The organism is Pseudoalteromonas sp. P1-25 (genome assembly GCF_001401805.1).
Lineage (GTDB): Bacteria > Pseudomonadota > Gammaproteobacteria > Enterobacterales > Alteromonadaceae > Pseudoalteromonas.
The window spans coordinates 115,344-173,014 of record NZ_LKDW01000002.1 but is presented as its reverse complement, the minus strand read 5'-3'; the positions used below and the strand labels follow the sequence as shown (position 1 = coordinate 173,014).

The 57,671-nt window shown below is 40.7% G+C and carries 51 protein-coding genes, 1 tRNA gene and 1 pseudogene (2 of these 53 cut by a window edge); 19 read left to right on the top strand and 34 right to left on the bottom strand.

What is annotated here, in order from left to right:
• The 8 genes from pnp to AN393_RS02340 form a co-directional block, all read right to left on the bottom strand.
• A protein-coding gene (gene pnp / locus AN393_RS02375; protein ID WP_055017204.1) for a polyribonucleotide nucleotidyltransferase crosses the window boundary here: on the bottom strand, positions 1 to 1,309 show its 5' portion. It extends 818 nt beyond the left edge of the window; only the first 1,309 of its 2,127 coding nucleotides appear in the window; the start codon lies at positions 1,307 to 1,309; its stop codon lies beyond the left edge, outside the window.
• Between the two features lie 324 nt (positions 1,310 to 1,633).
• Complete coding sequence (gene rpsO, locus AN393_RS02370) at positions 1,634 to 1,903, bottom strand: 30S ribosomal protein S15 (protein WP_004585888.1); 270 nt, start codon at positions 1,901 to 1,903, stop codon at positions 1,634 to 1,636.
• Between the two features lie 109 nt (positions 1,904 to 2,012).
• Positions 2,013 to 2,957: a tRNA pseudouridine(55) synthase TruB gene (gene truB, locus AN393_RS02365; protein WP_055013988.1), complete on the bottom strand. Its 945-nt coding sequence runs from the start codon at positions 2,955 to 2,957 to the stop codon at positions 2,013 to 2,015.
• Entirely contained in the window at positions 2,957 to 3,364 is a 408-nt protein-coding gene (rbfA, locus tag AN393_RS02360; protein WP_004585886.1) for a 30S ribosome-binding factor RbfA, read from the bottom strand. Before rbfA ends, truB begins: the two co-directional genes overlap by 1 nt.
• A gap of 109 nt (positions 3,365 to 3,473) precedes the next feature.
• Entirely contained in the window at positions 3,474 to 6,131 is a 2,658-nt protein-coding gene (gene infB / locus AN393_RS02355) for a translation initiation factor IF-2 (protein WP_055013989.1), read from the bottom strand.
• 25 nt (positions 6,132 to 6,156) lie between these two features.
• Positions 6,157 to 7,656: a transcription termination factor NusA gene (gene nusA / locus AN393_RS02350; protein ID WP_055013990.1), complete on the bottom strand. Its 1,500-nt coding sequence runs from the start codon at positions 7,654 to 7,656 to the stop codon at positions 6,157 to 6,159.
• A gap of 38 nt (positions 7,657 to 7,694) precedes the next feature.
• Positions 7,695 to 8,150, bottom strand: a complete 456-nt coding sequence (gene rimP / locus AN393_RS02345) for a ribosome maturation factor RimP (RefSeq protein ID WP_004585883.1) — start codon at positions 8,148 to 8,150, stop codon at positions 7,695 to 7,697.
• A gap of 281 nt (positions 8,151 to 8,431) precedes the next feature.
• A tRNA-Met gene (locus AN393_RS02340) sits at positions 8,432 to 8,508 on the bottom strand.
• 376 nt (positions 8,509 to 8,884) lie between these two features.
• On the opposite strand from AN393_RS02340, the gene AN393_RS02335 reads away from it, so the two are divergent.
• Together AN393_RS02335 and AN393_RS02330 are read left to right on the top strand one after the other, a co-directional pair.
• The gene (locus AN393_RS02335; protein WP_055017203.1) at positions 8,885 to 9,346 is read left to right on the top strand and encodes a globin; all 462 of its coding nucleotides are present in this window, start codon (positions 8,885 to 8,887) and stop codon (positions 9,344 to 9,346) included.
• A gap of 83 nt (positions 9,347 to 9,429) precedes the next feature.
• On the top strand, positions 9,430 to 10,986 hold the full coding sequence (locus AN393_RS02330) for a cryptochrome/photolyase family protein (RefSeq protein WP_055017202.1): 1,557 nt from the start codon (positions 9,430 to 9,432) through the stop codon (positions 10,984 to 10,986).
• Between the two features lie 54 nt (positions 10,987 to 11,040).
• Here AN393_RS02330 and AN393_RS02325 read toward each other — a convergent pair whose 3' ends face one another.
• From AN393_RS02325 to AN393_RS02285, 9 genes are all read right to left on the bottom strand, one after another.
• On the bottom strand, positions 11,041 to 11,487 hold the full coding sequence (locus tag AN393_RS02325; RefSeq protein WP_055013993.1) for an Hsp20 family protein: 447 nt from the start codon (positions 11,485 to 11,487) through the stop codon (positions 11,041 to 11,043).
• 246 nt (positions 11,488 to 11,733) lie between these two features.
• Positions 11,734 to 12,264 (bottom strand): peroxiredoxin-like family protein, encoded by a 531-nt coding sequence (locus AN393_RS02320; RefSeq protein ID WP_055017201.1) that lies wholly within the window; start codon positions 12,262 to 12,264, stop codon positions 11,734 to 11,736.
• Positions 12,265 to 12,523: 259 nt separating this feature from the next.
• On the bottom strand, positions 12,524 to 13,918 hold the full coding sequence (locus AN393_RS02315) for a sigma-54 dependent transcriptional regulator (protein ID WP_055017200.1): 1,395 nt from the start codon (positions 13,916 to 13,918) through the stop codon (positions 12,524 to 12,526).
• Between the two features lie 11 nt (positions 13,919 to 13,929).
• Positions 13,930 to 14,301, bottom strand: a complete 372-nt coding sequence (locus tag AN393_RS02310; RefSeq protein ID WP_055013996.1) for an Hpt domain-containing protein — start codon at positions 14,299 to 14,301, stop codon at positions 13,930 to 13,932.
• Between the two features lie 100 nt (positions 14,302 to 14,401).
• Positions 14,402 to 15,217, bottom strand: coding sequence for a bifunctional diguanylate cyclase/phosphodiesterase (locus tag AN393_RS02305; RefSeq protein ID WP_235575940.1), 816 nt, complete (start codon positions 15,215 to 15,217; stop codon positions 14,402 to 14,404).
• A gap of 289 nt (positions 15,218 to 15,506) precedes the next feature.
• On the bottom strand, positions 15,507 to 15,797 hold the full coding sequence (locus AN393_RS02300; RefSeq protein WP_055017199.1) for a hypothetical protein: 291 nt from the start codon (positions 15,795 to 15,797) through the stop codon (positions 15,507 to 15,509).
• 481 nt (positions 15,798 to 16,278) lie between these two features.
• Positions 16,279 to 19,083 carry a PAS domain-containing hybrid sensor histidine kinase/response regulator gene (locus tag AN393_RS02295; RefSeq protein ID WP_055017289.1) on the bottom strand — a complete coding sequence of 935 codons (2,805 nt, stop codon included), beginning with the start codon at positions 19,081 to 19,083 and terminating at the stop codon, positions 16,279 to 16,281.
• 7 nt (positions 19,084 to 19,090) lie between these two features.
• A complete protein-coding gene (locus AN393_RS02290) occupies positions 19,091 to 19,687 on the bottom strand; it encodes an isochorismatase family cysteine hydrolase (protein ID WP_055013998.1) in 597 nt (198 codons plus the stop codon).
• A gap of 21 nt (positions 19,688 to 19,708) precedes the next feature.
• The gene (locus tag AN393_RS02285; protein WP_055013999.1) at positions 19,709 to 20,737 is read right to left on the bottom strand and encodes a response regulator; all 1,029 of its coding nucleotides are present in this window, start codon (positions 20,735 to 20,737) and stop codon (positions 19,709 to 19,711) included.
• A gap of 263 nt (positions 20,738 to 21,000) precedes the next feature.
• Between AN393_RS02285 and AN393_RS02280 the strand changes: the two genes are divergently transcribed.
• From AN393_RS02280 to AN393_RS20500, 3 genes are all read left to right on the top strand, one after another.
• Positions 21,001 to 21,264 (top strand): GrxA family glutaredoxin, encoded by a 264-nt coding sequence (locus AN393_RS02280; protein WP_004587283.1) that lies wholly within the window; start codon positions 21,001 to 21,003, stop codon positions 21,262 to 21,264.
• 162 nt (positions 21,265 to 21,426) lie between these two features.
• Positions 21,427 to 23,229 carry a DEAD/DEAH box helicase gene (locus AN393_RS02275; protein ID WP_055017198.1) on the top strand — a complete coding sequence of 601 codons (1,803 nt, stop codon included), beginning with the start codon at positions 21,427 to 21,429 and terminating at the stop codon, positions 23,227 to 23,229.
• A 387-nt stretch (positions 23,230 to 23,616) separates the two neighbouring features.
• A complete protein-coding gene (locus AN393_RS20500; protein WP_235575939.1) occupies positions 23,617 to 23,952 on the top strand; it encodes a hypothetical protein in 336 nt (111 codons plus the stop codon).
• An 81-nt stretch (positions 23,953 to 24,033) separates the two neighbouring features.
• Here the strand turns inward: AN393_RS20500 and AN393_RS02265 are convergent, their stop codons facing one another.
• The 8 genes from AN393_RS02265 to prmB form a co-directional block, all read right to left on the bottom strand.
• Positions 24,034 to 25,590 (bottom strand): AbgT family transporter, encoded by a 1,557-nt coding sequence (locus tag AN393_RS02265; RefSeq protein WP_055017196.1) that lies wholly within the window; start codon positions 25,588 to 25,590, stop codon positions 24,034 to 24,036.
• A gap of 151 nt (positions 25,591 to 25,741) precedes the next feature.
• Complete coding sequence (locus AN393_RS02260) at positions 25,742 to 26,017, bottom strand: YfcL family protein (protein ID WP_055014003.1); 276 nt, start codon at positions 26,015 to 26,017, stop codon at positions 25,742 to 25,744.
• Between the two features lie 4 nt (positions 26,018 to 26,021).
• On the bottom strand, positions 26,022 to 27,152 hold the full coding sequence (locus AN393_RS02255; protein ID WP_055017195.1) for an ATP-NAD kinase family protein: 1,131 nt from the start codon (positions 27,150 to 27,152) through the stop codon (positions 26,022 to 26,024).
• Positions 27,142 to 27,696, bottom strand: coding sequence for an elongation factor P hydroxylase (locus AN393_RS02250; RefSeq protein ID WP_055017194.1), 555 nt, complete (start codon positions 27,694 to 27,696; stop codon positions 27,142 to 27,144). Before AN393_RS02250 ends, AN393_RS02255 begins: the two co-directional genes overlap by 11 nt.
• A gap of 101 nt (positions 27,697 to 27,797) precedes the next feature.
• Entirely contained in the window at positions 27,798 to 28,445 is a 648-nt protein-coding gene (locus AN393_RS02245) for a glutathione S-transferase family protein (protein WP_055017193.1), read from the bottom strand.
• Between the two features lie 117 nt (positions 28,446 to 28,562).
• Positions 28,563 to 28,940, bottom strand: a complete 378-nt coding sequence (locus AN393_RS02240) for a DUF4112 domain-containing protein (RefSeq protein WP_055017192.1) — start codon at positions 28,938 to 28,940, stop codon at positions 28,563 to 28,565.
• Between the two features lie 119 nt (positions 28,941 to 29,059).
• The gene (aroC, locus tag AN393_RS02235) at positions 29,060 to 30,157 is read right to left on the bottom strand and encodes a chorismate synthase (RefSeq protein WP_024031890.1); all 1,098 of its coding nucleotides are present in this window, start codon (positions 30,155 to 30,157) and stop codon (positions 29,060 to 29,062) included.
• Between the two features lie 58 nt (positions 30,158 to 30,215).
• Complete coding sequence (gene prmB / locus AN393_RS02230) at positions 30,216 to 31,151, bottom strand: 50S ribosomal protein L3 N(5)-glutamine methyltransferase (protein WP_055017191.1); 936 nt, start codon at positions 31,149 to 31,151, stop codon at positions 30,216 to 30,218.
• Between the two features lie 151 nt (positions 31,152 to 31,302).
• Here prmB and smrB point away from each other — a divergent pair, with 151 nt between their 5' ends.
• Both smrB and AN393_RS02220 read left to right on the top strand, forming a co-directional pair.
• The gene (smrB, locus tag AN393_RS02225) at positions 31,303 to 31,860 is read left to right on the top strand and encodes an endonuclease SmrB (protein ID WP_024031888.1); all 558 of its coding nucleotides are present in this window, start codon (positions 31,303 to 31,305) and stop codon (positions 31,858 to 31,860) included.
• A gap of 15 nt (positions 31,861 to 31,875) precedes the next feature.
• Entirely contained in the window at positions 31,876 to 32,808 is a 933-nt protein-coding gene (locus tag AN393_RS02220) for an AEC family transporter (RefSeq protein ID WP_055017190.1), read from the top strand.
• A gap of 6 nt (positions 32,809 to 32,814) precedes the next feature.
• Here the strand turns inward: AN393_RS02220 and AN393_RS02215 are convergent, their stop codons facing one another.
• Both AN393_RS02215 and sixA read right to left on the bottom strand, forming a co-directional pair.
• Complete coding sequence (locus tag AN393_RS02215) at positions 32,815 to 33,165, bottom strand: RidA family protein (protein ID WP_055014014.1); 351 nt, start codon at positions 33,163 to 33,165, stop codon at positions 32,815 to 32,817.
• A 15-nt stretch (positions 33,166 to 33,180) separates the two neighbouring features.
• A complete protein-coding gene (gene sixA / locus AN393_RS02210) occupies positions 33,181 to 33,651 on the bottom strand; it encodes a phosphohistidine phosphatase SixA (protein ID WP_055014015.1) in 471 nt (156 codons plus the stop codon).
• Between the two features lie 182 nt (positions 33,652 to 33,833).
• Here sixA and AN393_RS02205 point away from each other — a divergent pair, with 182 nt between their 5' ends.
• Both AN393_RS02205 and AN393_RS02200 read left to right on the top strand, forming a co-directional pair.
• Positions 33,834 to 36,557, top strand: a complete 2,724-nt coding sequence (locus tag AN393_RS02205) for an insulinase family protein (protein WP_055017189.1) — start codon at positions 33,834 to 33,836, stop codon at positions 36,555 to 36,557.
• A 55-nt stretch (positions 36,558 to 36,612) separates the two neighbouring features.
• A complete protein-coding gene (locus AN393_RS02200; protein ID WP_055014017.1) occupies positions 36,613 to 38,871 on the top strand; it encodes an EAL domain-containing protein in 2,259 nt (752 codons plus the stop codon).
• 263 nt (positions 38,872 to 39,134) lie between these two features.
• On the opposite strand, the pseudogene yeiP reads toward AN393_RS02200, so the two are convergent.
• A pseudogene (yeiP, locus tag AN393_RS02195) lies at positions 39,135 to 39,701 on the bottom strand (elongation factor P-like protein YeiP); the annotation flags it as partial.
• Positions 39,702 to 39,900: 199 nt separating this feature from the next.
• Here yeiP and AN393_RS02190 point away from each other — a divergent pair.
• Positions 39,901 to 40,287, top strand: coding sequence for an MmcQ/YjbR family DNA-binding protein (locus AN393_RS02190; protein WP_004587303.1), 387 nt, complete (start codon positions 39,901 to 39,903; stop codon positions 40,285 to 40,287).
• Between the two features lie 37 nt (positions 40,288 to 40,324).
• Here the strand turns inward: AN393_RS02190 and AN393_RS02185 are convergent, their stop codons facing one another.
• The 3 genes from AN393_RS02185 to fadI all read right to left on the bottom strand — a co-directional run bounded on the left by AN393_RS02185 (position 40,325) and on the right by fadI (position 44,636).
• Positions 40,325 to 40,834 carry a GNAT family N-acetyltransferase gene (locus tag AN393_RS02185; protein ID WP_055014019.1) on the bottom strand — a complete coding sequence of 170 codons (510 nt, stop codon included), beginning with the start codon at positions 40,832 to 40,834 and terminating at the stop codon, positions 40,325 to 40,327.
• A gap of 269 nt (positions 40,835 to 41,103) precedes the next feature.
• Entirely contained in the window at positions 41,104 to 43,326 is a 2,223-nt protein-coding gene (gene fadJ / locus AN393_RS02180) for a fatty acid oxidation complex subunit alpha FadJ (RefSeq protein ID WP_055017187.1), read from the bottom strand.
• Complete coding sequence (fadI, locus tag AN393_RS02175) at positions 43,326 to 44,636, bottom strand: acetyl-CoA C-acyltransferase FadI (RefSeq protein WP_055014021.1); 1,311 nt, start codon at positions 44,634 to 44,636, stop codon at positions 43,326 to 43,328. The genes fadJ and fadI overlap by 1 nt, the downstream gene beginning before the upstream one ends.
• Before the next feature lie 329 nt (positions 44,637 to 44,965).
• Between fadI and AN393_RS02170 the strand changes: the two genes are divergently transcribed.
• From AN393_RS02170 to AN393_RS02130, 9 genes are all read left to right on the top strand, one after another.
• Positions 44,966 to 45,922 (top strand): MoxR family ATPase, encoded by a 957-nt coding sequence (locus AN393_RS02170; RefSeq protein WP_029773481.1) that lies wholly within the window; start codon positions 44,966 to 44,968, stop codon positions 45,920 to 45,922.
• 3 nt (positions 45,923 to 45,925) lie between these two features.
• Entirely contained in the window at positions 45,926 to 46,870 is a 945-nt protein-coding gene (locus tag AN393_RS02165; protein ID WP_055017186.1) for a DUF58 domain-containing protein, read from the top strand.
• A gap of 2 nt (positions 46,871 to 46,872) precedes the next feature.
• Positions 46,873 to 47,307 (top strand): DUF4381 domain-containing protein, encoded by a 435-nt coding sequence (locus tag AN393_RS02160; RefSeq protein ID WP_055014023.1) that lies wholly within the window; start codon positions 46,873 to 46,875, stop codon positions 47,305 to 47,307.
• On the top strand, positions 47,300 to 48,286 hold the full coding sequence (locus tag AN393_RS02155) for a VWA domain-containing protein (protein WP_055014024.1): 987 nt from the start codon (positions 47,300 to 47,302) through the stop codon (positions 48,284 to 48,286). The genes AN393_RS02160 and AN393_RS02155 overlap by 8 nt, the downstream gene beginning before the upstream one ends.
• Positions 48,286 to 50,190 (top strand): VWA domain-containing protein, encoded by a 1,905-nt coding sequence (locus tag AN393_RS02150; protein WP_055017185.1) that lies wholly within the window; start codon positions 48,286 to 48,288, stop codon positions 50,188 to 50,190. The genes AN393_RS02155 and AN393_RS02150 overlap by 1 nt, the downstream gene beginning before the upstream one ends.
• Positions 50,184 to 51,848, top strand: a complete 1,665-nt coding sequence (locus AN393_RS02145) for a BatD family protein (protein ID WP_055017184.1) — start codon at positions 50,184 to 50,186, stop codon at positions 51,846 to 51,848. The genes AN393_RS02150 and AN393_RS02145 overlap by 7 nt, the downstream gene beginning before the upstream one ends.
• 63 nt (positions 51,849 to 51,911) lie before the next feature.
• Positions 51,912 to 52,469: a sigma-70 family RNA polymerase sigma factor gene (locus AN393_RS02140; RefSeq protein ID WP_055014027.1), complete on the top strand. Its 558-nt coding sequence runs from the start codon at positions 51,912 to 51,914 to the stop codon at positions 52,467 to 52,469.
• The gene (locus AN393_RS02135) at positions 52,469 to 53,221 is read left to right on the top strand and encodes a DUF3379 family protein (RefSeq protein WP_055014028.1); all 753 of its coding nucleotides are present in this window, start codon (positions 52,469 to 52,471) and stop codon (positions 53,219 to 53,221) included. The genes AN393_RS02140 and AN393_RS02135 overlap by 1 nt, the downstream gene beginning before the upstream one ends.
• Before the next feature lie 163 nt (positions 53,222 to 53,384).
• Positions 53,385 to 54,230 (top strand): Tim44 domain-containing protein, encoded by an 846-nt coding sequence (locus tag AN393_RS02130; protein ID WP_055014029.1) that lies wholly within the window; start codon positions 53,385 to 53,387, stop codon positions 54,228 to 54,230.
• A 113-nt stretch (positions 54,231 to 54,343) separates the two neighbouring features.
• On the opposite strand, the gene AN393_RS02125 is transcribed toward AN393_RS02130, so the two are convergent.
• The 3 genes from AN393_RS02125 to AN393_RS02115 all read right to left on the bottom strand — a co-directional run.
• On the bottom strand, positions 54,344 to 55,534 hold the full coding sequence (locus AN393_RS02125; protein WP_055014030.1) for an amino acid aminotransferase: 1,191 nt from the start codon (positions 55,532 to 55,534) through the stop codon (positions 54,344 to 54,346).
• Between the two features lie 80 nt (positions 55,535 to 55,614).
• Positions 55,615 to 56,274, bottom strand: coding sequence for a GAF domain-containing protein (locus AN393_RS02120; RefSeq protein ID WP_055014031.1), 660 nt, complete (start codon positions 56,272 to 56,274; stop codon positions 55,615 to 55,617).
• 56 nt (positions 56,275 to 56,330) lie between these two features.
• Positions 56,331 to 57,671, bottom strand: partial view of a SpoIIE family protein phosphatase gene (locus AN393_RS02115; RefSeq protein WP_055017183.1) — the 3' portion only. The gene runs 309 nt beyond the window's last position; only the last 1,341 of its 1,650 coding nucleotides appear in the window; the start codon falls outside the window, past its right edge — the gene reads right to left on this strand; its stop codon occupies positions 56,331 to 56,333.

Genomic DNA, 57,671 nt, shown 5'->3' with positions numbered 1-57,671 from the left:
TAGATTCAGTGATTTCAGATACAACACGAATTGAGTAAGGGAACTCAGTAAGTGTAGGCATTACAGCTTGAATACCACGCTTAGCTAGGTTACCGTGACCAATTTCACGGCGCTTAGGAGAGCCTACAAAACCAGTTTCACCTACACAGAATGGAGGGAAGTTGTAGTTAAGCATAAAGTGGTTTTTATGAGTACCCGTTAAATCATCGATTAACTGCGAATCACGTTCTGTACCCAGTGTAGCAGTAACAAGCGCTTGTGTTTCGCCACGAGTAAAGATTGCAGAACCGTGAGTACGTGGTAATACACCCGTCATTACGTCTAGTGCACGGATCATGTCTGGTTCACGACCATCGATACGTTTTTCACCTGCAGTGATGCGGCCACGTACAATTTTCTTCTCAAGTGAACCGAATACTTTACCTACTTCTTGCTTATCAAGCGTTTCATCTTCAGCAAGCTCGCTTGTAAGCGCTTCAATTACAGCGTCTTTTGCTGCAGTTAATGCTTCTTTACGCGCTACTTTATCAGTAATACGGTAAGCTTCACCTACTTTTTCAGAAGCAAGTTCAGCTACTTTTTCTTCAAGCGATACGTTTTTCTCAGGTGCAGTCCAATCCCATGTAGGTTTACCTGCTTCTGCTTTAAATTCGTTTATTGCATTGATGATAGCTTGAGATTGCTCATGGCCGTATACAACCGCACCTAGCATTACATCTTCAGCAAGTACATCTGCTTCAGATTCAACCATTAGTACTGCGTTATCAGTACCTGCAACAACTAAATCTAGTTGGCTTTCTTCAAGCTCTTTTAATGTCGGGTTAAGTACGTATTCACCGTTGATGTAACCGACGCGTGATGCACCAATTGGGCCGTTAAAAGGGATACCAGAGATAGCAAGTGCTGCTGATGTACCAATCATCGCAACCATATCTGGTTGGATTTCAGGGTTTACAGATACAACGGTTGCAATAACTTGTACTTCGTTTACGAAACCATTTGGGAAAAGTGGACGAATTGGACGGTCAATAAGACGTGCAATAAGTGTTTCGCCATCGTTAGGGCGGCCTTCACGCTTTAAGAAACCACCTGGGATACGACCAGCAGCGTACATACGCTCTTGGTAGTTAACTGTTAATGGGAAAAAGTCTTGACCAGGTTGAGCTTCACGCTTACCAACTACAGTAACTAATACTGATGTATCGCCAATACTTGCTAATACTGCACCGTCAGCTTGACGTGCGATTGCACCTGTTTCTAGGGTAACTGTGTGTTGGCCTAGTTGAAATTCTTTAATAATTGCTTGCACTTAAAATATTCCTTAAATGTTTTTATATTTCAATAATAAGTGTCATTAAAAGGGCCAATTACAGTACATAATTGTATTCAGTTGGAAATCAATTAAGTACTACAATTGGCAAAATTTTTAATGACTGCAGATAACCTATTTATCTACGCGCATAGTATATACCAAAGCGACCTAAAATTGCGAGCCTACCCAATGATAAAACACAATCGCTTTTGCCTAATCATTTATTGATTTTTACTTATATTTTAAGAAGGTGTATTGGTAGGTTAAAAATTTAGGCACAAAAAAAGGAGCTATAAAGCTCCTTTTCTCGTAATCTAGTTCTTAGCGACGTAGGCCAAGTTCTTGGATTAATGCAGTATAACGCGAGATATCTTTACCTTTAAGGTAATCAAGCAATTTACGGCGAGTACTTACTTTACGAAGCAGACCACGACGTGAGTGGAAGTCATGCTTGTGGTCAGCAAAGTGACCTTGAAGCTTGTTGATATCAAAAGTAAGTAAAGCTACTTGTACTTCAGGTGAACCAGTGTCGCCTTCAGCACGTGCAAATTTAGCAATGATATCGATTTTTTCTTGATTGCTTAGTGACATAATAACTCCAAAAGTTAAATTTAATAGGTGCTTTAGCCGATCACTAATTCAGCCAAAACGATTGAGCGGGCGTATTCTACCAACTATGAGGATAACTACAAGTGAAAGTTTACTCAGGTTGCTGATTAGATAAGCCGCGCTTTGATTTTAAATGCCCATCAGGGTTGCGCTCACCGGTCCCAATAAACATACCATCAGCTAAGACCTTAATGGCCCCTTCGGGTAAATCTGTGCCTAGTACTACGGCTTGGCCATGGCTGAACGCAACACCCTGCTCTTTACTAATTTCTACAACGGGTAAATCAACCAGCGCACTATCCATTGGCAATAGCAGTTCATCAAGGTATGTAGAAGGGGCAACCGCCTCTTCTTTAGCCTTCGCTAATAGAGTTTCAAGGTGCTCAAGCGAGACCATTTTGTCTTTAGGATAATGGCCAACCGCCGAGCGATGCAACATAATAACATGTGCGCCACAGCCTAGGTTTTCGCCTAAATCATCTACAATGGTACGGATGTATGTACCCTTAGATACATGCGCAGTCATTTGCACTTCATTGTTTGTTTCATCAAACTCATCAAGCGACAAACTAAACACGTTTATTTTTCGACATTTTCGCGGTACTTCAATGCCCTCACGCGCGTATTTATATAAAGGTTTACCTTCATATTTAAGTGCCGAGTACATTGATGGATACTGATCTGACTCGCCTAAAAACTTTTCAATTTCTGCAGCTAACTGTTCCGTGGTGACGTTTACATCGCGGGTTTCCACCACTTCGCCATCTGAATCAGAGGTAGTTGTTCGCTCCCCTAGTTTTGCTCTTACCACATAGGTTTTATCTGTATCGAGCAAAAATTGGGTAAATTTAGTCGCTTCACCAAAGCAAATAGGCAGCATGCCAGTGGCCAGTGGATCTAGCGCACCGGTATGACCTGCTTTTTGAGCAAAATAAATACCTTTAGCTTGCTGTAGGGCTTTGTTCGACGAAATGCCTTGAGGTTTGTTTAACAACAAAATACCATCAATCGGACGGCCTTTACTGCGTCTAGCCATTAGTCTTTAGTGCCTTCTTCGCTATCAGTTTCATCATCAACATGTTTAGCGTTATCTTCGCGTATAACCGAGTCCACTAAGTTAGAGATACGCATCCCTTCCATTAGTGAGTTATCTACTACAAACTTAAGCTCAGGCATTATACGAGCACGAATACGCTTACCCAGTAACGAGCGAATATAGCCCGTTGCTTCGTTAAGTATTTTTGCGCTTTCTTTTGCTTTGTTCTCATCTTCGGTATTAAACACCGTAATAAAAACTTTTGCGTAAGATAAATCGCGCGATACTTCTACCGCAGACACTGTCACCATGCCTAAGCGCGGATCTTTAATTTCGCGTTGTAAAATAACAGCAATTTCTTTTTGAATTTGCTGAGCAACACGATCAGTGCGAGAAAATTCTCTCATGATTGTTTTCCTAAAATCATAACTTACTGAATTAAAATAATAAGTTAATTGAATAATGGATACAGAAATGGGGGCAAAGCCCCCATTTACAATCTTAGCTTACGAGCAATTAAAGTGTACGTTGTACTTCAACTGTCTCAAATACTTCGATTTGGTCACCAACGCGCACGTCATTGTAGTTCTTGACACCGATACCACATTCCATGCCGTTACGTACTTCTTGAACGTCATCTTTAAAGCGACGTAGTGACTCAAGCTCACCTTCGTAAATAACCACGTTATCACGTAATACACGAATTGGTGCGCTGCGTTTAATAGTACCTTCAGTCACCATACAACCAGCAATTGCGCCAATTTTTGGAGACTTAAATACGTCACGCACTTCAGCAAGACCGATAATCTCTTGCTTAAACTCAGGCGCAAGCATACCCGACATGGCTTGCTTAACTTCTTCAATTAAGCTGTAGATAACACTGTAGTAACGTAAGTCTAAGTTTTCAGTATCAATCACTTTACGTGCAGATGCGTCAGCACGCACGTTGAAGCCAACTACGATTGCGTTAGATGCAGCAGCAAGTGTTGCATCAGTTTCAGTGATACCACCTACGCCAGAACCAACAATCTTCACTTTTACTTCATCAGTAGAAAGCTTAGTTAGTGAGTCTGAAATCGCTTCGATTGAACCTTGAACGTCTGCTTTAAGTACCACGTTAACTTCAGATACATCGCCTTCAGCCATGTTAGTAAACATGTTTTCAAGCTTCGCTTTTTGCTGACGAGCAAGTTTAACGTCGCGGAATTTACCTTGACGGTATAAAGCAACTTCACGCGCTTTACGCTCATCTTTAACAACAGTCGCTTCATCACCTGCTGCCGGAATACCTGATAGACCTAGAATCTCTACAGGAATAGAAGGACCCGCTGATTTAATGTCTTTACCGTTTTCGTCTTTCATTGCACGAACACGGCCGTATTCAAGGCCACACAGTACGATATCGCCTTGGTTAAGAGTACCGGATTGAACTAAGATAGAAGCAACTGGGCCGCGTCCTTTATCAAGACGAGATTCAATTACAACACCTGCTGCCATGCCTTCTGATGGAGCGCGAAGCTCTAAAAGCTCAGATTGCATAAGAACAGCTTCTAGTAAGTCATCAATACCTAAGCCTGTTTTAGCTGAGATATGAACGTACTGCGTATCACCGCCCCAATCTTCAGGAATAACGTCTAGCTGAGCTAGTTCGTTTTTAACGCGATCTGGGTCTGCGCCTTCTTTATCCATTTTGTTTACAGCGATGATTAAAGGAACGCCAGCTGCGCGAGCATGCTGTACCGCTTCTTTAGTCTGTGGCATTACACCATCGTCTGCTGCAACCACTAGGATTACAATATCTGTTGCTTTAGCACCACGTGCACGCATTGATGTAAACGCGGCGTGACCTGGTGTATCTAAGAAAGTGATCATGTTGCCGTTAGTTTCAACGTGGTATGCACCAATGTGCTGTGTAATACCACCGGCTTCGCCTGATGCAACTTTAGCAGAACGAATGTAATCAAGCGTTGATGTTTTACCATGGTCAACGTGACCCATTACAGTTACTACTGGTGCACGCGGCTCAGACTTACCATCTTCATGGCGGTCATTTAGTACTGTTTGCTCTAATTCGTTTTCTTTAACAATGATAACTTTGTGGCCCATTTCTTCAGCAACAAGTTGTGCTGTTTCTTGGTCAATTACCTGGTTAATGGTAACCATGTCACCCATTTTCATCATTGTTTTAACAACTTCAGCGCCTTTAACAGCCATGCGTGATGCAAGCTCTGCAACTGTAATTGTTTCGCTAATACGCACTTCGTTTTTAACATCTGCTGTTGGTTTTTGGAAACCGTGTTGTAGCGATGTAGGTGCTTTTAGCTTACCTTTACGGCCTTTACCACCTGCAAATTTATCTTTTGCTGGGGCTTTTTTCTTTTTCTTAGCACGGCGTGCGCCTTGCTCATCACGTGCATCGGCAACATCTTCTGCCTCACGTGCGTAAGTAGAAGTCGTAAGATGGTGATCCGCTGTTTCTTCGCGTTTCTTACGTTCTTCTTCCTCTTTCTTCCAGCGAGCTTCATTCTCTTCAGCTAGCTTTCTTGCCTCTTCTGCTTGACGTTTCGCTTCTTCTTCAGCTTTCTTCAATGCGGCCTCTTCTGCTTCTTTCTGCAGACGCTCAGCTTCGATGCGATCTTTCTCAGACTTAGCACTTTGCTCTGGGGTCATCTGCTGTTGTTTAGCCTTACGCTCTGCTTCTGCTTTGCGCTTAGCTTCTTCTTTGGCTTTACGATCAGCTTCTTCTTTTGCTTTACGTTCTGCCTCTTGTTTCGCTTTTAATTCTGCGGCTTCTTGTGCAGCTTTTTGCTGCTCTTCGATACGCGCTTTTTCTTCAGCGGCTAGACGCTGCTGCTCTTGTTCTTGCTCAATTGCGCTTTTTTTCACGTAAGTACGTGTTTTGCGAACTTCAACTTGAACAGCCTTTGCTTTACCTGTAGAGCCCGTAACACTTAATGTGCTTTTGCTCTTACGCTGTAAAGTCATGCGTGCTGGGCCTTCTGAACCAGTACCACCGTGCGATTTGCTTAAGTGATCTAGTAGCTGTGCTTTTTCAGCCTCAGTTACATTATCACCCGCTTTTTTAGTGATACCCGCTTGTGAAAATTGCTGAAGCAATTTATCAACAGTTGTACCTATATCGCCGGCTAGTTTTTCAACATTTACTTCTGCCATAGTGTGTAATACCTCCGTTAATAAATTACTCGTCTGCGAACCAACAAATATTACGTGCAGCCATAATTAGCTCACCTGCTTTTTCAGGTGAAAGCTCTGTAATATCTACTAATTCATCAATACCTTGCTCAGCTAAGTCTTCAAGTGTTACTACACCTTTACTTGCCATAACAAATGCTAGATGGCGTTCTAAACCCTCAAGCGCAAGTAGGTCTTCAGCCGGTTCTACACCTTCTAAGCTTTCTTCCGTTTTAAGTGCTTTTGTTGTTAATGCATCTTTAGCGCGTGAACGCAGCACATCAACTGTTTCTTCATCTAAGCCGTCGATTTCTAAAAACTCTGAAGCAGGCACATAGGCTACTTCTTCAAGTGTTGAGAAACCTTCGTTAATAAGTAATGATGCAAATTCATCATCAATATCTAAATTTTCAGTAAATAAGTTGATTAACTTATCTGACTCGGCTTCATTTTTAGCGCGCATGTCATCAACCGTCATTACGTTTAGTTCCCAACCAGTTAATTGGCTAGCTAAACGAACATTTTGACCATTACGACCAATTGCTTGTGCTAAGTTATCGGCTTCTACTGCAATATCCATTGAGTGAGTGTCTTCATCCATTACGATTGAAGCCACTTCTGCTGGTGCCATTGCATTAATTACAAATTGTGCCGGGTTGTCATCGTAAAGTACGATATCAACACGCTCGCCACCAAGTTCTGATGATACAGCTTGAACACGGGCACCACGCATACCAACACACGCACCAACTGGGTCAATACGCTTGTCATTTGATTTAACGGCAATTTTAGCGCGTGAACCCGGATCGCGTGCTGCAGCACGAAGCTCAATCATTTCTTCGCCAATCTCTGGCACCTCAATGCGGAATAATTCCATCAGCATTTCTGGTTTTGAACGCGTTACAAATAGCTGTGCGCCGCGTGCTTCAGGTTTAACTTCGTATAGAAGACCACGGATACGATCTCCTGGACGGAAGTTTTCACGTGGCAGCATATCGTCACGGTAAATAACCGCTTCGGCGTTGTTACCTAAATCAAGTACAATTGCATCACGTGTTGCTTTTTTAACGACACCTGTTACTAGCTCGCCTTCTTGATCTTTATACGCTTCTACAACTAAAGCGCGCTCAGCTTCACGTACTTTTTGTACGATAACTTGCTTTGCCATTTGTGTAGTTATGCGGTCGAATTTAATAGATTCAATCTGTTCTTCAACATAATCACCCAGTTGCAAGTCAGGTTCTTCAACTTGAGCTGCTTCTAATGTGATTTCGCTGTAAGGATTTTCTAATGAACCATCTTCTTGAATTTCTGCAATCTTCCAACGACGAAATGTATCGTAATCGCCAGTTTTGCGGTCGATAGATACGCGCACTTCAATTTCGCCATCGTGTTTTTTCTTTGTCGCTGTTGCTAGAGCGAACTCTAACGCTTCAAAAATCTTTTCTTTTGGAACCGCTTTCTCATTGGAAACGGCTTCAGCAACTAATAATATCTCTTTTGCCATGGGTAATGCCTCGCTTGCCCTATTCCTTCGCACTCGAATTAAAACTTTGCGATGATGTTCGCACGTTCGATATTGCTAAGCATGATTAAGTGCTCTTCGCCATCGCTTTTAAGTGTGATCATATCACTGCTAACTGCTACTAAGTCGCCTTTAAAATTACGGCGACCATCTTGTGGAAGCTTAGTACGCACGCGTACTTCCTCTCCTTGCGCCTTCTCGTAGTGATCTTGTTTGAATAATGGACGATCAACACCAGGAGACGATACTTCCAAATCATATTCGTTTGTAATTGGGTCTTCGACGTCTAAAATCGCACTAATTTGGCGACTCGCATCCGCACAGTTATCAACAGATATCCCATCCTCATGGTCAATGTAAACCCTTAAGGTAGAATGGCGGCCTGCTTGTACAAACTCAAGACCATGTAATTCAAAGCCTAACATTTCTACTGCAGGCGTTAGCATGGTTAATAAATCTTGCTCAAGTTTTGTCACGAAAATCCTCCATACAAACAAAAAAAGGGCTTATAGCCCTAAAATACTGAGTTTAAGTTTTGATTTAATGACAAGACAAAAAATCAATGGTGCAGATACAACAACGCCCCGAACCAAGCGGGGCGTCACACCAATAAAGCATAAAACTGTGTGGCCTTTGGCCAAGCTTGGCTGCGGGTCATTTTACTGACCTAATTAAACTACATTAGCTTAAACGCAAAACGCGCATTACTTAGAATGCGCGATACAGAATTAGTAAGGTTATACCTAACTATAAAAATTGGTTGCGGGAGCCGGATTTGAACCGACGACCTTCGGGTTATGAGCCCGACGAGCTACCAGGCTGCTCCATCCCGCGCCAATAGATATCAAACCTAAAATTCAATATCGCTGTTAGTGGTTAATCAACCGCTAAACAATGGCGGCTATTATAAGGATATACGGGGTAATTAGCAACCATAATAACTAATAAGTTTGATAAAATCAGTGACCCCCCATTTTAAGCTTCGCTAGTATGTATTATGATTATGCAGATATTAAAATGGTAATTGTAACGTCACTAACATCTACGTAAAAAGCCGTATATTCATAAATAAAATGTCTAAAATTCATAAAAATGATACAAATTTATGCTTTTTATGTTTAGATTACGTGCGATATGTGAGCGACGCACTATACTAAAAGCTCTCCGATGTGGATAAAAATAAAAATTACAAAATTTAATGAGATTGCTAATGAATACTTATCAGCCACAGTTAATTAAAAGTTTGCATATAGTTAAGCCAAACTTTCATGCGTTTACAGCACGCTTTCATGCTAAGCTTGAAGAGTCAAATATAACAATGCAATACCCAAGTGCGGCCTACTTTAACGAAAAAAGTTATATACTGTATTGCGTCTTAGAACGCATAGTTAGGCATTTGAATAACCCATCATCTGTTGCCCCCTTTTTAGCCTTTCACTTGCAATATTTAAAAAAGAGGAATGTGACGCCAAGGGAAATATCACTACTTTGTGACGCCTTTTACCACACACTAAGCGAGCACCTAGGACGTTTTTTTACAGCACAAACGCAAGTTGCTTGGCAAAAAGCGCTTCGTTATTTTGAAAGCTTTGCTAATACAACATTGTTTAATAAAACAAATGTTATTTCGCTAGAACAAAAAATATCTCAACTTCGCGCAAATAAGGTTTAAAAGACTCACTGATTTTTTGGTTATGAGCAGACTTTCTAGATCTATGTTGTCGATTTTTACGTACAACTAAATTTAGGTGGTTTATGTCTCGTTTTAAGGTTTTGCGCCTAATATTAGGTGATCAACTCAATGCTTCACATTCGTGGTTTAAAGAAAAAAGCCCTGATACGCTTTATTTAATCGCCGAGTTAAATCAAGAAACCTGCTATGTTAAGCACCATGTGCAAAAGTTATGTGCTTTTTTTTATGCGATGGAGCGTTTTGCTACGGCTTTACAAAGCGCTAATTACAGCACACTTCACCTTACCCTTGATGATACCCACCAAGACAAAACCTTACCCGACTTGATTGCGCGAATAGCTAAACAGTACCAATGCAGTGAAATACATTATCAATACCCTGATGAATACAGGCTCAAAGCACAGCTGAGCAAGTTTAAGAAAGAATCACCTTTTACCGTTAAAGCCTATGACACTGAACATTTTTTGCTGCCATTTGAACGTATTAACGAACGATTTGAAAAAAACAAACATGTGACTATGGAGCACTTTTACCGTGCTATGCGCAAACAATACAATATTCTTATGGATGGGAGTAGCCCACAAGGAGGACAATGGAACTTTGATAGTAAAAACAGAAATAAGTTTAAAAAAGCAGATTTAAACGCTATTCCCCCGCCAAAAGTATTTGATAACGATGTTAGCACTATCATTAGCAGACTTAAAAAACATAACGTAAATTACTTTGGTCAAATAAACCCAAAGCAGCTCCCGTGGCCGCTTACACGCAACCAAGCAAAAACCTGTTTAGAGTATTTTTGCACCCACCTATTAAAAAGCTTTGGCCAGTTTCAAGATGCAATGACCGATCAAGTCGCCAATAACGCAAGCTTGTACCATAGCCGTTTATCGTTTGCTTTGAATGCAAAACTAATCCACCCGCTGTACGTTATTAAACGTGTAATTGACGAGTATAATGCTCACCCTGATACAATTTCGATTTCTCAAGTCGAGGGCTTTGTTAGGCAGATCCTAGGTTGGCGTGAGTACGTCCGCTGTATATATTGGGTAAACATGCCCGACTATGCACAAAAAAATCAATTACAGGCAAAGCAGTTGTTACCGAATTACTTTTGGGATGGTGATTTAAAAATGAATTGTTTAAGTCATGCTTTAACACAGAGCTTAGACACCGCCTACGCTCATCATATTCAACGGTTAATGATCATTGGGAACTTTTGCTTATTAACAGGCATTGACCCTAATGAGGTCGACCAGTGGTATTTAGGGGTTTATATTGATGCCATCGAATGGGTTGAAATGCCTAACACCCGTGGTATGAGCCAATTTGCAGATGAGGGTATTATTGCCACTAAACCCTATGCAGCCAGTGGTAATTACATTAATAAAATGAGTGATTACTGCAAAAACTGTCACTACGATGTTAAACAAAAAGTAGGTGATAAGGCGTGCCCTTACAATAGCTTATATTGGCAATTTATGGACAAACACCGCGCACTACTTGAAAAAAATCCACGCATCGGCATGGTATATAGAAACTGGGATAAACAAGCGCCTGAGCTCCAACAACAGACCTTAGACCAAGCGAATTATTATCTAACGCATATAAATGAGTTATAAAAAAAAAGCCGCCTAAGCTTAGGCGGCTACAATCAAAAAAATATAAACTAGCGATTACTTACCTTCAATTAGGTTGCTAGCGCCAATTTCAATTTTGCGAGGTTTAAGTGCTTCCGGAATTTCGCGCTCTAGGTCAATGCTGAGCAGACCGTTAGCTAAATCGGCACCAAGTACCTTTACATGATCCCCTAGTTGAAACTTACGCTCAAAGTTACGCTCTGCTATACCTTGATGAATAAACTTGCGTTCTGCATTTTCATCTTTATTTGGTTTAGTGCCTGCAACTTTTAAAGTGTTGTTCTCTGACTCAATGGTCAGTTCATTTTCACTAAAGCCAGCAACGGCCATAGTGATTCTGTATTTGTCTTTATCGAGCGCTTCAATGTTGTAAGGGGGAAAGCTAGGCTGCTTGTCTGTACGCGCTGCCGCATCCATTAAAGATGCTAAATGATCGAAGCCGATGAATGAACGATAAAGTGGTGATAAATCTACTGTACGCATAATAATATCCTCATATTTAAGCGATATAATGTTGTTACTTTTCGTTTGAACAAGTACAACACAATTAAATTAATAATATAAATTTCAATAACTTCTGTATTTTTTGGGACCCATCAGGCGTCCTCACTAAACTATTTATGGGCAGTAAAATAGTTTTCAAGTAATTTTATTAAAAAAAGTGAAAAAAAATGAAAAAGGCACAAAAATGTGCCCTCATCGTCTATTCAACAAATTACTCAGTACATGTTACTTAATAAAAGTACCGCGAATTGGGTAGTCGTTTTCGCGTGAAAATTTAATACCGCTTAGTAACTGCTTAAGGCTTGGGCGAACAAATGGACTATTTGATTTATCAAGCATTTGCACTTGGTTATCTTCGTTTAAAACAATAATGCAAGGCTCAGCAAAGGGGTGATCTGTTTCAGCATCACTACGCGGCTCGCTAATGTATAAGCCTAAATCTGTCATTTGCTCCATGGTCAAATTGTAATAAAGAGGGAAATTTACGTCTATTTTTTCAAGATGCTTTTTAAGCTGCGCTTCGCCATCGCCACTTACTGCTACAACTTCTACCCCTGCGTTGGCAAACTCGTCATGCATGGTTGCAAGCTCGTTGAGTTGCTCGGTACATTTAGGGCAATGCTGTCCTCTGTACACCACTATCATTTTCCAAGGTTTGTCGCTTACGCGGTCAACTAAATTCACGTTGTTGTTATCTAAATCACATACCACTAAAGGCTGCATTACACTTGCTGGCTGTAAATTAACGTTACTCATTGTGATCTCCTTTTACTATTAAACTTAGGGTGTAGTAATAGAGCTTAGGGTGTCTTTTTTTATTTCAACCAAGAAAATGTAACTGAAAACAAAATGGCAGGCGATTCGCTTTTATTAAGCAGCCTTGTTTAATGTGATTAAGAGAATTATAAGCTATGAGCAGAATAATAAAATGTTAGATAAAACAGGCACCTTGCTTTTTTTAAGCAGCAATTAGTACAGTATAAACCCCAAGCAGGTGTAAGGAAGAAGCGTGAAGCTAACTCCAGCCTTTTATTTTTCTGTAAATAGTCGAGGCGCTTACACCCAAATAGGCCGCAGCAAGTGGTATGTTATCATCGCATACCGCTATTGCCGACTCTATTGCTCTTTTTTCAACCTGCCAAAGGGGCTCTATGTCGTGCACGCCCATAAGTGAGTTAGTTTGTAATGGCTCTGAAGATTGAGATGGGCTAGTATTTTTGCTTGGAATAGCAGAATTAACACCGAATGAGCTTGGTAGCATATCTAGCTCAACAATTTCACCATCATTAATAACAACTATATTTTCTATAACATTTTGCAGCTCACGAATATTACCGGGCCAATCGTAGTTGCAAAAAAGATTTTCAACTTCTTTTGAAAAACGATGGAACAACTTAGCGTTACTTTCACTTTTTTGTTTTAAAATATGCTTTGCAAGCAACATAATATCGCCAGCTCGCTCACGCAGCGGTGGTAATTTTACAGGAATAACATTAAGTCTGTAGTATAAATCTTCCCTAAAACGCCCTTCAGCAACTTCAACTACGGGACTTCTATTTGTTGCGCACACTAGCCTAACATTACTGTGTAAAACCTCGCTACTGCCTACTCGATTAAACGCGCCTGTTTGCAAAAAACGTAATAGTTTAGCTTGCAAATTAAGCTCCATTTCACACAACTCATCTAAAAATAAAGTGCCACCATTTGCCACTTCTACAGCGCCTTTTCTATCACTTAACGCGCCGCTAAAAGCCCCTTTTACATGACCAAAAAACTCGGATTCAAATAGCTCTCCAGGAATAGCAGCACAGTTAATGGCTATAAACGGCCCTTCATTTCTTGGACTCGTGGCGTGTAACGTTTGCGCGCACACCTCCTTCCCTGTACCACTTTCACCAGTAATAAAAACACATGCTTTACTTCGTGCTGCACTATCTAAAAGCCTAAACACTGTTTGCATTGCGAGTGACTCACCAATAAATGCTGACGTGCTTGGTGCTTTTTGTTTTTGAACTTTAACAGCAGGAGTGGTTTTCTGTGAAAGCGCACTATCAACTGCGCTTACTAAGCGCTGCCCTGAAAACGGTTTCTCTAAAAAATCAAAGCCTCCTAAGCGCATTGCCTCAACAGCTACATCAATAGAGCTATTTGAGGTGATCATCACGACATTCGCTGGCTTTTCCTGTTTTTTTACAAACTGAAGCACCTCTAAGCCACTAATATCGGGTAAACAAACGTCCTGCACAATAACGTCGGGCATCGTGTCTTTTATAGCAACCAAGGCTGAATAACCATCGGTAAAGTGCCGGCATTCATGGCCAGCCTGCTCTAGTTGACTCGCGTATAGAGCCCCACTTGCAATGCTATCTTCAACAATATAAATCAGTGCTTTTTCTTGAGGATCGTTCATAGCAGAACCTTTTAAGTAATATTTTGTGCAATAACTTGATATGCAGCATGGGTTTTTTCTAGATTATGTTGAACGATTTGGGCAGCATGGATATTTTCTTCAATGGTAACTGGTGGGTAATCATGTAACTGGCTAGCTAGGGCTGCCAGTGTTAAAGCACCGTAAAGCGCGGCAGAATTTTTAAGTACGTGCATTATATCTTTAATATTATCTTCATCTTGCTCATCAATAGCTTGTTTAAGTCGAAGTCGCATTTCCTCTAATTCAGTAATAAATAAATTTACCAGCCTTACTAAAGTGAGTGAGCCAACATCTTGCTCTAATTGCGCTAGCACATGTGCTTGAGTAATGGTGTTGTCTATATGTTCTTCTGGTATTGGCATATCAGGCCTTTATTTATTATTGTAATGTAATGCTTCACTAGGTTTATACTTTTAGAGTAAGTCGTTTTTCGCATTTTGCAAATTGAAACATTCAGTTAAGTTACATTTTTACCCAAGTCGCCGTATTATTAGCTAAACTACTTGGCCTGCCGAGTAAGTAACCCTGCGCGACATCACACCCTAGCTGCTCTAATATCTGTAATTGCTCACGATGTTCAATTCCCTCAGCAATGGTTTCAAGGCCTAACCTTTGCGCCATAGCGATAATTGCGCTGCACAACGTAAAGTCCTCATTGTTAGTTGTAATACCGCTTATAAAACTACGGTCTATTTTTAGCCCATCAATATTAAACTGCCGTAAAAGCCCCAGCGAAGCATAGCCCGTACCAAAATCGTCTAGCCAAATTTTCACCCCTTCTTTGTGAAAATGCTCAAATGTTTTGGCTATACGTTGAGGACTTTTGATTAACGCTGTTTCTGTTAATTCTACTTTTATGGCCGCTGGATCTATCTGATATTTATCGAGTAAAGTCATTACTTTAGAGAACACATTCCCTTCAATAATTTGTATAGGTGAAATGTTTAGTGAAATAGTTATATCGTCCATACCTATCTTTCTCATTTCGCTTAAGTCACTCAGTGTTTGCTTGAAAATCCAATCCCCCAAATCTAAAATCATGCCTGATTGCTCCACATGCGGTATAAATTCGTCGGGGCCAACCGCACCATAGCGTGAAGATTCGCAACGTACTAAAGACTCAAAGCCAACTAGTTGACCACTAGTTAAAGACACAAGAGGCTGATAAACCATATTAAAGCAATGGTTTTTCATAGCATGCGTCATAATTTGCTCTAGTTCGTGCCAGCGTGCAATGTTGACCGTATTGGTAGGCTCTAAGCTTTTAAACGCATTCATAAATTTCTCCACAAATAAAGGCAAAACATAAACTTGTTATACATTAGCAATATACAGACCAAAAATACGTATAAAAGAATAAATAAAGTCTATACTTTCAATGGGTTAAATTTATCTATTTAGCTTGAAATCATCTGGAGGGATATTTGCATTTTGCAAATCACACTGACACGCAAGTTGAGGAAAAACACGTAAAAAATGTCGTTTTGCGTTTATAGATCAGCATAAAATAAAAAGGCTGACCTAATTACTTAGAGTCAGCCAAAAAATACTAAAGGGGAAGTATTGTTTAATTGTTTAAACCTTGCGAGCCTGATTGCTCAGCTTGCTTATTGATGTTTTGGGCGTAATTTAATGAAGCACTTTCAATAGTGGCATTGTCTAACTCACTATTACTAAATTTATTCGTAAACATCTCAGTATTGCCTTCGTTAACAGGCTCAATAGTAACTGTGCCTCTCAGTGCCGTTGCACCCACAATAACCGCTGCAACAATAATAATAGACAGCACCATTAACTCAGGAGTAAGAACAAAAGACATTTTTTTTGGTTGCTGTTTAACTTTAGTATTAGTTTGCATAATAGACACCTTAAAATCATATGACGATATAATAAATTTGTAACTGCGATTATTTCGCTTTACTTGATGTCTATGTAGCGAAAGCCATGCCACATTAAATTAAATGAGGATAAAAAATTTAAGTCTTTTTAAATCAATAATTAAAATAATATGTTTAATAGAAGAAGATAAAAACTCGCTGAGTAACCAATTGCATTATGAAATTCAATTTCATTTTGATTTGCAAAATGCAAACCAATTTAAAAATAATTCAAAAGGGGCAGGTATAGATTAGTTTTATAATCAAAAGAAACTAGTATTAAGGTACCAATTAGTCGTTTAGTTAACAGCTTAAGGTTTAGTAAAATAAAAAAATTAATTCATAGTACATTTTAAAACACGTCTTCTACCTTCAAAAAATCATTAACTTTAAATATCGATGTAAGGCCTTATTAGGTCATATTTAGCTTTCATTTAAGCTGTAATACAACGGTGTTACTTTTTACTTTAATAATGACCAAATTTCATTGATACGCTCTAGCTTAGAGTGTTTAACGTCATCAAGTTTTGGTAAGTATTGATTCAAAAGCAGATTAAGTTTTCTGCTAATTATTGGTTTTGCTAAATAGTCATTCATCCCTGCCTTAATAAAACGCTCTTTATCGCCATGAATAGCATTCGCTGTTAGCGCTATAATAGGTGTAACGATAGATAATTCTCTGATTTTTTTAGTCGCAGAAATACCGTCTAAAATTGGCATTTGTATGTCCATAAATATTAGATCTATTGTTTGAGTTTTAACTTTTTCAACTGCCTCTAGTCCGTTGCTAGCTATTTTTACTAAACACCCTTGCTGCTCTAAAAATTGCTGAATGACTATTTGATTATTTTTATTGTCTTCAACAACAAGTACATGTGTACCTTTAAATGGTTGAGCCTTTATTGTGTTTGTATTTTTCGAAATTTCTTTTTTATTAGTAAAAATAATATTAAGGTGAAAAAGCGCTTCCTCAAGTGCAACAATTGCTCTAGGGAGGTGAGAAGGTTTAAAGGGGCCATTTAGTCTAAGCATGCCATCGCTTGGTGCCTCTTCCTTTTGGCTCTTACCTAATAAATCTATAAGTAATAGGCACGGCTCATTTAAACGCGGGTGATTTTTTAAAAATTGTTGCGCTGCTTCTAAATCACGCTTGTTAGTTGTAACAATAGCGTCAGGTGTTGCAATAGAGCTTAACTTCGATAGGCTTTGAACACGTGAGTAATCAATAGAATGGCGGGTAAGCATATGCTCTATCGCTGTGTTTAGGGGGGAGTTTTTACTGAACACACAAACATTAGGTTTTTTCGCTCTAGCAGAAAACCCTTCCCTTTGCACTTGCCCGCTTGTGTCTATGAGTAACGGGTAAGTAACAATAAACTCACTCCCTACACCAAACTGGGAATTGACAGTAATATCACCCCCTGCAGCATCACATATTTGCTTACATATGGCTAACCCTAAACCACTACCGCCATATTCTCGTGTAATAGAATTATCAGATTGAATAAAGGGCTTAAACATACTGTCGAGTTTGTTTTGAGCAATTCCTATACCAGTGTCTTTGAAGCTAAGCTGCAACGTAAATTTATTGTTTTTAAATTCGGCACACTGGGCAGTGACGATGAGTGCCCCTTTTTGGGTAAACTTAATAGCATTCGAGAGTAAGTTTATAGCTATTTGCCTTATACGACCATGATCGCCAATCACTTGAACCGGAACATCAGGGTGCAGATCAAAAATGAGCTCAAGCCCTTTTTGTACAGCGCTTTCGCTCACTATATCAATAGCTTCTTCTAAACAAGTGTCGAGACTAAATGGCTGATTATCAATTGAAATTGCTTGTGCTTCAAAACGCGAGTATGTCAATACATCGTCTAATATGCTTAATAACGCATCTGAGCTTGTTTTAATCATCTGAGTGTAACGTTTTTGCTCAGTCGTAAGCCCTGTGTCATGCAAAATATCAGCACACCCAATCACCGCATTTAAAGGTGTACGTATTTCATGACTAATATTTGCCATAAACCGACTTTTAGACTCCGCCAACGACTCTGCCTGATGCTTAGCTTCTAAGAGTATTTGTTCAGCTATCACACGCTCTTGAATATCCACAACGGTAGCGGCTATAGACGTTAAGTGTGTACCGTTAAATGAAGTAATTGGTGTAAGGGTCATTTCAACCCAGTTTGGCTCGTTTAGTGCGTTAGTGAATCTAATATCCAAGCGCTTTACTTCTCGGCTGCCATCTGTATAGCTGGCGAGAGCCGTATTTAACTTTTCAACATCCTCACACATTATAAAATTAGCAATGGGCAAACCAAGGTGTTTATTCATGTCAGTTTGAAAGAAATCTTGCCACGCTTTATTCATAAACAATAAACAGCCCTGCGCGTCTAACCGCAATACAATATCAGGAATATTATCGACCACAGAATGGTAGTTATATTCTATTTCGGCCATTGCTTGTTCAGCTTTTACACGCTGGGTAATGTTCGTTTCTATGGCTATAAAATGCTTAACTCTTCCATCGTCGTCTTTTACCGGAGTGGCATCAATAGCCACCCAGTATTCGTTTTGATACTTATCATAATTGACTGTTTCAATTTGAAATGGCTCGGCATTTTTTATCGCTTTAGCCATTAATTGGCGTGATTCTGAGCTGGTTTTTGGTCCTTGCAATAGCTTACCGGGGCTAAGCCCGATGACTTCCTCACATTTATAGCTGGTCAGTATTTCAAAGCTTTTATTAACCCACTCTATTTTACCGAAACGATCGGTAATTATGACTAAATTATTAGTATGGCTTGCCACTAAAGAGAGTCGCTTGGCATACACTTGTTGCTCGGTGAGCAGGTATTGGTAATCTTTGTGGCGTTGTATATCATGTAAAGAGCCAATAAAACCGCCGTTATCGTCACACGCTATGCGCATTTCGAACCAATTACTTAGCCCATCATTGTTTTTAACCTGCAGCTCTATGCTTGCGCTAAATGACTCATCAAAAATAGACTCAATATATGCCGACAGCTTTAATCTGTCATTAATTTCTAATAAAGAGGTAATTTTTTTACCTATAAGCATGGCCGGTGTAAACCCTAGCTTATTGAGCCACGCTTCGTTGACGTAACTAAAAACTAAATGCTTATCGCATTCAAATACACACTCATCAAGCAAAGCAAGTAGTTTAGTTTGCCTGCGAGTGTTTGCTGAAAGTTGCTCAATTAACGCATAGTGGACTTGTACTTGTAGCTCATCTTTTTCTTCCATTTTCGCCTCATTCATTTACTAACTCGGCATGGCTGCACACCTTGGCATAGAGTGGAAAAACGTCTTCACAGTAAAATGTTTGCTCAAATGGCGTTCTACTTGATGTGCAGTCATTAAGCACCGTCACGTTAAAACCTAGCTCCACAGCTGAACGTGCAGTCGAATCAATACAAATAGAGGTCACCGTGCCAGCCAAAACAATATCGGTTATTCCGTTGTTATTGAGTACATTCGCAAGCTCTGTATGAGTAAAGGCATTGAGCCCTCGTTTACCTGGAATTTGCACAATACGTTCGCCATATTTATCGAACTCTTTAATGCCTTGCGCCCCGTACGAGTTTGCTTTAAAAGCACCGACTTCGGCAATGACTTTTAAAATACCAATGGGGTTTTTAAGCTCGCTGTAATCTTGTGTAAAGTGAATGGGTGTACTAAGCACTAAAGCGAATTTGTCTATGTATTTGTCTAACAGCGCTAAGGTGTTATTTACCACACCGGTTACCCGCGATGACTCTTCAACAACTTGATATAAAATGCCATCAGGTGAAAAATAGTCGTTTTGAAAGCCTATAAGTAGCAAAGCTGTTTTTGATAAATCGTTCATAGCGTTCTCCTAAGTAGAGTTTTAGGCAGCTTGCCAAGGCTTTATAAACTCTTCTAATACCGCTTTTGTAACTGGTTTTTGAAGATAGTGAGTCGCCCCTTTTTCAAAAAGCTGCGCAATTTGCTGCTCTTCAGTAATGCCCGTTAAAATGACTTTTGGTGTATTGTCGTTTGGGGTATTTTGCTTAATGAGTTGCTGGGCTACATCACTGCCAAACATTCCCGGCATACGCTCATCTAACAGCAGTAAATCGAAAGGTTCTTGCTGGGCAATGAGTAAGGCACTTGAGCCATTTTCTGCGCACGTCACGGCGCACCCGAGCATTTCAAGCATAACTTTGGTAGCAACTTGACTTGGCAAGCTATCATCAGCAACCAGGACTGATAATTTATTGTGAGTATTAAGGTTATTTATCGCGTGCACTAAATCAGTATCAAAAAAAGGCCACGCTAATACCGGCTGTGACATAACCTGTTGGTCTTGTAACTCACTGAGCGCATCAAATGCACAAATTTTTATGCTTTGTGACTCGTCATTATTTAAAAGGTGGTTAGCGAGCGCTTCTGCAGATAAGTGACGTGCATCTTCGATATTTAAAACATTATCGTTGCTGCCCTCGGCGAGTTTTAAACCAAAGTTTTGTGCACTTGAATTAGCTAAGTAGTGAATGCTTTGGTGTAAATCTGGGTTACTACTTGATGCATTGACCCACTCCTTACCTGTATCGACAGATAATATTGGCTCACGGGTTGCTAGCAAACCATGAATGTCAATGGTGTGCATTTCAGGGTTAGAGTCTACCCAGTAATTTAAATTAACCCCCTGTAAATTAGCCTCTACTGTTAGCACAAAATTGCTTTTAGCGGCTTTTAACGAAGGCAAAATAAACGCCTCACATTGTATAATCATCTGCTCAGGGGCAATCTGTAAACAAATATAATTACACTGTAATTTGTTGATGAGAGTAATTGGCACATTGGTGTTATTTGTTTTGCAAAAGCGTGCAATTACCCCTTGGATAATTTCTAGTACATGGCTGTTATTACTCATCATCATTCCTAACAGGTTGGCTATGCACTTAAATATCAATTTATATGCCACCTGCTTGCCATTACTAATACGATGAATTTATTAGGTTTAAAAACTACTTAACTTAAAGGCAATCGAGTTTTTTGCAAATTGCAATTCAAAATGCATGGCAAATGAAAAATTAAGCGACTTTACATAAAAACGGAACTTACCAATCGATTTTTTGCGCTTTAAATTATTTATTAATCGTTTAATATGAACCTAAATTTATTGAGGAGAGTATTATGCTTACTGTAATTTTTGGCCGCGAGGGCTGCCCTTTTTGTGTACGTGCTAAAGACGTAGCCGAGCAACTATCTAATGAGCGTGATGATTTTAAATTTCGTTATATCGATATCATCAAAGAAGGTATTAGCAAAGCTGATTTAGAAAAGTCTGCAGGTAAACCCTGTCCAACTGTGCCGCAAATTTTTGTAGATCAAACACACATTGGTGGATTTACTGAATTTGAAGCCTACGCTAAAGAAAACCTAGGGCTATACAAATAACCCTATGTATATAGCTTGTTAACCAGTTTAAAAAATCAAAAACTTAAACTGGTTAAATTTCGACCAACATCAATCACATACAAATTAGTTGTAATTTATACAAGCAATTGCCTCGTATTTCCTATACAATGCGCGCCTCTTTAAATTCGTTGAGGCGTATTAATGTCAGAACCAGTCACGTTTGAATCTCTAAATCTTTCTCCTGCAATTTTAAAGGCAGTTGAAGAGTTGGGTTACAAGACACCATCTGAAATCCAAGCTCAATGTATACCGTTATTGCTAGAAAGAAAGGACGTACTGGGACTAGCACAAACGGGTACAGGTAAAACAGCAGCATTTGCACTGCCGTTACTAAACAATATTGACCCGTCTGTGAAACAGCCACAGATCCTTGTACTCACACCAACCCGTGAGCTTGCGATCCAAGTTGCTGAGGCATTTGAACAATATGCAAAAGGTACTCGTGGTGTAGAAGTATTAGCACTATACGGTGGCCAAAGCTACAGCATTCAATTAAGCGCACTTCGTCGTGGCGCACAAATTATTGTTGCTACTCCAGGTCGATTAATCGATCACATTAACCGTGGCACTATCAAGTTTGATGCTTTACAAGCACTAGTACTTGATGAAGCCGATGAAATGTTACGTATGGGCTTTATCGATGATGTAGAAAGCATCATGGAAAAAACGCCACGTGAAAAGCAAACATGTCTTTTCTCAGCAACCATGCCTAAGCAAATTCAAAACATCAGCAGTAAATATATGAATAACCCTGAACAGGTTCATATTTCTGCTAGAAACTCAACGACATCATCTGTTGAGCAAGTGTTTTGGAATGCTCACGTACATAAAAACAAAGCCATTGTTCGTTTCTTAGAAGCAGAGCAATACGAAGGCGCTATTGTTTTTGTACGTACACGTAACGACACAGTGCAACTTGCTGAGTTATTAGAGCGCGAAGGTTTCTCTGCAGCTCCACTTAATGGTGACATGAACCAGCAAGCACGTGAGCGCACGGTTGACCGTTTAAAAAGCGGAATGATCAACATCGTTATTGCAACAGATGTAGCAGCGCGTGGTCTTGATGTTGACCGTTTAAGCTTAGTTATCAACTACGATATTCCGCAAGACTCAGAAGCTTACGTTCACCGTATTGGCCGTACAGGTCGTGCTGGGCGTACTGGTAAAGCGATTTTATTTGTTAAGCATAACGAACGTTACTTGCTTAAAAATATTATTCGCCATACTAAATCTGAAATTGCACAAGTTGAACTACCTACAGCTAAAGTAGTTGAAGAAAAGCGTATTAATGCGTTAAAAGAAAAGCTTACGCTTGCTCTTGAAAACAAAGACATTACGTTCTTCAATGAAGTAGCTGCTAGCATGGCGCAAAAACTAGACTTATCTTTAGAAGACTTAGCAGGTGCGTTACTGTGTTTAGCACAGCAACAGTCACCAATTAAAGTTGAAGAAGTGAAGGTTCAACCTCGTAACGAGCGTAATTCACGTAACGAGCGTGGCGATCGTGGTCGCCGTGGTGACCGTCCTGAGCGTAAACCTCGCGAGCGTAACAGCCGCGATGCAGGCCCTATGGATACTTACCGTATCGAAGTGGGTCGTGAGCACGGTGTACAGGTTAAAAACATTGTAGGCGCGATTGCTAACGAAGCGGACATCTCAAGCAAGTTTATTGGTGACATTCGTCTACACGACAGTCACAGTACGGTACAATTGCCGCAAAACATGCCTAAAGATGTACTTGATCACTTCCAAAAAGTGTTTATTTGTAAACGCCCAATGGGTATGACACTAACAAAAGATCAAGGCCCAGCTGAGCCACGTGGTGAGCGCGCTGAGCGTCCAAGTGGCGACAGAAAGCGCAACTTTAACAAAGACAACCAACGCGGTGATAAGCGTGGTGGTCCTCGTAAAGAACGTCGTCCAGTGAGCTTCACATCTAACTAAGCGTTATAGCTTATGTTATAAAAAACCTTGTCACGAAAGTGCCAAGGTTTTTTTGTTTTAAAGCCACTGCTTTAGTAAAAAATAAAAGTTCTGTAAACTAAGAAAAAACTATAATTCACGGATGAATTTACATTGAAAAAATATTATGACAACTTGCTCTTTGCAGCAATAATTGGCTTCCCAATTCTGAATATTGCCACGCTTATACTAATGGATTTTACCGATCCACCATTTATTGAAAATAAAATTTATGAGGCTATTTTTTATATAGCGCTTCCTATTTTTTGCGGGGCATTATTTATCTATCTCCATGTACTTGTAATCAAAAAATATAGACGTTGCAGTAAATACAGGGAGCATCTTAAAGGTAGCTTTTCAGATACAAAAATGAAGTTATCATTAATCTTCACCTACCCAATACTCCCTTTGTTAATCTATGCAACTTTCTATTTTTTACTCTCTGCCCCCATTGAGTTATGGGCTTACTACACGCAAGGCGACTATTGGTATAAGGAATATATCCTCACTGATGTACAAGAGTGTGGGTCTGATTATGAAGATAGTTGTACTCGCTTATACTTTAAAGACCCTACTACTAACAAAACGCACGACTTTAGATGGTACGACGATAAGCCTACAATAATGAATAACAAAAACGATTACGTGTATATTGTTGGTGAGGCGAGTTTATTTGGCTATATAGTGAGAGAATTAGAAAGGTAATTAACACTACTTTTTACATTACTGAATTTTTATATTAAAAACCTCACTCAAGTGAGTGAGGTTCATAAATTAAGTTTTAAATTAAGGTAACGTTGGATAAACGTAACTCGCATCTAACCCTAACGGAATACCGAGTGCCCAATACCCTAGCAAGAAAATACTCCAGCCAATCATAAACGCGATTGAGTAGGGGAGCATAAGTGCGATAAGCGTGCCTATACCGGTATCTTTTACGTACTTTTGGCAGTAAACCACAACCAATGGGAAATACGGCATAAGTGGGGTAATAATGTTTGAGCTAGAGTCTCCGATTCTGTAAGCCGCTTGGGTTAAATCGGGTGATATACCTAGTTGCATTAACATGGGCACAAAAATAGGCCCAAGTAACGCCCACTTTGCTGAGCTGGAGCCAACGAACAAATTTACAAAACCGGTCAAAAATATAATACCCACAACAGTTACAGCGCTTGGCAACTCCATTGCCTTTAAAAGCTGCGCTCCTTCAATGGCCATTAACGCACCTAAGTTAGACTTAGAAAACGCCGCAATGAATAACGCACAAAAGAACGCCATTACAATGTAATAAGCCATGCCACTCATTGCGGTGCTCATCGCATCTATCATATCTTTTGAGGTTTTAAAGGTTCCAACGGTAAAACCATACACGGCACCAGGTATCCAAAATAATAAAAAGATTAAAGGCACAATAGATTGCATAAGGGGCGATCTAAAATTAGTCAGTGAGCCATCGGCACTGCGCATTGCTGAATCGGCAGGAGCGGATACAAATGCAAGTAAAGCAAGCCCTACAACCATTACGCTACTGGCTATAAAAAAGGCGCGTTTTTCATCACTTTTAGCTTCATCGAAGGCTGGTAAATTTTGGGTATCTTCATTAAGCGGTGTGTTTTTTAATCGTGGCTCAATTATTTTGTCAGTAATATACCAGCCTAATAAAACAATAAATAAACTCGAAGCAGAAGTGAATGCCCAGTTATTGAGGGGGTTAATCGACATATCGGGGTTAATAATTTGCGCTGCACTTTGGGTAAAGCTTTGTAGTAATGGGTCTATCCCTGATGGAATAAAGTTAGCGCCAAATCCACCGCTCACACCTGCAAACGCTGCTGCAATGCCCGCTAATGGGTGTCGCCCTGCGGCAAAGAAAATAACACCTGCTAGTGGGATCACCAATACGTAGCCTGCATCGGTTGCAGTATGGCTTACAATAGCCACTAAAATCACTGAAGGGGTTAACAGTTGCCTTGGGGTCACTTTAAGCATTAACTTAAGGCCCGTATTGATATAACCCGAGTGTTCAGCCACCCCCACACCTAACATGGCAACCAGTACCACGCCCAGTGGTGCAAAGCCCGTAAAGGTTTTTACCATGGAAGATAAAAACGAGGCGAGTGAGTCGCCCTCTAGCAGGTTATTCACAACAATGGCTTGACCTGTACGTGGGTCTAACGCATCAAAACTTACGCCAGATAATAACCACGAGCACAACCAAATAAGTAACATAGCGAATAAGAAAATAATCGCCGGATCGGGTAGTTTGTTACCAACCCGCTCCACAAAATTTAAAAAACGTGCGATTAACCCTGTAGGTACCGCTGCTTGATTATTATTGTTCATTTATAGCTCCCAAATAGGTTTTAGTAACAATATACCATTAATGAGTAACAGTAAATTAACTAATTAATCTATTATGGGCACAAATAAAGCATAAAAAAACGCGGCTTCATTATCGTTGCCGCGTTTTTTGTAATTGTGAACTAAGCATCCGTTAAGCGAGGGCTTTCACTTCTTCCCAAAGCCTAACAACCAAGGTTTTATCTTCTTCGTTTAGCTCGCCATTGCGGTATGCTTTTACTAAGCTTTGCTCCACAGTTTCGTTGAGCTCATCAATAGAAATTGTCAGCTCTTCTACTTGGGCATAGCCTACTGCAAGGTCGTAATGTCCGCGCAAGTAACCACCAGCGAACAGCTCATCATCTGTTGCTTTAATTACTAAATCATCAAAGTATTGCTGCGCAGCATCAATATAATTCACTAAACTCATTGTGTTACTTCTCCTGGTTTTCATAACCGACAGCATACATAATATGGTCGTTATAGCCGGTGGTTACTTTAATGTAACCTGTTAATTCATCATCTAAAGCGCTATCGCCGGTGTCACAAATAAGTGGACGCCCGTTCAACGCGTGTAATTTGGTTTTAGTTGCCACCACTATGATATTGTCTTTGCCGATGGCACGGATAAGCTCAGGGCTTAGCTGCTGGTTACCGCGGCCAAAAATATGGCCTTGCCCGCCGATTAATGTAATAACCAATTGAGTCGCATGCCCTTGCGTGTACTCAAGTAATTGCTTAGCCGTTAAATCTTGCGCAACTAGGGTTTGATTTTTAATTAAATCAACACCTAACAATGTGTTCTCAAGCCCCATTTCTTGCATTATGGCTTCAACGGTTGAGCCACTTCCCATGATGTAATAAGTGTCTTCATCCATTTCACTCACCACATGCGCTGCAATATCGGCAAGCACGAGCTCGTCTGTTTCTTTACCGCCATTTTTAACCGCTTGTACATAACGTACTTCGCTTGGTATTTGCATTTCACCGTAGCGCTTAGCTTTTACGGTGCCTTGCCTAAACGCCTCTTCGTCAATATCCATTACATCGGCATCGGCAAGTGTAACCAGCTCGCCTTTTACTAGCATTTCTACTACTCGCCCAGCTGCTTTAGGGGTAATGGCATAGACGCCAGAGTGAATTTTACAGCCAGCAGGTATACCCAGCACTGGTATAGTATCTTCTATGGCATGACAGATATTACGCGCAGTACCATCGCCACCAGCAAACAGGACTAAATCAACACCTAAATTTTTAAGTAATTTAGCGCTGGCCTCTGTATCGTCGGCGCTTGTTACGGTATTAGCGGTATAAATTACTTCAACATTAAAGCCTAATGCGCGTGCTGTTTTTTCGCCCATATCGCCATTTACAGTATATATTGTTAACTGCTCTTGATAGGGTACAAGCACTTCTAGGGCTGCCTGTGTGCGGCTGTTAGCTTTGGCTTGCGCACCCAGCTCAATTGCCTTTGCAGCCGTGTTTTCGCCATCGCTCCCTTTTAAAGCAACGCTGCCACCAAGTCCTGCAACAGGGTTAATAATTAAGCCTAACTTAAACTGCATTTTGTAACTCCTGAGGGTGATGCCAATTAAATTGCTGAGCGGTTAACGGCCACGGTGTTTTATAAAAATCACTTAACGCTTTTAATAATGCATGGGTGCGTGCGTTAACTCCCTGCTCTAATAATATTAATACTTGCTGGTGTACTCGCGCCTGAAAGTCAAACCGACAAGTTTGCTCGCCGTTCAAATTATCTACCGACACATTAAAATCAAAGCCCGCAGCGGTGCTAAGTAGCCACTCTATGGCTTGTGGCTTTATTTCTACATTTTCGAATTCAGCTTGCTGGTGTTTATCTCGCCCATCTGGACAATACCAATACCCATAATCTTCAAGCTCTCTGCGTTTATTACCAGCCACTAACCAATGTGCTATTTCATGCAGAGCGCTGGCGTAAAAGCCGTGTGCAAATACAATTTGATTAAACCCATGGGTTTTATTGGCAGGTAGATAAATAGGCTCATCATCGCCTTTTACTAAGCGAGTATTATGACTTTGATAAAAAACACTATCGAAAATAGATATAAGATCGGCAATTTGATGCATAAAAACTGATTAATTCATCTCGGTTACAGCGCAAAATTAGCGCACTAAAAACGAGACGAATTGTACGGGCTTTTACCTTTAAAGTAAAAGTGGTGAGGGTGTTAAACGTCTTTTCCTGCTTCGTCGCACTCTACTATATCGGTCTCGGTTAACGCCTGAGTAATCCATGTTTGCAAAACAGGGCAACGCATCACAAAATCACAATATTGCTGCGCCTGTTCTGATAGCGTAATTTGATAGGTTTTTAAGCGCAATACAATGGGCGCGTACATCGCATCGGCAATACTAAAGTCACCAAAAAACCATGCATTGGGAAACACATCTTGTTGCAGTGCAAAGATCTCATCTATGCGAGCGATGTCTTTTAGTGCTTCGTTTGATAGATCTACTTTACGGGTTGCTCGTATGTTCATTGGCATTTCGTTTCTAAGTGCCATAAAGCCTGAATGCATTTCAGCGCTTAACGCGCGTGCTTTAGCTCTTTGGGTAATATATTTTGGCCATGCGGCACCAGATAAATAAGCATCGTTAATATATTCACAGATTGCGAGCGAGTCCCACACCTGCAGATCACCATCAATTAACGCCGGCACTTTTTGAACATGAAAGTGTTGTTTTAGTTCGTCGTAAAAATCACTGGTGTCGAGCACAAGCTGGGTTTCGTCAAATGGGACATCAAATTTACTCATTAAATACCATGCGCGTAATGACCAGCTAGAATAGTTTTTATTACCGATAAATAATTGCATTTTGTATATACCAAAGTGAATAGGCTTCTCTACCTTACTAGGTGATTAAACAACCAACAACACTTTGTTTTTTATTCTTAATAAAAAAATTTAAAGCCTGTAAAAAGACTATTAGTATCAATTAGCTAGCTGCGCATTTAAATATTTTTTTAATAAACGGGTATTGCGGGTGTTGGCTTTGAAAAAAGCATCAAATATATCGCCAAAAAATGGAACTAAACCGCCTACAAAATCAATCAGCATGTTAATGATCATCTTTGTTTTTATGCGTTTACTTACACCTAAGCGCTGCGCCTCTACTAATACATAGCTTGATAAAATAAGCCCTGCGGCATCCCCTATAACGGGTATTAAACCAATCACAGCCTCTAGGCCAATATTAAATTTAGTAAAAGGAATACCAATGCTGCTGTCTGTTAGCTTACTAAAACGCTCTAGCCTTGCTATAGCAGCTTGGGTTTCAAGGTGTGTGTTATCGTGCTTTTTATCGTTCATGATTACTCTCCTCCTTAAAACAGTATATAGCGTAAACTTGAACAACCCCTGAAAGGCTTAAAAGCAAATTACAGGCACAAAAAAGCGCGGTTCTCCGCGCTTATTCAAAGTTTTAACGGTTATACAGAGCCGTTAATTGGTCCATGTTCGTGGTTAACATGTGGGTTTTGCCCGCGCTGGCGCAGCAAATGGTCCATTAGTGTAATGGCCATCATTGCCTCAGCAATAGGAATTGCACGAATACCAACACACGGATCGTGACGCCCTTTGGTGATCATCTCTACTGCTTCGTTTTCAGTATTAATGCTTTTACCTGGAATAGTGATACTTGATGTAGGCTTAAGCGCAATTGAGGCAATAATATCTTGCCCTGTAGAAATACCAGCAAGTACGCCACCTGCGTGGTTTGAGGTAAAGCCTTCTGGGGTTAACTCATCACGATGCTCTGAGCCTTTTTGCTCAACTACATCAAAGCCATCACCAATTTCTACACCCTTAACGGCGTTAATGCTCATAAGTGAATGCGCAATCTCAGCATCTAGCCTATCAAATACAGGCTCGCCTAATCCTACTGGTACATTGCTAGCCACAACTTTTACTTTAGCGCCCACTGAGTCACCTTGCTTTTTAAGGTCTCGCATGTACTCATCAAGCGCTTCCAGCTTACTTGCATCAGGGAAAAAGAATAAGTTGTTTTCAACTTCATCCCAGTCGTAGCTTTCGGCTTTTATTGGCCCTAGTTGGCTTAGGCATGCTTTTACTTCAATACCATGAAACTGCTTTAAGTATTTTTTAGCAATGGCGCCTGCCGCTACACGAATTGCGGTTTCACGCGCAGAAGAGCGGCCACCGCCGCGATAATCGCGCAGGCCGTATTTGTGCCAGTAAGTGTAATCGCCATGACCTGGGCGAAACACATCTTTAATTTTACCGTAGTCTTTTGAGCGCTGATCGGTATTTTCGATAAGTAAACCAATGCTGGTGCCTGTGGTTTTGCCTTCAAAAACGCCTGAAAGAATTTTTATTTGGTCGTCTTCTCGGCGCTGCGTTGTATAACGGCTTTGCCCAGGTTTACGACGGTCTAAATCAATTTGTAAGTCGGCCTCTGTGATCTCAAGGCCCGCGGGAGTACCATCTACAACACCGCCTAGAGCAACGCCGTGGCTCTCACCAAAGGTGGACACTTTAAACAACTGCCCTATGCTATTACCTGCCATTAACTTTCCTCATTCCTAATGACTACAAAAGTTGCCGAGCATGTGCTCGGCTTAAAATTTATTTAGCAAAATACGTATCAAGCTGCGCTTTGCTTATTACAAATACACCTAAGCCACCTTGCTCAAACTCAACCCACTCAAAGGGTTCGCCCGGATACAAGGCATCCATATGTACCATAGAGTTACCAACTTCTACAAATAACAAACCGTTATCAGTTAGATGATTGCTTGCATGCTCTAAAATAGTACGTGTAACGTCTAAGCCATCATGGCCAGATGCTAAACCAAGCTCAGGCTCATGATGAAACTCACGTGGTAAATCAGCCATGTCTTCAGCATCAACATACGGTGGGTTGGCTACTATTAGGTCATACTTTTGCCCTGGCACACCACTAAATACATCTGACTGAATAGGCAGTACGCGGTCGCTTAGCATATAGTCGTTTATATTTATATCTGCTACTTCAAGCGCTTCATACGATATATCAACCGCATCTACTTGTGCCGTTTCAAACGCCTGAGCAAGCGCAATGGCAATACAAGCAGAGCCTGTGCATAAATCTAAAATACGGTTAACGCTTTGCGGCTGCTCAAGCCACGGTGAAAACTTATTAGCAATAAGTTCTGCAAACGGCGAGCGCGGAATAAGCACACGCTCATCGACATAAAATGGCATGCCCGCAAACCAAGCAGTGTTTGTTAAATATGGCACCGGCGTGCAGTCGTTTATACGCTCTGCGATTAACCCTGCTAGGCGGTTTTTTTCTGTACTTGTTAACCGCGCATGCATTAACTCTTTGGGGGCATCAATAGGTAAACTTAATGCAGGAAGTAATAAGCTAACGGCTTCATCCCACGCGTTATCTGTGCCATGTCCAAAAAATATTCCACTACTTGCAAATTGGCTTGTAGTCCAGCGTAACCAGTCATGTAACGTTGACAGTTCTGCAACAGCTTCATCAAGTGTTGCTTCTTCTATTTGTAAATCACTCATATTTTTTACCTGTTTTAGCTAACTGACTGTTTTGAGTCTTTGCAACGATTGCATTGCCTAACTGTGCTGAGCAAATTACAATTGCCCCTCACCTTTATATTGTACCGCCTTTTGCGCTGCGTTTTTACGTTTTTTTGTTTAGGTAAAATTTATGAAAAAAGACATCTCATCACAATCGTCCCTAAGCAACGACGACATTGACCTTTTTCGCCAAACAATTACAGGCGCTAAGGTGTTCAAACAAGATACCCATAGGTTTGATACAAAACCTAAAGTGTCACAAGCGAAGCAATTTGCCCAGCAAAAAAAGCAGGTTGAGTCTGAATTTTTCTTTTCTGACGAATATATCCCCGATATAGACACAAATAGCACCATTAACTATGTGCAAAATGGTCACGACTCTTTTTTAGCAAAACAGTTGCGACGCGGCGACTTTGCGCCCGATTTAACTCTCGACCTGCACGGGCTTAATAAAGAACGTGCAAAAGATGAACTCGCAGGGCTTATTCACGAGTGCAAAAAACAGCATTATTACTGCGCGTGCATAGTGCATGGTATTGGCGAGCGTGTTTTAAAACACAAAGTACCGCAGTACTTGGTGCAGCACCCCGATGTAATAGCCATGCACCAAGCACCGCTAGAATATGGCGGGCGCGGTGCCGTGTTGATTTTAATTGATTTACCACAAAGCGATGAGTTTAGACGCTAATTAGAGGAAGAATACGTGCAAATTTTTTCGATTATTTTTCCATTAATTTTTATTGTCGCATTGGGCTACACCTGTTGTTATTTTAAATTTTTTAATCAGCAGCATATTGCCGGCTTAAGTAAATTTACTTTTTATGTGAGCTTACCCGCCTTTTTAATGCTCAATATGTCGCAAATAAATTTGCATCAAAGTATTAGCCTCCAAGCATTTTTAAGCTTTTATATTCCTGTGTTAGCGGTATTTGCTTTGGGCATACTTATTGATAGGTACTGTTTAACCAAACAAGAAAGTGCGGGAAATTATCAACAGCATAGTGTGTTTGGTCTTGCTGGAAGTTATTCAAATATGGTGTTAGTGGGTATACCCATTGTTATTGCTTCACTTGGCAAAGACATGATTGCTATCGCCTTTATGATCATCACATTTCATAGCACGCTGCTTTTTGCGTTAACTTATTTAATAGGCGCGAAAGGAAACACAGCTGATTTCTCGTGGACAAAATTTGCTAAAAACATGATTCTTAACCCTATTGTGTTGAGTATTGGCTGTGGGTTACTTTTAAATGTGTCGGGGATTACATTATTTGCTAATTTAGCCAACGCCTTAGAGCTACTTGCAAGCCCTGCTATTGCGTGCGCTTTATTTGTATTAGGTGCTAATTTGGTGTTTTATAAAGTAGCCGCTAATTGGCAGCCAGCGCTTATTTCTTCACTATTAAAAATACTGGTGTTGCCTGCTGCTGTGTATGTAGCAGCTACATGGGTGTTTGCATTAGATACGCAAATTCGTAACGTACTGGTATTGCTGAGCGCCTCACCCGTTGGCGTTAATGCGTATTTAATTGCAAGCCAATTAAATACGCATCAAGTTACGCTCGCCGGTGCAGTGGTGCTTTCAACAGTGCTTAGTGTTGTAAGCTTTTCGTTGTGGCTTGCTGTACTTTTATAACAACACTTATTTAAGTGCGGCCACTACCGAAATTTCTACTAATAGTGCATCGCGCGCCATTTTAGCTTCAACACAGGCGCGTGCTGGTGCATAACCTTCTGGTACCCATGCATCCCAAACCGCATTCATATCGGCAAAATATTCCATGCTTTTAACGTAAATAGTTGCGCTGAGCATATGCTTTTTAGAACTCCCCGCCTGCTCAAGTAAGGCCTCTACTTTGTTGAGCATTGTTTGCGTTTGCTCTGTTATGTTTTGCTCTGCGTCACTGCATACTTGTCCGCATAAATAAACGGTTCCATTATGCTTAACTATACGGCTCATGCGCGCACCCGTTTCAAGGCGTTCTATACTCATAGTTATCTCTTTTTTCTATATATTGGCAGGCGCGTTGATATTAATATATTCACTGCGCTGTGAGGTTTCATCATACTGAATTACAGCAACCGCCGCGGTGTTAAAAATAGGCATATTACCCGGAGTGAGTTGATCAACTATATAGCTAACAATAGGCATATGGGCGACCACTAACCAGGTATTGCACTGGGGGTGCATAGCAATAAGTGTTTCTAAATAGTCAGCTGCTATTTGTGGCTTTCCCTCAGGAATAATATCGCTACACGTTTCACTAAATTTGAATACATTGTTTTTCTCGACTTCTTTAGCTGTTTGCTGTGCCCGCGAGTAAGGACTTACCAACAAAGCGTCAACAGAAAAATGTTGGTGTAACCATAAGCCCATTTTTTCTGCTTCTGCATGGCCTTTCGGTGTTAGATTTCTTGCTGCGTCGTTAGCTTGCATCGGTGTTGCTTCGCCGTGGCGCATAATTAAGATTGTTTTCATAAATAATCAACCGATTAATGAATATAAAACAGTAGCCAGTTTGCCCATTTGTCCGCTATATTAACTATTATTCCAAAGAATAATTCTCTCATGATATTCAGGTAAATCTTTTCGCTATTTTTCGCTGTCCTGAAGCTATCATCTGTTGTTAACAAGTAAACGTTTAGTTTCAGGAGCATCATTTGAATATCAGCCGCAATGATAACAGAGCATACCGCGCCATTACACTCGACAATGGGCTAAAAGTATTATTAGTGCAAGATAAAGATTCAACTAAAGCCGCTGCTTCTATGGCCATAAACGCTGGCCATTTTGATGATCCCCTTGATAGGCAAGGCCTCGCACACTTTTTAGAACATATGCTTTTTTTAGGTACCGACCAATACCCTGATTCTGGAAGCTTTAATAATTTTGTTTCACAAGCTGGCGGCAATACTAACGCATGGACCGGCACTGAACACACTTGTTATTTCTTTGATATTAATAATCAAGCACTTGAAGGTGCACTTGCACAGTTTAGCCGTTTTTTTATAGCCCCATTATTAAACCCAGCAGAAACCGAAAAAGAGCGTAATGCTATCGACGCTGAGTTTAAATTAAAAATAAAAGACGACGGTCGGCGCATTTATCAGGCTCATAAAGAAACCGTAAACCCAGCCCACCCTTTTGCGAAGTTTTCCGTTGGCAATTTACAAACACTTGCAGATAGAGAACGCTGTATAAGTGACGAGCTCAGAGACTTTTTTACTAACCACTATCAAGCACAGTGGATGACATTAGTGATATGCGCGAATGAACCGCTCGATACACTAGCGCAATGGGTACGACATTACTTTAGCCCTATCAAAGGGGATAAAGACCTAGTAAAGCCCGCTATCAATGAACCTTTGTACCGCACACAAGACATAGGCAAAATACTGCATATAGAACCGCATAAGCATATGCAAAAGCTTATAGTTAGTTTTGCTATGCCAAATATTGATGACTTTTACCGACACAAAACGGTAAGTTTTATAGCCCATCTACTAGGCTACGAAGGCGCAGGCTCGCTGTACTCTATTTTAAAAGAACAAGGGTGGATTAACGCCCTTTCTGCCGGTGGCGGTATAAATGGAAGTAACTTTAAAGATTTTAACATTAGCATGGCCCTTACCGATGAAGGCATTGAATACTTTGAAGACATAATAGAAATTGTGTTTGAGTATATTTGCCTAATCAACGACAACACCGACAAACTACCGCGCCTGTATCAAGATAAAAAAAACCTGTTACAAATTGCGTTTGATAACCAAGAAAAATCGCGCTTAATTGATTGGGTAAGTAATCTGAGTATTAATATGCAGCACTACGACGAAGCTAACTATGTGCAAGGCGATTACTTAATGGAGGGTTTTAATAAAGCCGCTCACGAAATGGCTATGCAATGGCTTACCCCACAGAATATGCGCTTGGTACTTATTCACCCAGGCGTTGAGGCAGAGCACACAACCGCGTGGTACAACACCCCTTACAAAGTTGAGGCAATTTCGCCGCATTGGCTGGAGTCGCTTTCACATATAAATAAACCCTTAAACACCATGCTGCTGCCTTCAGCAAATCCTTATTTAACAAAAGAAGTGGTATTATATGAAGTCGAAAAACCACAAACAAAGCCTGTATTGTTAGTTAAAGAGTCTGGTTTTGATTTTTGGTTTAAACAAGACAACACCTTTAGAGTGGCAAAAGGTCATTTTTATTTAGCAATGGACTCGCACTTTGCAGTAAAAGATGTAAAACACATGGCCTTAACTCGCCTTTTTAGCGACTTATTTATGGACAGTGTCGGTGAGCAATTTTACCCTGCAGAACTAGCTGGGCTTAGTTATCATTTAACCTCACATCAAGGCGGGCTTACGCTTCACACAGCGGGGCTATCCACGAGTCAGTTAGAGTTAGTAGAGCAATTACTTGATGCACTGTTTAATGTTGATATTTGCGCCCGTCGCTTTGCTGAATACAAAAAGCAACTGGTAAGACACTGGCGAAACAGTAACCAAAATAAGCCCGTAAGTGAGCTATTTAGCGTGTTAGGGGCTAAAATAATGCCATGGAATCCGCAGCCTAATGAATTAGCTACAGCACTTAAAAATACGTGTTTTCAGCAATTTAACGAATTTCGAGTCGACTTTTTTAAAGCTTTACATGTTGAGTCCTTTTTACATGGTAATTGGCAGCATACAGATGCAAAAGTGTTCCATAAAAAAGTGGCTGAACATCTAAAAAGTGCCGCTGCTATTGAAGATTTAACACGCCCGCTGCGTGAAATAGATCAAGTAACCCGCTGTCAGCTTGAACTGCCTTGTAGCGACCACGCTATGGTTATTTATTATCAGGCGCAAACCTCTGATGTAAATGAAAAAGTAAAATTAATGGCGCTTAATCATTTAATAAACCAAGATTACTTTAACGAACTGCGAACAACTCAGCAATTAGGGTACTTAGTTGGCACAGGTTACGCCCCTTTTAACACCCGAGCCGGTATCGCTTTTTATATACAATCACCAAAATTTGAAGCTCAAACCCTGCTGCACAGACATAATCATTTTGTAAGCCAATTTATTGCCAACCTAGACGCCCTAGATGAAACAGCATGGCAGCAGCATAAACAAGGGTTAGCAACTCATATTGCTGAAAAAGATAAAAACCTACGGTTACGTTCACAGCGCTTTTGGCTTGCAATAGGTAATAAAGATCATAACTTTCATATGCAAAAACGCCTGTTAGAGGCTCTCCATACGCTTACCCTTGAGCAAATAAAGGCCTATACAATGGCTACTTTTGCAGACGATAGACCAAGGTATGAGTTATTAAGTAGCGCAAAAGTAAATAAATCGCAAAAAATGCCGCTTTGCTCGCAATCTCTTTGACTCTAAAGGAGGCATGATTTAAATTATTGTTTGTTAATTAGTAGTAATAAAACAAATGATAAAAATAACAATAATAAAATGTAGTTTTTGCTGGTTGCTGCTAAGCCTATCACCCGTAGCGGTTGCCTTTGAACACGCCTTTAACATAGATACCCACACTGTTTTAACTGTTTCCAGCGCCCTCCTCGCGCTGGCTTTGCCGTATCTATTATTGGTAATTTATAAATTAAAGCGCTCTAGACTGCAGCATAGCCTCTCGGAAAAACGCTTAAAAAGCACTGTTGAAGGCAGTGGTGATACACTTTGGGATTGGAATATAAAAACTGGCGAAGTTATTCGCATTAACGACAAATACATGATGGACTCAACAACGTTAATGGGTTTTCCGCCAAACAAAAGCTTAATTCACCCACACGACATTGCTTCAGTTGAGCATTTACTAAAAAAACACTTTGCTCAAAAGTCTGCTTTTTTTGAAGCCACTTACCGCATTAAAGACACCTTTGGCCACTGGCACTGGGTATTAGACCGCGGAAAAATAATAGAAAAAGATGCTAACTTAGCCCCACTGAGGATGACTGGCACAGTGCGCGATATTTCAGTGTTAAAATCAACACAAGAGCGCCTCAATTTATTTGCTAAGTGTGTTGAATCCCTTACTGATGCACTCGCTATCTATGATAAAAACTTTAACTTAGTTGATATAAACCCCAGCTTTTTAACCCTGTTTGGTGGCGTTAGAGAGCAGTACATTAAAAAGCCTTTTAACTTACCTGGTTACGATAAAAGCTATATAGAAAACATTAAAAATATAGTACGAGAGCGTGAGCGAATTCAACAAGAGGTAAAACTGCGCAATAGCGAGCGAGTTTTACTACCTATAGAAATTTCTATTGATGAGATAAAAAACGCTCAACACCAAATAACAAACTATGTCGTGGTTTATTCAGATTTAACTGAACGTAAAAATGCACAATCGCAGTTACATAATTTATCAAATAGAGACCGCACGACCAGTTTACCAAATAGAAATTTATTTTTTACGAACCTACAAAAGCTAGTAAAACAAAACACCCATCACGCCCTTTTGGTATTTGATTTAGATAACTTTAAAAAAATAAATGACTCGTTAGGCCACCAGCTAGGCGACAGCTTGTTAGCAAAATTGGCTATGCGGTTAAATAAATTAACCCGCGAGAATGATGTTTTTTACCGCTTAGGGGGGGATGAATTTGCCCTAGTTATGGCAGATACAAACGACATACATGTGATAACGCGCATGGCAAAACAGTTTTTAGCCGCTATTGCCACCCCATTTAAAATGGCAGGCCATGAGCTCGCGATTACCTCTAGCGTAGGCATAGTGTTATTCCCTGAAGATGGCAGTACGCCAGAACTACTGTTAAAAAACGCTGATACCGCTATGTATCACGCTAAAAAGAAAGGTAATAGTTATCTGTTTTTTAACGACACTATGAACCGCCAAGCGGTTAAACGCTTACAAATAGAAAACCTAATGCGCTTTGGTCTAAAAGAAAACCATTTTGAAGTGTATTACCAACCAAAAATGAATATTCGCACAGGTAAACTCACCGGAATGGAGGCATTAGTGCGCTTTATAACGCCCAAAAAAGGCGTTATTAGCCCCGGCGTTTTTATTCCTATTGCAGAAGAAACCGGGCAAATTATAGAAATTGGTGAGGTGGTTTTAAACAAAGCGTGTCGCGATGTAAAGCAGTGGCTAGACGATGGGCTATTTAGCGGCCGCGTTGCAGTTAACTTGTCGGCTAAGCAGTTTAGCTTGCCAGATTTAACAACCCGTATTGACGTGATCTTACAAAAAAACGAACTTCCCTCTTACTTTTTAGAGCTGGAAATTACCGAAGGCACCGTAATGGACGACCCGCAAGAAGCCATTGCAATTATGCGCTCGCTAAGTGCCCGTGGTATTCATTTAGCCATGGACGATTTTGGCACAGGTTATTCATCTTTAGCGTACTTAAAACAATTTCCGCTCAATACCTTAAAAGTAGACAAAGCATTTATTGATGACATGACCACCGAACGAGGCCGTAATATGGTTGACTCTATTGTGACGATTGCACAAAACCTCGATTTACATGTGGTTGCTGAAGGTGTGGAGCAAGCAAGCCAAATTGACATACTTAAAACGCTAAATTGTGAAACGGTGCAAGGCTATTTCTATTCTAAACCGCTTTCAAAAGATGAATTTACCGCGTTTTTGAAACAGCAACAAAGTAACTCTACGCCAAGCCTTATAAGTGCTAATAAACACTTAGCTCAAATAAGGTAATGCCATGGAGCAAATACACAGATTGGCTTCTTAATTGTGTATGCAAACACCTGTGTACGGAAAAGCAAACATCTTCTCCATTAAACTCAAAAGCAAAGCTACGTATTTTAGGGCAAATAGGCCCGTTTAATCAGACGAATAAGTAGCGGCTCTAGCTATCAGCTTATATAAATTAAGTATTGATATAGGTTGTGTTTACTTAATTTATAAAATTTTGACATAAAAAAAGCCGGCATAACGCCAGCTTTATCATATAGCTTGGGCTACTTTTCAGCGCGGCCCATAAATTTGTGCTCAGCCGTATTAATACGGATACGGTCGCCCGTAGAGATATGCTCAGGCACCGAAATGGTTAAACCCGTGCTCAGACGTGCAGGCTTAGAGCGCGCACTCGCAGAAGCACCTTTGATTGAAGGGTCAGTCTCTTCAACAACCAACTCTACGCTCGATGGCAAATCTAAACCTACAGGCGAGCCATCAATCACAATAACGTGTACGCCTTGCGTTTCTTCGTTAACGAATTGAATTTCTTCTGCTATTGCCTCTTTGTTTAAGTTATACGGCGTGTAGTCTTCATTATCCATAAACACGTATTCATCGCCATCAATGTACGAAAGCATTGCTTCGCGGCGAGTTAAGTCTGCTAGGGTTAGCATGTCGCTGTCTTTGAAGGTTTCGTCTACTTTTGCACCTGTTACGACATCGTATAAACGCATACGGTACAAACTACCGCCTGCACGACCTTGTGGTACCGAACGTACAATATCTTTAACTACCAACACACGATTATTAAACTCAATCGCGGTTCCTTTTTTAACGTCACTCGCCTTGGCATGGGGGTTTTCCTATTATTTTTTTGATTGCCAGAAACATACCACGAACTAGGTATTGTTCAACTAAAAATACGTTAATTTGGGGCTGCATTTGATATAGACTTGCAAATTTTTAATTTAAAACTAAATACCTATAATCAAAAGCGAAAAAAACTGCTATGGTATCTCTACCGAGTATGACTTCAAGGATTGGATCATGGACCAAAACACAGTACATGAGTATTTAGTAAAGAAGCCCTTGGTGCAAGTGACAAAACCATTTGCTCAAGAGGTTGATGTTTATAAAGTAAATCATAAAATGTTTGCCACCCTTGCCTTAGGTAATGATGGAGACGTTAATGATGATGGAGATCCTATTTGGTGGCTTAATTTAAAGTGCGATCCCGATGAAGCACTTAAATTGCGTGATATTTTTCCTGCGGTGATCCCTGGCTATCATATGAACAAGCGGCTTTGGAATACGGTGATATTAGATGGCTCTATTCCACAAGGCGAAATTGAAAGAATGATCGATAATTCGTTCAAATTAGTTGTTGAGAATATGCCAGAAAAAGACCGTAAAGCAATTGAAGCACATCTATAGAAACCACCATCACGGGCTAGCTTGCTAGCCCTATTTGCTACAACTTTAATGTGTATATCAAATCATCATAACGTGTATTATTAATAGTATGCGCTTGCGTATTAATGCCCGTTAACGTTAGTCCACACTTTTGTAATACTTTTTCAGAGCCTATATTCCCCTTTGTAACCACGGCTTTAAACTGTGTAATACCCCATTGTTGCCATGCCCACTCAATCACGGCACGCAGTGACTCACTGGCAAAGCCTTGATTAAAATACGCGGGTAAAAACAAATAGCCTAGCTCAGCTTGCTCAAGTTCGTACGTAAACCCCGTAACACCCATGGGCTCATTTGAACGCTTATCAAATACGACAAGGCAAAGTGGATGAGTAGAAGTGCTATCCCAGCTTTTTAAACGTTGTTCAAACCGGCTGCGTACAAACGCTTCACTGGGCATATCGTAGCAATAACGGATCACGGTTGAATTTTGATGTAACTGCAAAAATAATGGCCAATCACTGCTTTGAAGTGGGCGCATTGCTAGTCGTGCTGTAAACAACTGCATAATGGTTTACCTCTTATCTGCTTAGCTGCAAATTAAGCTAACACACTTTATAGCAAGCCACTTAATTATAAGCCTTATTTGAGGGTAAAAACCTGTCGATAACTAAATAAAGACTGGCAATCTAAGTTTATAAATGCACGTTTTTAACACAGTATGTACCGAGGTTAGCCCTAAAGAATAATTGCTTATCATTGCGCCCTAGTATTCTATATTTACAAATAGCAGGTATAAAAAAACCGCATCTAATGCGGTTTTTTAATCAAGCTGTTTTACGAGTCTTGCTTTGGTGAGTCCACGCTCTCTTCTTGAGGTTGCTCATCAGCAGGCTCTGCCTCTATTGCTTGTTCAGCAACAGGTGCTGGGCTTAGCTCAGTTGTAACAGGCTGCGTTTGATAAAACTTAGCGCCTGATTCAGCCATACTTACTAACGTATCGCACGGAGCAAAGTTCGCATTGCTATTAGCCAAAGTAGACATTTCAGAGCTTACTTTACTTGCGCCCAATTTATCCATGTAGCTAAACGGTCCACCTAAAAACGGTGGGAAGCCAATGCCAAATATAGCGCCAATATCGCCATCACGTGGGCTGGCAATAATGCCATCGTCTAAACAACGTACTGCTTCGTTAAGCATTTGTGATACACAACGCTTAGCAATCTCGCTTTTATTTAAACGCGGAGCAGGTGTCACACCTAGTAGCTCATACACTGACTCGTCAACTTTTTTGCTCTTTTTATCGTACTCATAAAAACCACGACCCGTTTTACGGCCTAGGCGTTTTGAATCAATCATACGAGAAAATGCATCTGGCGCTTTAAATCGCTCGCCTAATTCTTTTTCAAGAATTGGGGCAATTTTAGAGCCTATATCAATCCCTACTTCGTCAAGTAAAGCAAGTGGCCCCACTGGGAAGCCAAACTCTACAAGCGCTGCATCTATTTTTTCAATTGGCTCACCGGCAAGCATTAAATTAGCCGCTTCATTTACATAAGGCGCTAAAATACGATTTACGTAAAAACCAGCCATATCTTTTACCACAATGGGCGTTTTACCTTGCTTACGAGCAAAGTTAACGACACGTGCTATGGTCTCTTGTGACGTGCCTTCATGTGGAATAATTTCCACTAGTGGCATTTTTTCAACTGGCGAGAAGTAATGCAGACCAATCACGTTTTCTGGACGCTGCGCCTGCGCTGCAATTTGTGAAATAGGCAGTGATGACGTGTTACTAGCAAAAATAGTATTGCTTTGACATTGCTGCTCTATATCAGCAACCATACCTTGCTTTAAGGCTAGGTCTTCAAATACAGCTTCCACTACTAAATCAATGTGTTTAAAGCCGCTGTAGTCAGTAGTACCGGTAATACGGTTCATGGTTAACTGCATATCAGCTTTAGACATAATACGGCGCTTAAGGCGCTTATCTAAAATTTTGTAGGTGTAGTTCATGGCATTACTAATGCCCTGTTCTGCAACATCTTTAATACGCACAGGTACTTTGGCTTTTACTGCGCTTACATGCGCAATACCAGCACCCATTAAGCCACCACCTAAAACAGCTGTTTTACTAATAGCCGGCGCATCATCGTTGCGCCACTCTTTTTTCATTTCCGTGGTTGCAAAGAAAATACTACGCAGCGCTTTAGACTCGTCACTCATTACAAGTGTTGCAAAGCTTTCAGCTTCTGTTTTGTATGCTTTTAATTTATCAAGCTCTACACTTGCACGCACAGCCTTAATAATTGCAAGCGGTGCAGGATAATGTCCGCCAGTTTTTTTAAGGACGTTTTCTTTCGCCTTTTTAAAGATAAAGTTACGACCAAACGGGTTTGACTCTAGCAATTTGCTTACTTTATCAAGCTTAGGCTCTTTATCTGCTGGCTTTTTCTTAGCTGCAAATTCTTTAGCAACTTTTAACAATACACTTTGTGGTACTACATCATCTAATACGCCCGCTTTTTTAGCTTGCTTAGGACGAATTTGCTTACCTGTTAGCATCCACTCTAGCGCTTTTTGAATGCCTACAATTTTAGTTAAACGCTGCGTACCGCCACCACCTGGTAATAAACCAAGTTGTACTTCTGGCAGGCCTACTTTAGTAATATCGCTATCCGTGCCTACGCGGTAATCACACGCTAAAGCAAACTCTAAACCACCACCAAGCGCCGCACCATGAATTGCGCTAACCGTTGTGTAAGGTAGCTTTGTCATATCAAAAAAGGCTTGATGACACAGCTCACTGATTGCTAAAGCATCTTCACGTTTTTCTACGCTATCAAGCATTTTTACATCAGCGCCCGCGATAAAGTTATCGCTTTTACCACTAATAAATACCATACCCTTTACTGACTCTTGCTTGGCTTCTTCAAGTAAAGCTTTTAAGTCATCAGCGAATGAGTCGCGCAGAGTGTTCATTTTTTCACCCGGCACATCAATGGTTACTACGGCAATTTTGTTTTCATCTACCGTTAAATTAAATACTGAATCTGTCATTACGCGCTCTCCAATACAAAGGCTGCACCTAAACCACCAGCAGCACACGCTGTTGTTAATGCTAAACCGCCACCACGACGTTTAAGCTCGTGTAAGCTTTGCGTAATTAAGCGAGCACCGGTTGCTGCAAATGGGTGACCATATGCCAGTGAGCCGCCGTTAACGTTAAACTTATCCATGTTAATTTCGCCAATTGCTTTGCTACGACCAAGTTTTTCTTGCGCAAACTTATCTGATGCAAACATTTTCATGTTAGCCAGCGCTTGTGCTGCAAATGCTTCATGCATTTCAATTAAATCTAAATCAGCAAGCGTAATACCTGCCCTATCAAGTGCGATAGGCGTTGAATGCGCTGGGCCCATTAGCATATCTTGCTCTACACCAATTGCCGAGAACGCAAAACTGCGCACATAACCTAAAATTTCGTAGCCTAGTGCTTTTGCTTTGCTTTCGCTCATCATCAGTACGGCAGCTGCACCATCTGTTAAGGGTGTTGCGTTTGCTGCGGTAACCGAGCCATGTTGGCGGTCAAATACTGGTTTAAGCTTAGCGTAGCCTTCAACGGTAGAATTTTTACGGATGTTATTATCTTCTTCAATAAAGCTTTTATATGGCGGCAAGTGCGCCGTCATAACTTCATCTTTTAACTTGCCATCTGCCCATGCCTGGGTTGCAAGTGAATGCGAGCGATGCGCGAGTGCATCTTGATCTTCACGGCTAATGTTGTGTGTTTTAGCCATTTGCTCAGCTGTTTGCCCCATAGAAAGACCCGTCGAGTACTCGGCAACCGCTGGCGGTACTGGTAATAAATCTTTTAAACGCAGTTTTGAGAATATTTTTAAGCGCTGGCCTAAGGTACGCGCTTTGTTTAAATCAACTAAGCTACCTGCCAATTTTTTACTTACGCCAATAGGCAGCACTGAAGATGAGTCAGCACCACCAGCAATACCTACATTTACAGAGCCTGCCATAATAGACTCAGCTACATTGGCAATGGCCTGAAAGCTGGTAGCACACGCACGCGATACAGAATACGCATCTACACCTACAGGCATACCCGTACCTAATACTATTTCACGCGCAATATTTGGTGCTTCTGGCATTTGCACTACTTGACCAAATACAAGTTGATCGATTTCTGACTTGTCGAAATTTAATCGTTCAAGCATTTCGTTAACCACCAACTTACCCATATCAAGGGCCGGTACATGGTGAAACGCTGTTGCTTGTTTTGCAAAAGGAGTACGTAAGCCGCTAACGATGGCAATACGGTCGCCTTTTGGTGTTTTTAGTATATTTTGCTCAGACATTTATGCTCTCCCGCTGACAGGTCTGACCTGTTTGTTTTCCTCGATTCTAAACAACCCGTGTGCTAAAGCCAATAGATAAACACAAATTTATACAAAAGCACTAAAGCTAGATATACACATAGTGCTTAATATTGACTACCACAATAGGCTTTTTTACGCGTTTTTACAAAGATTTGTGGTACGCTAAAAACCGTTAAAAAATAACGAACTATTTTTAAAAATACAGTCTAACTCTTGAGTTACTCACTTATAAACCTTATAACTAGGTCAGTATTAATCACCTATAACAAATTAGGTACAAACCCAGCTGACGAGGAAGTCTATTTATTATGGCAGCTAACGCATTCAAACAATTAAAAACGTACTTAGATACACAAATTATTGGCCAGCCAGAGCTTACTCAAGCACTCCTTATTGCCATTTTAGCTGATGGGCACCTATTAGTAGAAGGCCCACCAGGGCTTGCAAAAACCCGTGCTGTTAACGCCCTTGCTAAAGGCATTGAAGGCTCGTTTCAACGCGTGCAGTTTACGCCCGACTTATTACCTGCAGATGTCACAGGCACCGATATTTACCGCCAACAAACAAGTGAATTTGTGTTTGAAAAAGGCCCTTTATTTCATAACCTTATCTTAGCCGATGAAATAAACCGTGCCCCAGCAAAAGTACAATCAGCGTTATTAGAAGCCATGGCAGAGCGCCAAGTAACGGTAGGTAAAAACACCTACCCGCTTAGCGATTTGTTTATGGTAATGGCTACCCAAAACCCGCTGGAGCAAGAAGGGACTTACCCGCTGCCAGAGGCACAATTAGACCGTTTTTTATTACATTTAAGCATTGATTACCCAGGTGCAGAGCACGAGCTAGATATACTGCGCTTAACCCGTGGTGAAGCGCTTAATGAACACCAAGCGGTAATGCAGCAAATTACCCAAAGCGACTTATTTGCCGCTCGCCAAGCTATTTTAGGTTTGTATTTAGCCGAGCCGCTTGAGCAATATTTAGTACAGCTTATTATTGCCACTCGAGAAGGGGCTAAGTTTGATGAGCAACTTGGCCGTTGGATTGAGTTTGGCGCAAGCCCCCGTGCCACCATTGCACTTGATAAATGTGCCCGTGCCCACGCTTGGTTACATGGCCGTGATTTTGTTGCACCCGATGACATTCAAGCCGTTGTACATAATGTACTGCGCCATCGTATTATTTTAAGCTACGAAGCACAGGCTGATGGCATTACTAAAGATCAGGTGATAAGCCGTATTGTTGAACTTGTAGCCGTACCCTAAGTTATGCAAACACAATTAGACTCAAAGGCGTGGCTAAAGCAAAGCCATAGCCACGGTGTAAATTTAGCGCTAAAAGAGCTTATGTATTACAAAGCAAAAGCGCAATTGCTAGAGCTTGCACCAAAAGTTAAAATTAAAAACAGTTTAGCTGGGCAATACCTTGCGCCTCATAAAGGCCGAGGCATGGAGTTTGCCGAAGTACGCCATTACCAGCAAGGCGATGACATTCGCTCTATTGACTGGCGAGTAACGGCGCGTACCGGCGAAACCCATACAAAGCTTTTTCAAGAAGAAAAAGAGCGCCCTGTGTTTGTATTTACTGATTTTTCAAACTCAATGCTTTTTGGCTCAAAGCTGCTACTTAAGTCGGTACAAGCTGCGCACATTAGCGCGCTAGTTGCATGGTCTGCGTGTCAACGCGGAGATAGAATTGGCGGCATTGTGTTTAACCAGCACTCGCATTTAGAGCTAAAGCCCAGCGCCCGCGAAAAAGCAGTATTAAACCTGTGTCATAACCTATGCGACAGCCACCAGCAAGCACTTAACAATATAGACAAACAAGCAAGTAATAACTTTAGTGATAATTTAAAGCGCCTTAATCATTTAGCTAAACCTGGCAGCTTAGTGTATTTAGTCTCTGACTTTAATGCCCTTGATGATGCAAGCTTTAAGCAATTAGAAATATTAAGCCGCCACTGCGAGCTGATAGGCTGTCATATAAGTGACCCATTTGAGCATCAGCTCCCTGCGTTTAAACAAACTGTAACGGTAAGTGCAAATAATCAAGACTTTGCCCTTCCACTAATGGACAGTAATTTTAGAAAACGCTTTGCAAAAAATGCCGAGCACGCATTTAGTACTCGCCTTAACCGCTTAACTAAATCAGGCCTTAATTTAATATCATTCAATGCAGCCAGCCCGCTTGAACTGCAATTAGTGAGAAAGTAACCATGCAATCCAATCCACTCGACGGCCTGCACGACATAATAGCACCAAGCCAAGTAAGTTGGTGGCCACTCGCTCCTGCTTGGTGGGTTATTATTGCCCTGCTATTTATAGTAATCTGTGCAGCTGCTTTTTGGTTTTACAAAAATCACAAATTTAAAAAGCCAAAACGTTACGCAATAGATTTAAGTAAAACAGAACAAAACCCGCTCACCCTTCATATTATTTTAAAACGCCTTGTTATTGAGTATTACGACAAACGCCTAGCTGCACAGTCAACCACTAATTGGTGCAATACGCTTAATGCGTTAACGGGTTTAAGCTTTAGCGAGCAGGAAATACTCAGCCTTTATAACACCGAGCAAGCAAACAAAGAACTAACCGACAAGTTTCGCCAAGGTATTAAACAATTTAAGTTAAAGGAGTCAGTACATGTTTGAATTTAGCTGGCCTTGGTTATTTTTATTACTGCCGCTGCCTTTATTACTTTTATTATTAAAGCCAGCTGCAAGTAGCGCACAAACGCGCCTTCGCATTCCTAGCTTTGCTCAACACAATTTAGCCACACACAGCTTTGAACAAGGCACACGTAAGTTAAGTATTTTTGAATGGGCTTTATGGTTATTACTGGTAACAGCGGCTGCAAACCCAACGTGGTTAGATGAGCCTATTTCATTACCTAATGAAGGACGCGATATAATGCTTGCGGTCGATTTATCAGGCTCGATGACCGAACAAGACATGGCCTACAACGGCCAATATGTTGATCGCCTCACTATGGTAAAAGCCGTATTGAGTGACTTTATAGAGCAGCGTCAAGGTGACAGGCTAGGGCTGATATTATTTGGCGATACCGCATTTTTACAAACGCCGCTAACTCGCGATGTTAAAACCGTAAGTAAAATGCTTAGCGAGTCTCAAATTGGCTTGGTAGGGCGCGCCACCGCTATTGGCGATGCGCTAGGTTTATCGGTAAAACGTTTTGCCAATAAAGATAAAAGTAACCGCATTGTGGTGCTATTAACCGATGGGCAAAACACCGCGGGTAATTTAAAACCTGAAGACGCCCTACTCCTTGCCCGCGAAGAAGGAATAAAAGTATATACCATAGGGGTTGGCTCTGATAACCGACGCGGCTTTAGCCTTTTTAATATGGGCGGTATGAGTGGCGGCAGCTTAGATGAAAGCCTATTAAAAGATATTGCCGAACAGACCGGTGGGCTATATTTTAGGGCCAAAGATGTAGCTGGACTTCAGCAAATTTACGCAGAGCTCGATAAGTTAGAGCCAATTAGCGCAGATGAGCAGACATTTCGCCCGCAAAGCTCATTGTTTTACTACCCACTACTTATTGCTATTTTGCTCATTAGTTTAAAAATACTGTTAAGCACCTTACGTGCATTAAAGGAGCCTAGCTAATGGACTTTACATTTATTCGCCCCGCTGTTTTGTGGCTTTTAATACCAGCGCTGGCTTTGTTTTTTATCGCCTTTATTAAGTATAAAAAACAAAGCGCAGATAACCTAATAGCGGTTCATTTGGCGCCGTTTATTATGAACGAGTCAAACACTAAAGCCAGCCAACCACTCTGGTTGGTTGCTGTATTTTGCTGTTTAGCGATTATGTTTAGTGCAGGCCCTAGCTTTGAAGAAAAACAGGTTCCTGTATTTCAAAGTAAAAGTGCTCGTGTAATTGTAATGGATATGTCGTACTCAATGTACAGTACCGATATAGCACCAAATCGTTTAATGCAATCGCGCTTTAAGGCACTCGATATGATTGAGCTATTTAAAGAAGGCGACACGGCTTTAGTTGCTTATGCCGGCAGTGCCTATACTATTTCGCCACTCACAAACGATGCCACTACGCTTAGCAATTTAATTCCGAGTTTAAGCCCTGACATTATGCCCGATAAAGGCTCGAATGTTTTAGCTGGCCTTGATATGGCAAAGGAGCTTTTAACACAAGCAGGCTATATTGATGGCGATATAATATTAGTTACCGATGGCATAGACCAAGAAGAACAAAGTGATATTACAAGCTTTACCAGTAATTCCTCTTATCGGCTAAATATATATGGCGTTGGCACAGAGCAAGGCGCGCCGATTAAATTACCTGAAGGCGGCTTTTTAAAAGACAGCTACGGTCAAATAGTCATTCCTACTATTAATATTAGCCGCTTAAAAAGCCTAGCGACGCGAAGTGGTGGAAAGTTTGCCCTTTACCAACCTAGCAGCAGCGACATAGCTACTTTTGCACCAAGTGCCAATAGTGAGTTATTAAAAGATGAAAAACAAAGCCATGCCCTTTGGCGTATAGACGCCGGTATATACGGGTTACTTATTTTACTGCCCTTAGGTCTTTATTTATTTAGAAGTGCAGCATTTTTAGGGGCCTTTTTGGTACTCAGCGTTTTGCCAACCCAGCAAGCAAGCGCATTAGAGCTCCCCTCTTTTTTAAAAAATACTGATCAGCAAGCACTTGATGCTTATAAAAATAAAGATTTTGAACAGGCCGCCAATGCCGACTCAAGCAGCTTAAAAGGGGCCGCATTGTACCAACAAGGTAATTTTGATGCCGCACTAGAAGCCTTTAGTAATGATAAATCAGCCACTGGTTTTTATAACTATGCCAACGCGCTTGCCAAATCAGGACAGCTAGAACAAGCCATAGATGCTTACAAACAAGCACAAACGTTACAACCTAACTTTAGCGAAGCCGCTGATAACCAAGCTTTGGTTGAGCAGTTGCTCGAGCAGCAACAGCAGCAACAGCAAGAGGGTGATTCGCAAGATAATCAGCAACAATCTGCTCAAAGTGAGCAACAAAACAATCAGCAATCAGATCAAAGCCAACAAGGTGAAAATAGCGATTCTCAATCAGAGCAAAGCCAAGGCGAACAATCACAAGATCAGCAAGGTGAGCCAAGTGATGAGTCTGACACTGAGCAAGACCCACAAAGTGCTGAGTCGGGTTCACAATCAGATAAACAAAATGAGCCAGACCTACAAACTCAGCCACAAGCTAATCAAGAGCAAAAACAGCCTGAGCAAACAAACGAAGAACAGGCTGAAAATGCTCAGCCGCAAACAGCGCAGCAGCAAACGTTAACAGATGAGAAAAAGCAAAACGCCCAACAACAAGCCGCGCAAGCACAAGCCCGTGAGCTCACCAACGAAGAGAAAGAAAAAGCCCAGCAGCTTAACCAGTTATTAAGAAAAGTACCGGACGATCCGGCAATTTTATTACGGAATAAAATGCAATTAGAAGCCCAAAAAAGACAATATCAACGTCGCCCTACAGGAGTAGAAAAATCATGGTAATGCGATTATTTTGCTGTTTATTGCTATTAAGTGCGATGCCATCATGGGCCGCCACCAAATTAGAGGCAAGTGTAGATAAAAACCCAGTCCTTGCTGGCGAATTTTTTATGCTTAACATTTCAGTGGACGACACAATAAAAACCGAGCAACCCGACACCTCGGTGTTACTTAAAGACTTTGTCGTTGGGCCCACAAGTTTGAGTACGCGCACCAACATTATAAATGGCAATATTAATAAGCAAACAACGTGGTCTGTAAAGTTAATGACCCGTAATGAGGGCGAATACACCATTCCAGCCTTTACCGTGGCAGGTTTAAGCTCGCAACCTATAAAATTAAAAGTGGCTAAACGCGCAGCCGATGCTGATAAAAATAACGATATTTTTTTAAAAACATCGCTCTCAAGTGACGCGTTGTTTGTTCAAGAAGCTGGCGTATATACGATTAAACTCTACCTAGCAAAAGAGCTACTTGACGGCAGTTTAAGTACACCCACCATGGAGGATGCCCAACTTACTCAATTAGGTAAACAAACCGAAAGCTATGAGCTTGTAGATGGTAAACGTTATTTAGTGATCACCCGAGAATACTTACTACAACCGCAAAAAAGTGGTGTATACACTATTACAGGCCCTACATTTCAAGGCCGTGTACAACAAAACTACCGCCAATTAGAGGTGTCGGCTTTAGGGGATGATCAGCAACTTGAGATAAAACCTATCCCAGCAAACTATAAAGGCGCATGGCTGCCCAGTGAGTTAGTTAATATTGATGAGCAGTGGCAACCTGATGAAAATACAGTAGAAGTTGGCACACCTATTACACGCACTATTACCTTAACCGCATTAGGGGTTACTAAAGAGCAACTGCCTGAAATTGATATGAAAACCATTACGGGAATTCGCAGTTATCCCGACGAGGTAGAAACAAACAATGCCGTAAGAAACGGACGGGTTGTATCTCAGCAAACAGCGTCATTTGCGTTATTACCACAAAAAGCAGGTACCTACACCCTACCTGAAATAACATTGCCTTGGTATAACACCAAAATAAACCGTATTAGCTATGCTAAATTACCTGAACGTACTATAACCGTAACACCAAGCGCCAATGGTATAAACCCAAGCACTGCTACAAACGATCCCCTTAATACAGGTGAGCCAAATTTGCCTGACAATAATCTAAGTAATACAGAGCAGCACAATACAGCAGTAGCCACGTCGCAAAGTGTTATTCCGCTTTGGTTAATTATTGTTGCCGTGCTGGGGTATATTTTTTGGATAATCACTGCAATTTTTTATTGGCTAAGCCGTTCTACTAATAATGAGCAAAAAAATAACAGTGCATCTGTAAATAAAGCCCAACCGCTTTCATTAAACGCGCTTAAAAATGCTGCCAAATCAAATAACCTCAATGCATTTTACAGCGAACTAAATGAAGTAGCGATTAAGCTTACGGGCAAAAAAGTGGCTGCGATAGACACGTTAATACACAACATCAATAATGATGAGCTGGCAATACAGACCAACCGTTTACGCTCAGCTCTTTATGCTAATAACAACGCAGATTTCGATCTTAATGCTATTATTAACATAATTGAACAGCACCAAGTTCAACACGCAAAGTCGCAACAAGCTGTATTAAAAGACCTTTATTAAAAAATTGATAAGTTCAGGTCTTTGCATGCATTAAATGATAAATTTTAACTAAAAAAAGTAATTATGCTTGGAAAGAAAAAATCAAATAATCAGGTCTTAGTTGATATGGCAGAGAAACAAAAGCGCTATGAAGCCTTGGTTCATGTATACAATAAGGAGCTTTATCGCTTTGCTTATTGGTTATGCCGTGACCCCCATATTGCAGATGACTTAGTACAAGAAACGTTTTTACGTGCTTGGCGCTCGCTTGACTCATTATTGGATCAAAAAGCCGCCAAGCCATGGCTGCTCACTATTTTGCGTAGAGAAAATGCGCGTCGCTTTGAGCGCAAGCAATTTGACTACAGCGATGTAGAAAACGATACACTTGTCGATGAAACCAGCCATTCGTTAGATGATGAAATGGAGCAAACGGTTATCCAACGCCAAATTTCACTGCTATCTGACGAATACAGAGAACCCTTACTTCTGCAAGTTGTTATGGGTTGCTCTGGTGAAGAAATAGCTGAGATTCTCGATTTAAATAAAAACACGGTTATGACCCGTTTATACCGTGCCAGAAACCAACTTAAAGAGGCTTTAAGCCGTGATGATGAACAACTTAAAGGGGCATCAAAATAATGGATGAACTTGAGTTTCGTCGACGCACTATTGCGCAGCCAAACGATTTAGAAAAGGAGCTTTTAGAGTTTGCTAAAGAAAGCTCTGAGCGACAAAACTTTATTAACGACATGAAAGACTTTGATAAACACATTCAAGATGCGTTAGATGTGCCCGTGCCTGAAAACCTTGCTGAGCGTATTATTTTAAATACGTCGTTGAAAGAAAAAGCGATTCAAGAGGAACAAGCCTCAGGGGGTAACGTTGTAGATGCACGCTCTCGGTTTAAATTTGACCGTGTTCATTTAGCGTTAGCCGCGTCTTTTTTTGTGGCCATTGGTGCGTTCTTTTTTAGCACAGAACAACACATTGCCCACGCAGCAGGTGAACATGCCTTAACCCATGTTTACCATGAAATTAGCGCCCTTGAAAAAACCGATGCTATTAGTTTACAAAGCGTCAACGACAAGCTTGCACTACTTGGCGCTCATATAGAAGAGCTGCCTGGTAAGATTACTTATGCAATGTTTTGCGATTTCAAAGGAGAAAAAGGTTTGCACTTAATTTTTGAGTCAGACTTTGGCCCAATGACAGTGTTTATTGTCCCTTCTGAAAATAAGTCGTTTGGGTTTGGCGAAGATGATTTTCATGATTCTCGTTTTGCAGGGCATATTAATCGAGGCGAAAAAGCCGATACTATTTTAGTGGCAAATACCGGCGCGCCAATTAATGTGTACAACGAGCGGGTTACCAATGCTATTCGTTGGCTATAACTTTATTGTTATTTTAAAAGCGCTTAAATAAGCGCTTTTTTTGTGCCTATAAATAATTACCACTGTTTACTTATCACTCGATCACGTTGATTTTAAGCGTAATTTATTAAGTTCTACAACAAAGTAAATTATAATTCCTGCTCGATTTAAATTAAGGAATTTCATGAAGAACATCATCGTTATATTTACTTTACTAGCACTACTTTGTACTGCCAGTTTTGATGTACATGCACGTAAAAAATTTGGTAGCAGCAAACGCGGCAAAACCCCAACAACTCAACAAACCGCACAAAAGCAAAAAGCTGACACGACAACACAAGCCCCGGCTACTAAAGCTAAGTCGAATAAAAAAGGCATAATGGCGGGTGTACTAGGTGGACTTTTAGCCGGTGGGTTAATTGCAGCAATGTTAGGTGATAATTTTGAAGGGTTTCAGCTATTGGAAATGATTTTATTAGCTGGAGCTGCATTTATTATATTTAAGCTTGTTATGGGCTTTATACGCGCTAAACAACCCCCGCAGCTTGCTGGCAATAATATGGGGCAAAATGCATTTAAACACGCTCAATCTGAGCAGCCTATAAATCATAGGTTTGCTCAGCAAAGCACTAACGCAGAACAAGTGCCTTATAACTTACCACCCAATTTTGACGTAAATGGCTTTTTACAAGGTGCGCGTAGCCATTACCATACGCTACAAATAGCATGGAACAATGCTGATTATGCAACGATGGCTGAATACCTAAGCCCAGAGTTAGCACAAGAATTTAAAGCAGAACGCGAAGCGATTGAAAGTGTAGACACTGAAGTTATGTTTATAGATGCAGAGCTTGTTCGCGCCGATACAACAGCGAGCGCTTGGCAAGTAAGTATTCGCTTTAAAGGTAAGTACCGTGATTTAGGTGATAAAAAAGAAGAGCCAATTTTAGAAATTTGGCACCTTGAGCGCTCAACATCAAATGATGCACCATGGCTGATTGTTGGTGTTGAAGACTTAATTGAAAGCTAAGCTCATTTTAATACCAATCCGCATAATTAAGTGATCTATTTTGAGGAGGGGTATAAATTAAAAAAACCGCACAACCTTTGGTTAGTGCGGTTTTTTACTATTTAGCAGACGGTTTATTTACAAACGTCAGCGACAGCATTTGCAAAGTATTCAATGTTTGCATCGCTAATACCGGCTACGTTTACGCGGCTAGAACCAACAATGTATATACCATATTCTTTTTGTAGGCGCGCAATTTGCTCTTTATTAATGCCTAAGAAAGAAAACATACCATGCTGGCGTTCAATAAACGAAAAGTCTTGCTCTATTTCTTTTGCTGCTAAGCTTTCTTTGATTAAGCTACGTAAACCATTAATACGATTACGCATTTCATCAAGCTCACTGTGCCACATTTGTGTAAGTTCTGTGCTGCTTAAAATAGTGTTTACAATGTCGGCACCGTGCGCCGGTGGCATTGAATAAATACTACGTACAACGCTTAATAGCACAGAGTTTGAAATATCTGCGGTTGCAGCGTCTTTTGCAATAATAGAACACGCACCAATACGCTCACGGTATAAACCAAAGTTTTTAGAACAAGACGAACAAATAATTAGCTCTTCTACCGCATCAGCTAAAATGCGAAGCCCACGTGCATCTTCTTCAAGTGATGAGCCAAAACCTTGATAAGCAATATCAATAAGTGGTGTAAAGCCGACTTCTTTTGCAAGCTGAGCAACGGTGTTCCATTGTGTCTCGTTTAAGTCCATACCACTTGGGTTATGACAACATGCATGAAGTAGCACAATGTCCCCTTTTGGTACTTGCTTGAGGGTGTTTATCATGTCGTCAAACAATAAGTCTTTGTTTTCGTAATCGTAGTATGGGTACTCTTTAACGTTTAAGCCTGCTGCTTCAAACAAGCTAATGTGGTTAGCCCATGTTGGTGTAGTTACCCATACTGTTGCGTCTTTATTGCAACGTTTAATAAACTCAGCCGCAACGCGAAGTGCACCTGTACCACCTGGTGCTTGTGCAGTACGTACGCGGTTAGCTAAAAGTGCTTGGTGCTCACCTAGTAATAGGTTTTCCATTTTTTGACAGTAGTCTAAGTTACCCGCTAAACCAATGTAAGATTTGCTTGTTTCGTTTTCTAAACGAAATGCTTCAGCTTTTTTAACCGCTTTTAATACCGGTGTGTTGCCTTGCTCATCTTTATAGACACCTACACCTAAATCAATTTTGTTAGGGTTTGTATCTTGTTTATAGGCTGCCATAAGGCCAAGAATAGGATCTGTTGGTAATGGTTTTAATTCTGAGAACATTAGCTATCTCTTATCATTAATTAGGGGTTGGCTGTTGTAGTAAGCTTAACATAAAAGCTTACCTTCTTGGCTAGTGATATTTACACTAGAAAGTGAGGAATTTTAATGCAGCACGCAATTAATACAGCCAGTGTACGGCTATCAAAAAAGTCGTTACTAAATGCCTCCGCATCAACAATACCGACGCACTCATGTTGATCATTAAACAAAGGTAAACAGGTTTCAGCTTTTACTTTAGGGTCGCACGTATAGTACTCGCCTCCTTGTGCTAAATAGCTCTCAACGTTGTTAATTACACGCCCACGCTTAGATAACGCAACTTGTACATTATTACTGCCTGCTGCAAAAGCATCAGTGAGAGGAAACAGTGGGCGGCTTGGCGCGCCTTGATACGCCAGTTTTAATAATTGCGGGCCTTGAGCTGTGTCAATTGCCTGATAAATACCATACCAATCGACCTGTGTTTGCTGGGCTATGTAATTAACTATATTTTGCAGATTTGCTAGTTTTTGCTCGTTTTGTGAAGTCGCGCTCACGTGTTCGGTGAGCTTAAATGGCTCATCTTGTAAATAACCAAACAAACTACATGCGCCGCCTTCACCAAGTTCAGGAATTTGATACTCCCAACGCACAGACGGCAACGCGCTCTGAGCAATATACTGTTCTAGCTGCTCTAGCTCTTTGGCAATTAATTGTGGGTCTATGTTTAATTGCGCAATATCAAGGTAAGAAGAAATCATTTGGCCATCCATACATCTAAAATTTTTTAGATAATACCACGGAAATTTTTTCTGAGCTATAGCAACTTATAACACAGTTCGACTTGGTTACCACTTGCGTTATACGTCACTTTTTCTGCCACTTCTTCGAGTAACGATAAGCCGCGACCAAACTCTGCGTTCAGTTCGGTACGTTTTGAAGAGTCACTTGAAAATCCCCTACCCGAGTCACAAATAATAAAGTACAAGCACAAAGTATCTGGGCAATAACGCATATCAATAATGATCATCGCCTCTTTCATTTTGCTCAGTGCTTGCTCTCTTAATTCATAGTATTTAAAAAAGCCATCGTCTTGTTTTTTTATGTCTGAATCTAGGCCTAATACACCGTGATCAAGTGCGTTGTTGTATGCCTCAGAAAGTAATAAAAATATATTTGAGCGATGCGACCTAAGCCCCTCAACACTGCTTAATACATTAACAACATCATACACAGGGTCTGTGCATTTAATTTGCTGCGCGTTTAAGCTAAGTGAAAAGTTAAACGCTAAATTAGAATACGCTTCTTTGGCCTCAGGCTCTGGGGTTAGTGGCAAACAATTAAGCAGTACTAAGCTTAAGTCGTCTAATTGCTCGCTACCATTGGCAAAAGTATTTACATTATCTATAACGCGCTGGCTGCTGATCATCGGCTTGCTTTTTAGTGCAGCTAAAAAGCGCTGCTCACCATAAAAAATATCAGCATCGTTGTTAGTTTCTATTATGCCGTCAGTTGAAAGCACTAAGCGGGTGTTTTTATCAACTTCTAAATTAATTAGCTCGTATTCAAATTCATCACTGTCTAAAATCCCCAGCGCCATGTGTTGCGATTCAAGCGTTTGCTTTACTTCACCATCAGTATTTATTAAGTAGGCATCGGGCAAGCCGCCCAACCAAGCTGAAATACTTTTGCCTGACGCACTGAGCTCAATAATGGTCGCCGCACAAAACATATGCTCCGGTAGTAAATTGTGCAGCAATATATTAATTTCAGAGGCAATATCATTAACCGCCATGCCTTTTTGCACCATAGTATAAAACACTCGAGATGCTGGCAGCGCGCCAATAGCAGCAGCTAAACCATGGCCGGTAAAATCCCCCAACATGCAATATAAATTGCCAATTGGACTTTGCGCGACTAAAAACATGTCACCGTTAAACATAGAAGCAGGAGACAGGCTAAAGTCTAAATGATCGTTAAATTTATCTTGGTTTTCGAGCGAATTATTAAAAATGTGCTCAATAATTTCGTGCTCGCGCTCTATTTGATTGCGATGATACTCAAGTAAAGTGTTCTGTTGGTGGGCTTTTTTACTTAATTCACGGGTACGGCTATGCGCCTTTATTTTTGCGTTTAAAATTACTTTTTCAAACGGCTT

Excerpts from the sequence above, each read along its gene's own strand:
- prmB (WP_055017191.1), bottom strand. The coding sequence starts at position 31,151 with ATGAGTGATTTACAAATAGAAGAAGCAACACTTGATGAAGCTGTTGCA.
- AN393_RS02325 (WP_055013993.1), bottom strand. The coding sequence starts at position 11,487 with ATGCGTACAGTAGATTTATCACCACTTTATCGTTCATTCATCGGCTTC.
- AN393_RS02170 (WP_029773481.1), top strand. The coding sequence starts at position 44,966 with ATGGCAGCTAACGCATTCAAACAATTAAAAACGTACTTAGATACACAA.
- AN393_RS02140 (WP_055014027.1), top strand. The coding sequence starts at position 51,912 with ATGCTTGGAAAGAAAAAATCAAATAATCAGGTCTTAGTTGATATGGCA.
- AN393_RS02295 (WP_055017289.1), bottom strand. The coding sequence starts at position 19,083 with ATGGAAGAAAAAGATGAGCTACAAGTACAAGTCCACTATGCGTTAATT.
- rbfA (WP_004585886.1), bottom strand. The coding sequence starts at position 3,364 with ATGAGAGAATTTTCTCGCACTGATCGTGTTGCTCAGCAAATTCAAAAA.
- AN393_RS02305 (WP_235575940.1), bottom strand. The coding sequence starts at position 15,217 with ATGAATGCGTTTAAAAGCTTAGAGCCTACCAATACGGTCAACATTGCA.
- AN393_RS02135 (WP_055014028.1), top strand. The coding sequence starts at position 52,469 with ATGGATGAACTTGAGTTTCGTCGACGCACTATTGCGCAGCCAAACGAT.
- AN393_RS20500 (WP_235575939.1), top strand. The coding sequence starts at position 23,617 with ATGAAGTTATCATTAATCTTCACCTACCCAATACTCCCTTTGTTAATC.
- AN393_RS02320 (WP_055017201.1), bottom strand. The coding sequence starts at position 12,264 with ATGAGTAACGTTAATTTACAGCCAGCAAGTGTAATGCAGCCTTTAGTG.
- AN393_RS02285 (WP_055013999.1), bottom strand. The coding sequence starts at position 20,737 with ATGAGTAATAACAGCCATGTACTAGAAATTATCCAAGGGGTAATTGCA.
- AN393_RS02240 (WP_055017192.1), bottom strand. The coding sequence starts at position 28,940 with ATGAACGATAAAAAGCACGATAACACACACCTTGAAACCCAAGCTGCT.
- AN393_RS02335 (WP_055017203.1), top strand. The coding sequence starts at position 8,885 with ATGAATACTTATCAGCCACAGTTAATTAAAAGTTTGCATATAGTTAAG.
- AN393_RS02145 (WP_055017184.1), top strand. The coding sequence starts at position 50,184 with ATGGTAATGCGATTATTTTGCTGTTTATTGCTATTAAGTGCGATGCCA.
- AN393_RS02165 (WP_055017186.1), top strand. The coding sequence starts at position 45,926 with ATGCAAACACAATTAGACTCAAAGGCGTGGCTAAAGCAAAGCCATAGC.
- AN393_RS02260 (WP_055014003.1), bottom strand. The coding sequence starts at position 26,017 with ATGAGTTTAGTGAATTATATTGATGCTGCGCAGCAATACTTTGATGAT.
- AN393_RS02155 (WP_055014024.1), top strand. The coding sequence starts at position 47,300 with ATGTTTGAATTTAGCTGGCCTTGGTTATTTTTATTACTGCCGCTGCCT.
- AN393_RS02290 (WP_055013998.1), bottom strand. The coding sequence starts at position 19,687 with ATGAACGATTTATCAAAAACAGCTTTGCTACTTATAGGCTTTCAAAAC.
- AN393_RS02130 (WP_055014029.1), top strand. The coding sequence starts at position 53,385 with ATGAAGAACATCATCGTTATATTTACTTTACTAGCACTACTTTGTACT.
- AN393_RS02310 (WP_055013996.1), bottom strand. The coding sequence starts at position 14,301 with ATGCCAATACCAGAAGAACATATAGACAACACCATTACTCAAGCACAT.
- AN393_RS02190 (WP_004587303.1), top strand. The coding sequence starts at position 39,901 with ATGGACCAAAACACAGTACATGAGTATTTAGTAAAGAAGCCCTTGGTG.
- AN393_RS02160 (WP_055014023.1), top strand. The coding sequence starts at position 46,873 with ATGCAATCCAATCCACTCGACGGCCTGCACGACATAATAGCACCAAGC.
- sixA (WP_055014015.1), bottom strand. The coding sequence starts at position 33,651 with ATGAAAACAATCTTAATTATGCGCCACGGCGAAGCAACACCGATGCAA.
- AN393_RS02275 (WP_055017198.1), top strand. The coding sequence starts at position 21,427 with ATGTCAGAACCAGTCACGTTTGAATCTCTAAATCTTTCTCCTGCAATT.
- infB (WP_055013989.1), bottom strand. The coding sequence starts at position 6,131 with ATGGCAGAAGTAAATGTTGAAAAACTAGCCGGCGATATAGGTACAACT.
- AN393_RS02120 (WP_055014031.1), bottom strand. The coding sequence starts at position 56,274 with ATGATTTCTTCTTACCTTGATATTGCGCAATTAAACATAGACCCACAA.
- AN393_RS02330 (WP_055017202.1), top strand. The coding sequence starts at position 9,430 with ATGTCTCGTTTTAAGGTTTTGCGCCTAATATTAGGTGATCAACTCAAT.
- AN393_RS02245 (WP_055017193.1), bottom strand. The coding sequence starts at position 28,445 with ATGCAATTATTTATCGGTAATAAAAACTATTCTAGCTGGTCATTACGC.
- rpsO (WP_004585888.1), bottom strand. The coding sequence starts at position 1,903 with ATGTCACTAAGCAATCAAGAAAAAATCGATATCATTGCTAAATTTGCA.
- AN393_RS02185 (WP_055014019.1), bottom strand. The coding sequence starts at position 40,834 with ATGCAGTTGTTTACAGCACGACTAGCAATGCGCCCACTTCAAAGCAGT.
- AN393_RS02315 (WP_055017200.1), bottom strand. The coding sequence starts at position 13,918 with ATGAACGATCCTCAAGAAAAAGCACTGATTTATATTGTTGAAGATAGC.
- AN393_RS02150 (WP_055017185.1), top strand. The coding sequence starts at position 48,286 with ATGGACTTTACATTTATTCGCCCCGCTGTTTTGTGGCTTTTAATACCA.
- AN393_RS02125 (WP_055014030.1), bottom strand. The coding sequence starts at position 55,534 with ATGTTCTCAGAATTAAAACCATTACCAACAGATCCTATTCTTGGCCTT.
- AN393_RS02265 (WP_055017196.1), bottom strand. The coding sequence starts at position 25,590 with ATGAACAATAATAATCAAGCAGCGGTACCTACAGGGTTAATCGCACGT.
- AN393_RS02250 (WP_055017194.1), bottom strand. The coding sequence starts at position 27,696 with ATGCATCAAATTGCCGATCTTATATCTATTTTCGATAGTGTTTTTTAT.
- nusA (WP_055013990.1), bottom strand. The coding sequence starts at position 7,656 with ATGGCAAAAGAGATATTATTAGTTGCTGAAGCCGTTTCCAATGAGAAA.
- truB (WP_055013988.1), bottom strand. The coding sequence starts at position 2,957 with ATGGCTAGACGCAGTAAAGGCCGTCCGATTGATGGTATTTTGTTGTTA.
- aroC (WP_024031890.1), bottom strand. The coding sequence starts at position 30,157 with ATGGCAGGTAATAGCATAGGGCAGTTGTTTAAAGTGTCCACCTTTGGT.
- AN393_RS02300 (WP_055017199.1), bottom strand. The coding sequence starts at position 15,797 with ATGCAAACTAATACTAAAGTTAAACAGCAACCAAAAAAAATGTCTTTT.
- fadJ (WP_055017187.1), bottom strand. The coding sequence starts at position 43,326 with ATGACAGATTCAGTATTTAATTTAACGGTAGATGAAAACAAAATTGCC.
- AN393_RS02215 (WP_055014014.1), bottom strand. The coding sequence starts at position 33,165 with ATGAGTATAGAACGCCTTGAAACGGGTGCGCGCATGAGCCGTATAGTT.
- AN393_RS02200 (WP_055014017.1), top strand. The coding sequence starts at position 36,613 with ATGATAAAAATAACAATAATAAAATGTAGTTTTTGCTGGTTGCTGCTA.
- fadI (WP_055014021.1), bottom strand. The coding sequence starts at position 44,636 with ATGTCTGAGCAAAATATACTAAAAACACCAAAAGGCGACCGTATTGCC.
- smrB (WP_024031888.1), top strand. The coding sequence starts at position 31,303 with ATGAAAAAAGACATCTCATCACAATCGTCCCTAAGCAACGACGACATT.
- AN393_RS02280 (WP_004587283.1), top strand. The coding sequence starts at position 21,001 with ATGCTTACTGTAATTTTTGGCCGCGAGGGCTGCCCTTTTTGTGTACGT.
- AN393_RS02255 (WP_055017195.1), bottom strand. The coding sequence starts at position 27,152 with ATGCAGTTTAAGTTAGGCTTAATTATTAACCCTGTTGCAGGACTTGGT.